The organism is Pseudomonas sp. NPDC087626 (genome assembly GCF_044743405.1).
GTDB lineage: Bacteria > Pseudomonadota > Gammaproteobacteria > Pseudomonadales > Pseudomonadaceae > Aquipseudomonas.
Genome location: NZ_JBIUWJ010000005.1, coordinates 171,324 through 227,908 on the forward strand (window position 1 = coordinate 171,324; position 56,585 = coordinate 227,908).

52 protein-coding genes, 6 tRNA genes and 2 pseudogenes (1 of these 60 only partly in view) are annotated in these 56,585 nt (G+C 61.9%); 15 read left to right on the forward strand and 45 right to left on the reverse strand.

Translation table 11 applies throughout. The features are described from left to right. Positions 1-3,013 (forward strand): annotated as a pseudogene (locus tag ACIOVD_RS06550) (Rne/Rng family ribonuclease); the annotation flags it as partial. 126 nt (positions 3,014-3,139) lie between these two features. On the opposite strand, the gene ACIOVD_RS06555 reads toward ACIOVD_RS06550, so the two are convergent. The 11 genes from ACIOVD_RS06555 to ACIOVD_RS06605 form a co-directional block, all read right to left on the reverse strand. Continuing rightward, a complete protein-coding gene (locus ACIOVD_RS06555; protein WP_401126728.1) occupies positions 3,140-3,739 on the reverse strand; it encodes an NTP transferase domain-containing protein in 600 nt (199 codons plus the stop codon). After that, complete coding sequence (locus tag ACIOVD_RS06560; protein ID WP_401126730.1) at positions 3,739-6,054, reverse strand: molybdopterin cofactor-binding domain-containing protein; 2,316 nt, start codon at positions 6,052-6,054, stop codon at positions 3,739-3,741. The genes ACIOVD_RS06555 and ACIOVD_RS06560 overlap by 1 nt, the downstream gene beginning before the upstream one ends. Next, positions 6,051-6,521 (reverse strand): (2Fe-2S)-binding protein, encoded by a 471-nt coding sequence (locus ACIOVD_RS06565; protein WP_095167626.1) that lies wholly within the window; start codon positions 6,519-6,521, stop codon positions 6,051-6,053. Before ACIOVD_RS06565 ends, ACIOVD_RS06560 begins: the two co-directional genes overlap by 4 nt. Before the next feature lie 239 nt (positions 6,522-6,760). Further along, positions 6,761-7,780 (reverse strand): UDP-N-acetylmuramate dehydrogenase, encoded by a 1,020-nt coding sequence (murB, locus tag ACIOVD_RS06570; RefSeq protein WP_401126732.1) that lies wholly within the window; start codon positions 7,778-7,780, stop codon positions 6,761-6,763. Then, on the reverse strand, positions 7,777-8,241 hold the full coding sequence (locus ACIOVD_RS06575; protein WP_159994492.1) for a low molecular weight protein-tyrosine-phosphatase: 465 nt from the start codon (positions 8,239-8,241) through the stop codon (positions 7,777-7,779). Before ACIOVD_RS06575 ends, murB begins: the two co-directional genes overlap by 4 nt. Next, entirely contained in the window at positions 8,241-9,005 is a 765-nt protein-coding gene (kdsB, locus tag ACIOVD_RS06580) for a 3-deoxy-manno-octulosonate cytidylyltransferase (RefSeq protein ID WP_095167621.1), read from the reverse strand. The genes ACIOVD_RS06575 and kdsB overlap by 1 nt, the downstream gene beginning before the upstream one ends. Then, positions 9,002-9,187 carry a Trm112 family protein gene (locus ACIOVD_RS06585; protein WP_095167619.1) on the reverse strand — a complete coding sequence of 62 codons (186 nt, stop codon included), beginning with the start codon at positions 9,185-9,187 and terminating at the stop codon, positions 9,002-9,004. Before ACIOVD_RS06585 ends, kdsB begins: the two co-directional genes overlap by 4 nt. A 24-nt stretch (positions 9,188-9,211) precedes the next feature. Beyond that, complete coding sequence (lpxK, locus tag ACIOVD_RS06590) at positions 9,212-10,222, reverse strand: tetraacyldisaccharide 4'-kinase (RefSeq protein ID WP_401126735.1); 1,011 nt, start codon at positions 10,220-10,222, stop codon at positions 9,212-9,214. Beyond that, a complete protein-coding gene (locus ACIOVD_RS06595; protein ID WP_095167615.1) occupies positions 10,222-10,650 on the reverse strand; it encodes a biopolymer transporter ExbD in 429 nt (142 codons plus the stop codon). Before ACIOVD_RS06595 ends, lpxK begins: the two co-directional genes overlap by 1 nt. Next, positions 10,647-11,282, reverse strand: coding sequence for a MotA/TolQ/ExbB proton channel family protein (locus ACIOVD_RS06600; RefSeq protein WP_162530197.1), 636 nt, complete (start codon positions 11,280-11,282; stop codon positions 10,647-10,649). Before ACIOVD_RS06600 ends, ACIOVD_RS06595 begins: the two co-directional genes overlap by 4 nt. A 105-nt stretch (positions 11,283-11,387) precedes the next feature. Then, on the reverse strand, positions 11,388-13,628 hold the full coding sequence (locus ACIOVD_RS06605) for a DNA internalization-related competence protein ComEC/Rec2 (RefSeq protein ID WP_401126738.1): 2,241 nt from the start codon (positions 13,626-13,628) through the stop codon (positions 11,388-11,390). Between the two features lie 135 nt (positions 13,629-13,763). Between ACIOVD_RS06605 and ACIOVD_RS06610 the strand changes: the two genes are divergently transcribed. Beyond that, positions 13,764-14,285, forward strand: a complete 522-nt coding sequence (locus tag ACIOVD_RS06610) for a DUF2062 domain-containing protein (protein ID WP_095167612.1) — start codon at positions 13,764-13,766, stop codon at positions 14,283-14,285. 49 nt (positions 14,286-14,334) lie between these two features. On the opposite strand, the gene ACIOVD_RS06615 is transcribed toward ACIOVD_RS06610, so the two are convergent. The 4 genes from ACIOVD_RS06615 to ACIOVD_RS06630 form a co-directional block, all read right to left on the reverse strand. Further along, positions 14,335-15,114 carry an ABC transporter permease gene (locus ACIOVD_RS06615; protein WP_095167610.1) on the reverse strand — a complete coding sequence of 260 codons (780 nt, stop codon included), beginning with the start codon at positions 15,112-15,114 and terminating at the stop codon, positions 14,335-14,337. Beyond that, a complete protein-coding gene (locus ACIOVD_RS06620; protein ID WP_095167609.1) occupies positions 15,111-16,043 on the reverse strand; it encodes an ABC transporter ATP-binding protein in 933 nt (310 codons plus the stop codon). The genes ACIOVD_RS06615 and ACIOVD_RS06620 overlap by 4 nt, the downstream gene beginning before the upstream one ends. Positions 16,044-16,176: 133 nt before the next feature. Beyond that, positions 16,177-16,800 (reverse strand): glutathione S-transferase family protein, encoded by a 624-nt coding sequence (locus tag ACIOVD_RS06625; RefSeq protein WP_401126741.1) that lies wholly within the window; start codon positions 16,798-16,800, stop codon positions 16,177-16,179. A 43-nt stretch (positions 16,801-16,843) separates the two neighbouring features. Continuing rightward, positions 16,844-17,503, reverse strand: coding sequence for a transglutaminase family protein (locus tag ACIOVD_RS06630; protein ID WP_159994486.1), 660 nt, complete (start codon positions 17,501-17,503; stop codon positions 16,844-16,846). A 250-nt stretch (positions 17,504-17,753) separates the two neighbouring features. On the opposite strand from ACIOVD_RS06630, the gene ACIOVD_RS06635 reads away from it, so the two are divergent. Then, complete coding sequence (locus tag ACIOVD_RS06635) at positions 17,754-20,201, forward strand: acyl-CoA dehydrogenase (protein WP_401126743.1); 2,448 nt, start codon at positions 17,754-17,756, stop codon at positions 20,199-20,201. Positions 20,202-20,296: 95 nt separating this feature from the next. Further along, positions 20,297-20,695 carry a PA2817 family protein gene (locus ACIOVD_RS06640; protein ID WP_095167600.1) on the forward strand — a complete coding sequence of 133 codons (399 nt, stop codon included), beginning with the start codon at positions 20,297-20,299 and terminating at the stop codon, positions 20,693-20,695. A 193-nt stretch (positions 20,696-20,888) separates the two neighbouring features. Here the strand turns inward: ACIOVD_RS06640 and ACIOVD_RS06645 are convergent, their stop codons facing one another. Beyond that, entirely contained in the window at positions 20,889-21,887 is a 999-nt protein-coding gene (locus ACIOVD_RS06645) for a LysR family transcriptional regulator (RefSeq protein ID WP_095167599.1), read from the reverse strand. 91 nt (positions 21,888-21,978) lie between these two features. Here ACIOVD_RS06645 and ACIOVD_RS06650 point away from each other — a divergent pair, with 91 nt between their 5' ends. Both ACIOVD_RS06650 and ACIOVD_RS06655 read left to right on the forward strand, forming a co-directional pair. Next, entirely contained in the window at positions 21,979-22,605 is a 627-nt protein-coding gene (locus ACIOVD_RS06650) for a hypothetical protein (protein ID WP_095167597.1), read from the forward strand. An 82-nt stretch (positions 22,606-22,687) separates the two neighbouring features. Then, positions 22,688-23,326 carry a LysE family translocator gene (locus tag ACIOVD_RS06655; protein ID WP_401126746.1) on the forward strand — a complete coding sequence of 213 codons (639 nt, stop codon included), beginning with the start codon at positions 22,688-22,690 and terminating at the stop codon, positions 23,324-23,326. A gap of 42 nt (positions 23,327-23,368) precedes the next feature. Here ACIOVD_RS06655 and ACIOVD_RS06660 read toward each other — a convergent pair whose 3' ends face one another. The 10 genes from ACIOVD_RS06660 to ACIOVD_RS06705 form a co-directional block, all read right to left on the reverse strand. Then, positions 23,369-24,133, reverse strand: coding sequence for an ABC transporter ATP-binding protein (locus ACIOVD_RS06660; protein WP_095167593.1), 765 nt, complete (start codon positions 24,131-24,133; stop codon positions 23,369-23,371). Between the two features lie 68 nt (positions 24,134-24,201). Next, on the reverse strand, positions 24,202-24,912 hold the full coding sequence (locus tag ACIOVD_RS06665; protein WP_401126748.1) for an ABC transporter permease: 711 nt from the start codon (positions 24,910-24,912) through the stop codon (positions 24,202-24,204). After that, complete coding sequence (locus ACIOVD_RS06670; RefSeq protein ID WP_095167590.1) at positions 24,909-25,637, reverse strand: ABC transporter permease; 729 nt, start codon at positions 25,635-25,637, stop codon at positions 24,909-24,911. The genes ACIOVD_RS06665 and ACIOVD_RS06670 overlap by 4 nt, the downstream gene beginning before the upstream one ends. Positions 25,638-25,693: 56 nt before the next feature. After that, positions 25,694-26,476, reverse strand: coding sequence for a transporter substrate-binding domain-containing protein (locus ACIOVD_RS06675; RefSeq protein WP_095167588.1), 783 nt, complete (start codon positions 26,474-26,476; stop codon positions 25,694-25,696). Positions 26,477-26,955: 479 nt separating this feature from the next. Continuing rightward, positions 26,956-27,031: transfer RNA gene (locus ACIOVD_RS06680), tRNA-Gly, on the reverse strand. Positions 27,032-27,033: 2 nt separating this feature from the next. Next, positions 27,034-27,109, reverse strand: a tRNA-Glu gene (locus ACIOVD_RS06685). An 84-nt stretch (positions 27,110-27,193) separates the two neighbouring features. After that, positions 27,194-27,269, reverse strand: a tRNA-Gly gene (locus ACIOVD_RS06690). A gap of 3 nt (positions 27,270-27,272) precedes the next feature. Continuing rightward, positions 27,273-27,348, reverse strand: a tRNA-Glu gene (locus tag ACIOVD_RS06695). Positions 27,349-27,452: 104 nt separating this feature from the next. Beyond that, positions 27,453-27,528 (reverse strand) — tRNA-Gly (locus ACIOVD_RS06700). Between the two features lie 2 nt (positions 27,529-27,530). Next, a tRNA-Glu gene (locus ACIOVD_RS06705) sits at positions 27,531-27,606 on the reverse strand. A 370-nt stretch (positions 27,607-27,976) separates the two neighbouring features. On the opposite strand from ACIOVD_RS06705, the gene ACIOVD_RS06710 reads away from it, so the two are divergent. Next, the gene (locus ACIOVD_RS06710) at positions 27,977-28,735 is read left to right on the forward strand and encodes a hypothetical protein (RefSeq protein WP_174244569.1); all 759 of its coding nucleotides are present in this window, start codon (positions 27,977-27,979) and stop codon (positions 28,733-28,735) included. A gap of 58 nt (positions 28,736-28,793) precedes the next feature. On the opposite strand, the gene ACIOVD_RS06715 is transcribed toward ACIOVD_RS06710, so the two are convergent. The 4 genes and pseudogenes from ACIOVD_RS06715 to ACIOVD_RS06730 form a co-directional block, all read right to left on the reverse strand. Beyond that, on the reverse strand, positions 28,794-29,507 hold the full coding sequence (locus ACIOVD_RS06715; protein WP_401126783.1) for a methyl-accepting chemotaxis protein: 714 nt from the start codon (positions 29,505-29,507) through the stop codon (positions 28,794-28,796). Further along, positions 29,493-30,761: pseudogene (locus tag ACIOVD_RS06720) on the reverse strand (methyl-accepting chemotaxis protein); the annotation flags it as partial. The pseudogene ACIOVD_RS06720 and the gene ACIOVD_RS06715, both read right to left, overlap by 15 nt. Positions 30,762-30,893: 132 nt before the next feature. Next, a complete protein-coding gene (locus ACIOVD_RS06725; RefSeq protein ID WP_095167582.1) occupies positions 30,894-32,258 on the reverse strand; it encodes a PLP-dependent aminotransferase family protein in 1,365 nt (454 codons plus the stop codon). Positions 32,259-32,469: 211 nt separating this feature from the next. After that, positions 32,470-33,231 (reverse strand): SDR family oxidoreductase, encoded by a 762-nt coding sequence (locus tag ACIOVD_RS06730; RefSeq protein WP_401126752.1) that lies wholly within the window; start codon positions 33,229-33,231, stop codon positions 32,470-32,472. A gap of 232 nt (positions 33,232-33,463) precedes the next feature. On the opposite strand from ACIOVD_RS06730, the gene ACIOVD_RS06735 reads away from it, so the two are divergent. Then, the gene (locus ACIOVD_RS06735; RefSeq protein ID WP_095167578.1) at positions 33,464-34,468 is read left to right on the forward strand and encodes an NADP-dependent oxidoreductase; all 1,005 of its coding nucleotides are present in this window, start codon (positions 33,464-33,466) and stop codon (positions 34,466-34,468) included. A 259-nt stretch (positions 34,469-34,727) separates the two neighbouring features. Here ACIOVD_RS06735 and pyrF read toward each other — a convergent pair whose 3' ends face one another. From pyrF to ACIOVD_RS06790, 11 genes are all read right to left on the reverse strand, one after another. Continuing rightward, positions 34,728-35,429 carry an orotidine-5'-phosphate decarboxylase gene (gene pyrF, locus ACIOVD_RS06740; protein WP_162530196.1) on the reverse strand — a complete coding sequence of 234 codons (702 nt, stop codon included), beginning with the start codon at positions 35,427-35,429 and terminating at the stop codon, positions 34,728-34,730. A 163-nt stretch (positions 35,430-35,592) separates the two neighbouring features. Continuing rightward, positions 35,593-36,645: an AI-2E family transporter gene (locus tag ACIOVD_RS06745; protein WP_095167576.1), complete on the reverse strand. Its 1,053-nt coding sequence runs from the start codon at positions 36,643-36,645 to the stop codon at positions 35,593-35,595. A 72-nt stretch (positions 36,646-36,717) separates the two neighbouring features. Further along, a complete protein-coding gene (locus tag ACIOVD_RS06750) occupies positions 36,718-37,524 on the reverse strand; it encodes a DUF4892 domain-containing protein (RefSeq protein ID WP_095167574.1) in 807 nt (268 codons plus the stop codon). 23 nt (positions 37,525-37,547) lie between these two features. Further along, positions 37,548-38,207 carry a glutathione S-transferase family protein gene (locus ACIOVD_RS06755; protein WP_095167572.1) on the reverse strand — a complete coding sequence of 220 codons (660 nt, stop codon included), beginning with the start codon at positions 38,205-38,207 and terminating at the stop codon, positions 37,548-37,550. Positions 38,208-38,257: 50 nt separating this feature from the next. Continuing rightward, entirely contained in the window at positions 38,258-39,109 is an 852-nt protein-coding gene (locus ACIOVD_RS06760) for an alpha/beta fold hydrolase (RefSeq protein ID WP_401126755.1), read from the reverse strand. Further along, positions 39,106-39,912 carry an alpha/beta fold hydrolase gene (locus tag ACIOVD_RS06765; protein ID WP_095167569.1) on the reverse strand — a complete coding sequence of 269 codons (807 nt, stop codon included), beginning with the start codon at positions 39,910-39,912 and terminating at the stop codon, positions 39,106-39,108. The genes ACIOVD_RS06760 and ACIOVD_RS06765 overlap by 4 nt, the downstream gene beginning before the upstream one ends. 134 nt (positions 39,913-40,046) lie before the next feature. Further along, complete coding sequence (locus tag ACIOVD_RS06770) at positions 40,047-40,490, reverse strand: hotdog fold thioesterase (RefSeq protein WP_095167567.1); 444 nt, start codon at positions 40,488-40,490, stop codon at positions 40,047-40,049. 29 nt (positions 40,491-40,519) lie between these two features. Continuing rightward, positions 40,520-42,187, reverse strand: a complete 1,668-nt coding sequence (locus ACIOVD_RS06775; protein WP_401126758.1) for an AMP-binding protein — start codon at positions 42,185-42,187, stop codon at positions 40,520-40,522. Positions 42,188-42,294: 107 nt separating this feature from the next. Then, positions 42,295-42,747, reverse strand: coding sequence for a phosphohistidine phosphatase SixA (gene sixA, locus ACIOVD_RS06780; protein WP_095167564.1), 453 nt, complete (start codon positions 42,745-42,747; stop codon positions 42,295-42,297). Further along, positions 42,744-43,091 carry a DUF4389 domain-containing protein gene (locus ACIOVD_RS06785; protein WP_095167563.1) on the reverse strand — a complete coding sequence of 116 codons (348 nt, stop codon included), beginning with the start codon at positions 43,089-43,091 and terminating at the stop codon, positions 42,744-42,746. Before ACIOVD_RS06785 ends, sixA begins: the two co-directional genes overlap by 4 nt. A 31-nt stretch (positions 43,092-43,122) precedes the next feature. After that, positions 43,123-44,148, reverse strand: a complete 1,026-nt coding sequence (locus ACIOVD_RS06790; protein ID WP_159994460.1) for an NAD(P)H-dependent glycerol-3-phosphate dehydrogenase — start codon at positions 44,146-44,148, stop codon at positions 43,123-43,125. Between the two features lie 196 nt (positions 44,149-44,344). Here ACIOVD_RS06790 and ACIOVD_RS06795 point away from each other — a divergent pair, with 196 nt between their 5' ends. The 5 genes from ACIOVD_RS06795 (at position 44,345) to fabB (ending at position 51,289) form a co-directional block, all read left to right on the forward strand. Beyond that, positions 44,345-46,468 carry a TonB-dependent siderophore receptor gene (locus ACIOVD_RS06795; protein ID WP_159994458.1) on the forward strand — a complete coding sequence of 708 codons (2,124 nt, stop codon included), beginning with the start codon at positions 44,345-44,347 and terminating at the stop codon, positions 46,466-46,468. Position 46,469: 1 nt separating this feature from the next. Further along, the gene (locus ACIOVD_RS06800; protein WP_401126761.1) at positions 46,470-47,399 is read left to right on the forward strand and encodes an ABC transporter substrate-binding protein; all 930 of its coding nucleotides are present in this window, start codon (positions 46,470-46,472) and stop codon (positions 47,397-47,399) included. After that, on the forward strand, positions 47,396-49,294 hold the full coding sequence (locus tag ACIOVD_RS06805; RefSeq protein WP_401126763.1) for an ATP-binding protein: 1,899 nt from the start codon (positions 47,396-47,398) through the stop codon (positions 49,292-49,294). Before ACIOVD_RS06800 ends, ACIOVD_RS06805 begins: the two co-directional genes overlap by 4 nt. A 247-nt stretch (positions 49,295-49,541) precedes the next feature. Continuing rightward, entirely contained in the window at positions 49,542-50,057 is a 516-nt protein-coding gene (gene fabA / locus ACIOVD_RS06810; RefSeq protein WP_401126765.1) for a 3-hydroxyacyl-[acyl-carrier-protein] dehydratase FabA, read from the forward strand. An 11-nt stretch (positions 50,058-50,068) separates the two neighbouring features. Continuing rightward, a complete protein-coding gene (gene fabB / locus ACIOVD_RS06815) occupies positions 50,069-51,289 on the forward strand; it encodes a beta-ketoacyl-ACP synthase I (RefSeq protein WP_095167556.1) in 1,221 nt (406 codons plus the stop codon). Positions 51,290-51,359: 70 nt separating this feature from the next. Here fabB and ACIOVD_RS06820 read toward each other — a convergent pair whose 3' ends face one another. Both ACIOVD_RS06820 and ACIOVD_RS06825 read right to left on the reverse strand, forming a co-directional pair. Next, positions 51,360-51,824, reverse strand: coding sequence for a DUF3859 domain-containing protein (locus ACIOVD_RS06820; RefSeq protein ID WP_095167555.1), 465 nt, complete (start codon positions 51,822-51,824; stop codon positions 51,360-51,362). A gap of 70 nt (positions 51,825-51,894) precedes the next feature. Then, a complete protein-coding gene (locus tag ACIOVD_RS06825; RefSeq protein WP_237234966.1) occupies positions 51,895-52,914 on the reverse strand; it encodes an amidohydrolase family protein in 1,020 nt (339 codons plus the stop codon). 146 nt (positions 52,915-53,060) lie between these two features. Here ACIOVD_RS06825 and ACIOVD_RS06830 point away from each other — a divergent pair, with 146 nt between their 5' ends. Both ACIOVD_RS06830 and ACIOVD_RS06835 read left to right on the forward strand, forming a co-directional pair. Next, on the forward strand, positions 53,061-53,477 hold the full coding sequence (locus tag ACIOVD_RS06830; RefSeq protein ID WP_095167553.1) for an OsmC family protein: 417 nt from the start codon (positions 53,061-53,063) through the stop codon (positions 53,475-53,477). A 62-nt stretch (positions 53,478-53,539) separates the two neighbouring features. Further along, on the forward strand, positions 53,540-54,412 hold the full coding sequence (locus ACIOVD_RS06835; protein ID WP_401126768.1) for a pirin family protein: 873 nt from the start codon (positions 53,540-53,542) through the stop codon (positions 54,410-54,412). 238 nt (positions 54,413-54,650) lie between these two features. Here the strand turns inward: ACIOVD_RS06835 and ACIOVD_RS06840 are convergent, their stop codons facing one another. Both ACIOVD_RS06840 and htpG read right to left on the reverse strand, forming a co-directional pair. Then, positions 54,651-55,379 carry a dienelactone hydrolase family protein gene (locus ACIOVD_RS06840; RefSeq protein ID WP_401126770.1) on the reverse strand — a complete coding sequence of 243 codons (729 nt, stop codon included), beginning with the start codon at positions 55,377-55,379 and terminating at the stop codon, positions 54,651-54,653. A 66-nt stretch (positions 55,380-55,445) separates the two neighbouring features. Further along, positions 55,446-56,585, reverse strand: partial view of a molecular chaperone HtpG gene (gene htpG, locus ACIOVD_RS06845; RefSeq protein WP_401126771.1) — the 3' portion only. It continues 765 nt past the right edge of the window; the window shows 1,140 of its 1,905 coding nt (coding positions 766-1,905); its start codon lies off the right edge, out of view; the stop codon is at positions 55,446-55,448.

A 56,585-nucleotide genomic window follows, 5' to 3' on the forward strand; every position in this document is an offset into this window, starting at 1 on the left:
CCCTCAAAGAAATCTCCCGCGAATACTTCAAGAAAGCGCCTGAAGGCCGCGTCAATATCAAGGACGTCCTGAGCGAAGGCCAGGAAGTCATCGTTCAGGTCGAAAAAGAAGAACGTGGCAACAAGGGCGCAGCCCTGACCACCTTCATCAGCCTGGCCGGTCGTTACCTGGTGCTGATGCCGAACAACCCACGTGCCGGCGGTATCTCCCGTCGCATCGAAGGTGAAGAGCGCAACGAACTGCGTGAAGCCCTGAACGGCCTGGTTGCCCCGGCTGACATGGGTCTGATCGTGCGCACTGCCGGCCTTGGCCGCAGCAGCGAAGAAATGCAGTGGGACCTCGACTACCTGCTGCAACTCTGGACCGCCATCAAAGAAGCTTCGCTGGACCGTTCCGCGCCGTTCCTGATCTACCAGGAAAGCAACGTGATCATCCGCGCGATCCGCGACTACCTGCGCCAGGACATCGGCGAAGTGCTGATCGACAGCGTTGAAGCCCAGGACGAAGCCCTGACCTTCATCCGCCAGGTGATGCGCAGTACGCCAGCAAGATCAAGCTGTACGAAGACAGCGTGCCGCTGTTCAACCGTTTCCAGATCGAAAGCCAGATCGAAACCGCATTCCAGCGCGTTGTCGAACTGCCTTCCGGCGGCTCCATCGTCATCGATCCGACCGAAGCCCTGGTGTCCATCGACATCAACTCGGCGCGCGCCACCAAAGGCAGCGACATCGAAGAAACCGCTCTGCAGACCAACCTTGAAGCCGCTGAAGAAATCGCCCGTCAGTTGCGCCTGCGCGACATCGGCGGCCTGTGCGACATCGACTTCATAGACATGACCCCTGCCAAGAACCAGCGCGCCGTGGAAGAGAAAGTCCGCGAATGCCTGGAAGCCGACCGCGCTCGCGTACAAGTCGGTCGCATCTCGCGCTTCGGCCTGCTGGAAATGTCCCGTCAGCGCCTGCGTCCGTCTCTCGGCGAAAGCAGCGGCATCGTCTGCCCGCGTTGCAACGGTACCGGCATCATCCGTGACGTTGAATCGCTGTCGCTGGCGATCCTGCGCCTGATCGAAGAAGAAGCCCTGAAAGACCGTACCGCCGAAGTTCGCGCCCAGGTGCCGATCCCGGTGGCAGCGTTCCTGCTCAACGAAAAACGCAACTCGATCACCAAGATCGAACTGCGCACCCGTGCCCGCATCGTCATCCTGCCGAACGATCACCTCGAGACGCCGCACTTCGAAGTGCAGCGCCTGCGCGATGACAGCCCGGAAGCCCACACCAACCAGTCCAGCTACGAAATCGCAGCTGCTGCGGCTGAAGTGGAAGAAGTGCAACCGGCCGCCGCCACCCGCACCCTGGTTCGCCAGGAAGCTGCCGTGAAGACTGCACCCGCCCGCGCCAACGCACCGGTGCCGGTTGAAGTCGCAGCTGCTCCGGTAGTCGCTCCGGTTGCGGTACCAGAGCCAAGCCTGTTCAAGGGCCTGGTGAAGTCGCTGGTCAGCCTGTTCGCCACCAAGGAAGAGCCAGCCGCTCCGGTAGTGGTTGAAAAACCTGCCGCCGAGCGTCCAGCCCGCAACGAAGAACGTCGCAACGGTCGTCAGCAGAGCCGCAACCGTAACGGTCGCCGCGATGAAGAACGCAAGCCACGCGAAGAACGTGCACCGCGTGAAGAACGTGCACCGCGTGAAGAACGCGCTCCACGTGAGCCGCGCGAAGAGCGTCAGCCACGCGAAGCCCGCGAAGAGACCCCGACCGTCGCTCGCGAAGAACGCGCACCTCGCGCCCCACGTGAAGAGCGTGCTCCACGCCCACCACGTGAAGAGCGCAAGCCACGTGGCGATCGTGAAGACCGTCCAGTGCGCGAACTGCGTGAACCTCTGGATGCCGCACCTGCTGCCGCCGTTGCTGTTGCTGCTAGCGCCGTCGCTGAAGAGCGCCCGGCTCGCCAGCCACGCGAAGAGCGTGCACCGCGTCCGCCGCGTGAAGAGCGTCAACCACGTGCCGAACAAGCTGCAGCCCCGGTTGCCGAAGAAGAAGAACTGGTAACCAGCGAAGAGCAACTGCCGGAAGATGGCCAGGACAACGCCGAAGGCGATCGTCCACGCCGCCGCTCCCGTGGCCAGCGTCGCCGCAGCAACCGTCGTGAGCGTCAACGTGATGCCAATGGCAATGTGATCGAAGGCTCGGAAGAGTCCGAAGGCAGCGAAGAGCCTACGGGCGCAGAACTGGCTGCCGGCCTGGCCGTGACCGCCGCTGTTGCCAGCACCGTGATCAGTGCTCCAGCCGAAGCCGAGGCTCATCAGCAAGCTGAACGTGCAACCGCCGCCGTGACTGAAGAAGTTGTTCAGCCAACCGCCCAGGTTGAAGCGCCAGTCGTGGAAGCCACCACTCCAGTCGAAGCGCCAGCCGCTCCTGCTGTAGAAGTGGCTCCGGCGGTTGAAGCCCAGACTGTTGAAGCACAACCGCAAGTAGTGGCTGAAGCCGAAGCCGCGGTTGAAGCACCTGTCGCTGTAGAGGCCGTTGTCGAAGCCCCTGTGGTGGTTGAAGCACCTGCTTTCGAAGCACCAGTCGCCGAACAGGCGCCTGAAGCCCGCGAAGAGCAGACTGCCTTCAACTGGGTAGCTGAGCCAGCCGTGGTCGAAGCCGTGGCTGCCGAGGTTGTGGCACCAGTTGCCGAAGTGGTTGCCGAGCCAGCCCCCGTGACTGCCGAACCAGCGCCAGTTGAAGCCCCGGTAGTGGCTGAAGCTGCCGCCCCGGTGGTCGAAGCTGCGCCAGCTGCGGTCCTGACCGAAAACGGTCGTGCGCCGAACGACCCACGTGAAGTGCGTCGCCGCAAGCGCGAAGCCGAGCGCCTGCAGAAGGAAGCCGAACTGGCTGCCACTGCTGCACCGGTCGCTGAAGTTGCTGCCGAGCCTGCTGCCCCTGCCATCGACGAAAACCTGCGTTCCGTTGAAGAAGTGGTAGAGCAACACCCTGAGGCCCTGGAAAAAGAACACGAGCCTAAACCCCTCGCCTGATTCCATCCGCCACTAAAAAGCCCCGCCTGAGCAATCAGGCGGGGCTTTTTTTATCGTGGGAACCGGCGCCCGCTCCCAGGTTGGTACGTCCATCGCTGGCAAGCCACAAAGGCATCACCCGGCTGATTAACCAAAAACCAGCGCCTGTGGCACATCCACATCCCACAGAACACCCCCATCGTCCACCGCCACCTCGACCACCTTGGCCGTGGCAAACAACGGCTTGGCCCCACGATCACCGGACAGAGCCATCAACGCCGGGCCAAACGATGCGCCAAACCCCACGGGGTGGCCAAACTCGCCCGCCTGCACCGGCACACTGATGGTATCGGCCGCCACTTGGGCAACCACCTCATCAATACTCGTCGGCAAGATAAACGGCATATCTCCCAGCACCACCAGCCATCCCTCCAACCCTGGGCAGGCCGCCACCGCCGCGGCGATGCTGTCGCCCATGCCCGCCGATGCCAGCCACAGCACTTCGCAGCCGTAGACACGGGCCAGCCGGGCGACCTCGGGGCGGTCCGGCGTGGTCACCAGCCAGCGCGGCTGGACGCTGTCCGGCAAGTTGCGCAGGCTATGCTCGAGCACCGGCCGGACAACCCCATCGCGGCCTTTGCACAGCGCCAGCAGCTTGTCCTGGTCGGCGCCGGCCACTTGCCGAAAACGACTGCCCTGCCCTGCCGCGAGAATGATCGCGCCGACATTGCGCTGCACACGCGCCATCACGCCTTTTCCTGCTGCCAGCCTTGCAGCTGATAACGCACGGGCAAACTACGGATACGCTTGCCAGTCGCGGCAAAGATCGCATTGCACAGGGCCGGTGCAATCGGTGGCACGCCCGGCTCGCCGACCCCGCCCAACGGCACATTGCCCGGTGGCGTGACCAGATGCACCGCCAGCACCTTTGGCGCCAGGGACATGCGTGCCACCTCGTACATATGGAAGTTGTCTTGCTGGACCTTGCCGTCCTTGAAGCTGATCTCCCCCAGCACCGCGTTGCCCAGGCCCATCACGCAGGCCCCCTCGAACTGCGAGCGAATACGCTCGGGATTGATCTGCGGACCACAATCGACGGCGATATCCGCCTTGTGCACCACCAGCGTCCCGTCATCCCCGACCTCCACTTCGATGACTGCCGCCACATAGGTGACGAAGCTGTAGTGCACTGCCAGCCCCAGGCCACGGCCCTTGGGCAACTCGCGACCCCAGCCGGCAGCCTGGGCGGCGGTTTCCAGCACCGCACGCAGACGCGCAGTGTCGATCGGGTAACGTTCGGGGGATTCGCCGTAGTTCCACTCCTCGCTCAAGGTCCGCGGGTCGATCTGCCTATCAGGCCCCAATAGCTTGATCTGGTACTTCAGCGGATCCTGGCCGGCCTTGTGCGCCAGCTCGTCGACAAAGCTCTGGATGGCGAAACCATGGGGAATGTTCGACACCGAACGATACCAGCCGACCCGGGTATGGGCAGCGGCTGCGGGATTTTCCAGGCGCACGTTGGGAATCGCATAGGCCATGTTGGTGAAGCCCATGCCCAGCTCAAAAGCGGCTTCGTGATTCATCCCCGGCGCGAACAACGCGGTGATGCTCGGCGCCACGGTGCGGTGCAGCCAACCGGATGGCATGCCGTCCTGATTGAGACTGGCCTTGAGGTATTCGGCCGAAACCGTATGGAAGTAGGAGTTGTGGATATCGTCTTCACGGGTCCACTGCACCCGCACCGCCTTGCCGGGAAACGCCTGGGCCAGGATCGCCGCCTCGAGGATGAAGTCCGGCTTGGACTTGCGCCCGAAACCACCACCGAGCAAGGTGACGTTCACCCTGACCTTGTCGAACGGTATGCCCAGGCGTTCGGCGATGCGCTCACGGGTGACCTGGGGGGCCTGGCTCGGCGCCCAGGCTTCGCACTGGCCATCCTTGAAGCGCGCTACGGCAACCATCGGCTCCATTGGTGCCTGTGCCAGGTGAGGCAAGTAATAGGACGCTTCCAGGCTGCTGTCGGCACTGTTCAGCGCCTCGTCGATATTGCCGGTGCTGCGCACTACCTTGCCCGGCTTGAGCGCAGCAGCCTCCAGTTCCTTGCGGTAGGCAAGCGAGTCATATGCGGCATTGGCGCCGTCGGCCCAGACAATTTTCAGCGCCTCGCGCCCCTTGATCGCCGCCCAGGTATTGCTCGCAATCACTGCCACACCGCCCAGCGGCTGGAACTCGGAGGGAATCGGCCGACTGTCGATCTGCATCACCTTGACCACCCCCGGCACCTTCAGCGCCGCACTGGCATCAAAGGACTTGACCGTGCCGCCATACACCGCCGGCCGTGCCACGGTGGCAAAGAGCATACCTTCGAAGTGCACATCGGCGCCGTAGACCGCCCGCCCGGTGACAATGTCTTCGCCGTCAATAGCACGTACCGACTCCTTGCCGATGTAACGAAACTCCGACGGCTGCTTCAGCCGCAGGCTTTCTCGCGCCGGTACCGGCAAGGCAGCGGCCGCCTCGGCCAGCGCGCCGTAGCCTAATTGACGACCACTGGGCTGATGGCGGACGGTATGCAATTGCGCCCGGCATTCGTCGACCGGCACTTGCCATTGATTGGCCGCCGCCTGCTCCAGCATGCTCCGCGCCGCAGCCCCACACCGGCGCATCGGCTCGTACCAGTGGCGCATGCTGCGCGAACCGTCGGTGTCCTGGTTGCCGAAACGTACTTCATCGCCCGGCGCCTGGCGGACCTTGACCATGGCCCAGTCGGCGTCCAGTTCATCGGCCACCACCATGCTCAAGCTGGTGCGCACGCCCTGGCCCATTTCCGAGCGGTTGCACAGCACCGTCACCGTGCCATCGGCGGCTATGCTGACGTACACCTTGGGGTCATCGATCCAGCCGTTGGGCATGCCCTCGGCACCGAACTTTTTGTCCTCGGCGAACGCCTCCTGCCACCCCCAACTGGCTGCCAGCACCAGCGCACCGGTGGCACCTACCCCCTTGAGAAAGCCGCGTCGACTGAGGTTGCTCAGGACAAAATCACTGGGTAAGCGGCTCATGCCTTGGCCTCCTGCAGATGAGTCGCCACCTGGCGGATTGCAGTCTTGATCCGGTTATAGGTGCCACAGCGGCAGATATTGCCGACCATCGCGGTCTCGATCTGCTCATCGCTGGGGTTGGGATGGGTCTTGAGCAATGCTGTGGCCGACATGATCTGGCCACCCTGGCAGAATCCGCACTGCGCCACGGCCGTATCGAGCCAGGCTTGCTGGACCAGTTGGCCGAGCGGATCGCGGTGCAGGTTGTCGATAGTACCGATATCCTGGCCGACCACCGAGCCGATCGGGGTGATGCAACTGCGCGCCGGGGCACCGTCGATATGGATGGTGCACGCACCGCACAGGCCCATGCCACAGCCAAACTTGGTGCCGCTGTAACCGGCAACGTCGCGGATCGCCCAGAGCAGCGGCATGTCCTCGGTGACGTCCAGTTGATGGTCTTGACCATTGAGCTTCAGGGTAATCATGGGCACGCCCGCATATGCATGAGGTTATGGGGCCGAGTTATCTGCCGCGCTGTAGCGAGGGTTCGGAACACGCAGATCGACTCAGGCTAATGGGCTCTCTTGTGAAGATGGGTCTTCACCGGGCCTTCGGTGGAGCAAAATGAAAACATCGTCAGAAGCTCACGTTAACTGATCATTAACAAAAAAGCCCTGCAACCATTAGGGTGTGCAGGGCTCTGGGTTCAGCGTTCAAGCGTAGCTCAATAGCGGTTCGGTTCCATTTCCAACTCGACATTAAAACGCTCGAATATGTCTTTCTGGATCCGCTGCGCCAGCGCGAGCAGTTCAAGCCCGGTGGCGCCGCCATAGTTGACCAGCACCAGCGACTGCAAGCGGTGCACCCCGGCGTCGCCTTCGCGAAAACCTTTCCAGCCCGCTTGCTCGATCAACCAGCCAGCCGCCAGTTTGACCTGGCCATCGGCTTGTGGATAACCGACCAGGCCCGGGTGCGCGAGGCGGATTTGCGCGGCCAACTGGGCGCCGACCAGCGGATTCTTGAAAAAGCTGCCGGCGTTGCCGAGCACGGCCGGGTCAGGCAGCTTCTCACTGCGAATACTGCAAATCGCCCGGCTGACATCGCTGGCGCTCGGCCGCTCGATGCCCTGCTCGGTCAGGCGCTGGCGCACCGGACCGTATTCCAGGTGCAAATGCTCGACCCGGTCCAGGGCAAAACGTACCCGCAGGATCAACCAGCGGCCAACCTGTTGCTTGAACAGGCTGTCGCGGTAAGCGAAGTTGCATTCGGCCAGGGTGAAATCCCGCAGCTCGCCGGTCTGGCGATCAAGGGCCGTCAACCCGGCGAACACGTCCTTGATCTCGACGCCATAGGCCCCGATGTTCTGCATCGGCGCCGCCCCTACCGTGCCGGGAATCAGGCTGAGGTTTTCAAGGCCCGACAAACCCTGCGCCAGCGTCCACTGTACAAAGGGGTGCCAGGCTTCGCCCGCCTCGGCCTCGATCACCACCCGCGTGCCGTCGTCGCTCAACTGGCGAATCCCGCGAGTGGCCATGCGCAGCACCAGCGCCGGGATGTCCGCCGTCAGCAGCAGGTTGCTGCCCGCGCCAATCACCAGCAATGGCAGCCCGTGGTCGCCGGCATACGCCAGCGCCTGGCGAACGTCGGCATCGCTTTGGGCCTCGGCGAACAGCTGCGCGCGCACATCCACGCCAAAGCTGTTGAACGGCTTGAGCGAAACCTGCGACTGCAGGTGCAAAGTCATAAGCGTCCCTTCAATTCAATCACCAGCAAATCGCAGGCCTGTTCGATCAGGTCCAGCACCTGTTCGAAGCCATGTTCACCATCGTAGTAAGGATCCGGTACGTCATCGACACTCGACTCATATCGACGCAGGAACAGGTCCAGCTCAGCCTTGCCCTGGGTCGGCTGCAGGGTCTTGAGGTGGCGCAGGTTGCTCTGGTCCATGGCCAGGATCAGGTCGTAGCTGGAGAAGTCGGCACGCGTTACCTGTTGCGCCCGTTGCGCCGACAGGTCGTAGCCACGGCGCAGGGCCGCGGCCTGGCTGCGCTTGTCGGGCGGATTGCCGACATGCCAGTCGCCGGTACCTGCAGAAGCCACGTCGACCTGCCCGGTCAGCCCGGCTGCACGCAGCTTATGCCGCAGTACGCCTTCGGCCGTCGGCGACCGGCAGATATTGCCCAGGCAGACAAACAGAACCCGCATCAGGCCTCCAGCAGGCGACGGACGCGCTCGAGGTCTTCAAGGGTGTCGACCCCCGCTGGCGGGGCAATAAGGGCATCGGCGACATGGATCCGCACGCCGTGCCAGAGCGCGCGCAGCTGCTCCAGGCACTCGGTGTCTTCCAGCCAGCACGGGCCCCAGCTGACGAAGTCATGCAGGAAGCCGGCACGGTAGGCGTAGATCCCGATATGACGGCGGTACGGCACGCCTTCAGGCATTTGCGTCTGGCTCTTGGCGAACTGGTCGCGCGCCCACGGCAGGGTCGCCCGGCTGAAGGTCAACGCCAGGCCATTGAGGTCGCTGACGACCTTGACCACATTGGTGTTGAACAGGGTTTCAAGGTCTTCGATCGGTTCGGCCAGGGTCGCCATGCCCGCTTCGGCATGGGCTGCCAGGTTGGCGGCGACCTGGTCGATCACGCTCGGCGGAATCAACGGCTCGTCACCCTGGACGTTGACCACGATGGCATCTGGCGCCAGGCCCAACTGGGTGGCCACCTCGGCCAGGCGGTCAGTGCCGGAGTTGTGGTCGACCCGGGTCATCACCACTTCGCCACCAAAGGCCTGGCAGGCCTCGACAATGCGCGCGTCGTCGGTGGCGATTACCACTCGTTGGGCGGCACTTTTACGCGCCTGTTCCCAGACATGCTGGACCATCGGCTTGCCGGCAATCATCTGCAGGGGCTTGCCCGGCAGGCGCGTGGAGGCAAATCGCGCCGGAATCACCACGGTGAACGCGTTGCTCATTTGTCCAGGCGCTCTTCGGTGGTCAGGGTACGGGCTTCGGTTTCCAGCATGACCGGAATGCCATCACGAATCGGAAATGCCAGGCCAGCACCCTTGCTGATCAGTTCGGTCTTGTCGGCGCTGAGCTTGAGTGGACCTTTGCAGATCGGGCAGGCGAGGATGTCGAGCAATTTGGTGTCCATGAAAAACTCCCTGGAAAAAAGCGTTTAAGGCAAAAGACGTGCGGGCAACAGCCGCATCAGCTGCGTATCGAACCAGGCCACGAAAGCCGGTGAAGGCGCAGCATCGACCGCCAGGTACCACCAGTCGGGGGCAGCAAAGGCTCGGCATTTCACCGCATCCTTTTCCGTCATGACCAGCGGTAGCGATGGCGTGAAATTCAAGGCCGCCGCGCTGTATTGCGCGTGGTCGGCAAACGCATGTGGCACAGGCTGCCAGTGTAGCGTTTCAAGGGTAGTGAAGAAACGTTGCGGATTGCCGATCCCGGCCACTGCGTGCAACGCCTGCCCCGCGGGAAAATGCTCGAGGCCGCGGCGCTCGCCGGTCAACAGGTTGACCAGCGCCGTGGGCTGCAGGCGGAATGCAAAACCATCGTTGGCATCAGCCAGGGCGCCGTTGTACAGCACCGCATCAACGCTTTGCAGGCGCTCCACCGGCTCGCGCAACGGCCCAGCCGGCAGGCAACGACGATTGCCCAGGCCGCGCGCGGCATCGATCAGCACCAGTTCGAGGTCGCGCGCCAGGCGGTAATGCTGCATGCCGTCGTCGGAAAGGATCAGGTCCAGCGGCTCGGCGGCCAACAACGCACGGACGGCGCGACTGCGGTCCGGATCGATCATCAAGGGCACGCCAGTGCGCTGGACGATCAGCAGCGGCTCATCGCCGGCCATCGCGGCTGTCTGTTGCGCCTCGACCCGCCAGGGCAACTGCGGCGGCGTCGCCCCGTAGCCACGACTGACCACCCCGACCCGCAGGCCGGCGCGCTGGCAGTGTTCGATCATCCACAGAATCAACGGCGTCTTGCCGGTGCCCCCGACCGTGATGTTGCCGACCACGATCAACGGCACCGGGGGCTGGTAGATCTCGCCCTCGCCCGCCAGGAACCGCCGGCGCTTGGCCGTGACCACGCGCCGGTACAACCACTCCAGTGGCCACAAGACTTTAAGCGCCGGATGACCGGCGTACCACGCGGCGAGCAATCGATCGGACATGGCCATCAGGGTGCCGGAGCCGCCTCGACAGTGGTCATGCGCAAATGGGTGAATCCCAGCTTGCCGGCGGCGTCCATGGCGGTGATGACCGCCTGGTGCTGGGTCTTGCCATCGGCGCTGATGGACAGCGGCAGGTTGGTGTCGCCATTGGACTGTTTTTTCAACGCATCGATCACGCTGGCCAGGTCGTTCTTGGGCAGCACCTGGTTGTTCACCGAGAACGTCCCGTCGGCACTGATGGCGACGTCCAGTTGCTTGGCCTGCTGGTCTTCGGCCGGCGAGCCGCTGACCGCTTCCGGCAAATCGACACGCAGCTGGGTTTCCCGGGTGAAGGTAGTGGTCACGACGAAAAACAGCAGCAGGATAAACACCACGTCGATCAGCGACGCCAGGTTGATGTCCACATTCTCCCGTGGCTTGCGGCGGAATTTCACGCTTTGCCCTCGGTCAGGTCGACGTCACGGTCGCCCTGCACCACTTCAACCAGCTTGATCGCCTCCTGCTCCATGCCGACCACCAGTTCATCGATGCGGCGTTGCAGGAACCGGTGGAAGAACACCGACGGAATCCCCACCATCAGGCCCGCGGCCGTGGTGATCAAGGCCTTGGAAATCCCCCCGGCCAGCACAGCGGCGTTGGTGGTCATGCCCGACCCCATGAACGAACTGAAAATATCGATCATGCCCAGCACCGTACCCAGCAGCCCCAGTAATGGCGCCATGGCCGCAATGGTGCCGAGTGCATTGATATAGCGCTCCAGCTCATGAATGACCCGGGCGGCAGCCTCTTCGATGCACTCCTTCATGATCTCGCGACCATGCTTGGAGTTGGCCAGGCCCGCGGCGAGGATTTCCCCCAGCGGCGAGTTGGCGCGCAATTCCTTGAGTTTTTCTTTATTGAGTTGCTTGTCCTTGATCCACACCCAGACCTGCCCGAGCAAGTGCTCCGGGGTCACACGGCTGGCCCGCAGGGTCCACAGGCGCTCGGCAACAATGCCCAATGCAGCGATCGAACTCAAAATGATCGGCAACATCATCCAGCCGCCGGATTTGACCAATTCCCACACAGTGACAGTCCCCTCGAAAAAGTGCGCCACTTTAGCATACCGACAGGCCATAGAGGCCGGGCCCGCCGACGACCGTGCCCGGCAATGGCACCAGGCCACGCCGCCTCAGGGTGCAGGGCTGACGGACGGTGCACTGTGCCAGAAACGTGCTCCACGACGCATCGCCTGCGGCGCCGCGAACTCCCCCAGAAGCAGGCGCACCGCGCCGTGCTCGGCGCTGTCATAGATCTGCACTCCCAGGCGTTGATAACGCTCGACCACCTGCGGATGGGGATGACCGAAGCTGTTGCCATGCCCCCGGGAAATCAGTACCCCCTGGGGCGTCAGCGCGCGGACAAAAGCCTCGGATGAAGAACTGCGGCTACCGTGGTGTGGCGCTTGCAACCAATGGCTGTGGACCGCCAGCGACGAACCGAGCAACACCCGCTCGGCACGGGCGTCAATATCGCCGGTCAGCAGCAGGCGCTCACCATTGGCCTCGATCTGCAACACACAGGAATTCTGATTGCTGTCAGTCGCCCCAGGCCAATGCCACAGGGTAAACCGCACTCCGTCCCACTCCCACTGCTTGCCACTGGTACAGGGCAAAGCGCGCAATTCATCCGGCAGGTCCGGCGGTTCGCCGCTGATCACCTGCGTGACCGGTAGGCCACGCCAGATCGAGCGAGCGCCCCCGGCATGATCGGCATGGGCGTGACTGATCAGCATCAGGTCCAGGTGGCGGACACCGAACTTGCGCAACGCCGGCAGGACCACCTGCGCTCCGAGGTCAGAGTCGCGAAAACCCGGGCCGGTGTCATAGAGCAAGGTGTGCTGCCGGGTGCGCACCACAATCGCCAGGCCCTGGCCGACATCCAGTTGCCAGACTTCGGCCCGGCCTTCGGGCAGCTCCCGGAGCGGCGCGAACACCAGGAGCAGCAACATCGGCCAGCCGAGCAACCGCAGCGGCAAGCCCTTGGGCAGCAATAGCAATACCGCGCCCAGCACGGCGATCGCCCAGACCCACAGAGGTACTGCCGGCGCCAACCAGGCCGGCAGTTTACCCGCCACCCAGGCCAGCGCGCCGAACAGCCCCTCGAGCAAACCGCCAGCCAGCCACAGCAGGCCCTCCCCGACATAGGGCACCGGCAGCAATAACGTGCCCAACAAGGCTGGGGGCAGGACCAACAAGCTGATCCAGGGCACGGCCAACAGATTGACCAAGGGGCCGGTGAGGCTGATGGGCAGGTTGAGGATCAACAGCACCGGACATAAGCCCAGCGCAATCAGCCACTGGGCACGGGTCCAGGTTTGCCACCAGCGCCACGGCCCCAGTCGCCCGCCAAAGGTGAAAATCAACACCGCCACCGCAGCAAACGACAGCCAGAACCCCGGGCGCAAACTGGCCATGGGGTCCAACAGCAGCACTGCATTGAGCGCCAGCAGCCATGACCACCAGGCCCCAAGATGGCGAAAGCGCAGGCGCCATAACAACACCAGGCCAATCATCACGCAGGCCCTGCGCACGGGCACCTCGAATCCCGCCAGCAACCCATAGCCCAGTGCCGCGGCGAACGCCAGGCCACAGGCCCAGGGCAACCACGCCAGGCGCTGCGGCCACAGGCCATACCGGGCGAGACCCGCAATCAGCAGATAGACCATCCCCGCCAGCAAACCCACGTGCTGTCCGGAAATCACCAGCAAGTGCACGGTGCCGGTGTCCTGCAGGACTTGCCAGTCGGCACGGCTCAACCCAGAGCTGTCGCCCAGCACCAACGCCGCCAGTGCCCCTTCTCGGCCCTGGGCGTCGACGGCCAGCAAACGCTGGCGAACCGCGTCGCGCCAGGCCCATTGCGCAGGCTGCAGGCGCTGTCCGTCCTTGACGGTGGCCGTGGCACCGATGCGTTGCGCCAACAGCCAGGCCTCGTAATCAAAGGCATGGGGGTTGAGCAGGCCCACGGGACGCTTGAGCTTCACGGCCAGCCGCCAGCGTTCGCCGCTGTTGACCCGCGGCCCGTCATACCAGGCCAGCCGGAGCAACTTCGGCACCTCGGTGCGCCGCGCCTGGGCATCGGCCAACTCAAAGCGCACCACGCCGGGTGTGTACTGCGGCAAGCCCACGACCCGACCTTCGATCCAGCGGGTCTGGCCGTCGAGCTCCGGCGCCAGGCGATTATCGAGCGCCCACTGCGCACTGCTACAGGCCCACACCAGGCCCAATAGAAACAACGCCAGCGGGTAGGTGCGAAACGGCAGCAGCATCAGCGCCAGCAAGACCATCGCCAGCAACATCCCGACCGGTGGTAAGGCCGGCAAAAAAACCAGGGTCAACAGACCCAGTGCAAGCGCCAACATCCCTGTGCGCATAAGCCCGTCCTTGAGAGTGCCCTCTCTTGGATTAGCCGAGTCACGGCGCCGCGCATTTATTAATTGTCACAAAGTCTGAATGGGCGTTTCCTTGAATCCGGGCATACTTGCCGCCTGAACTGACCGAGAAGCCCTATGCCCCGGCGCTTATTCAAACGTTACATGCCAGACCCGAGCAGCATCAGGGAACACAAGTCCTTACGCTTTCTCGGCACCCTGCTGCATGACCCGAACCTCTGGCACCTCAACCGCCACTCGGTAGCCCGGGCCATGGCGGTGGGCCTGTTTGCCGCCTTTTTGCCGATCCCCATGCAGATGCTGGTAGCGGCGGCACTGGCGATTTCGGTGCGCGGCAATATTCCGATCGCGGTGAGCCTGGTCTGGCTGACCAACCCGATTACCATGCCAGTGGTGTTTTTCTGCACCTACCAGACCGGCGCCTGGCTGATGAATGTGCCTGCCCGCAGCCTGCCGGAGGAACTGACCTGGGAATGGATCAGCGGTGAACTGTCGACGCTGTGGCAACCGTTCCTGCTAGGGTCGGTGGTGGCCGGCCTGGTGCTCGGTGCCCTGGCTTACTGCATGACCATGACCTACTGGCGCTGGTGGGTCGGCCGGCAATGGACGCGACGCAAAAAAGCTCGGCGAACCAAATAAAAAACGGCACCTCGCAGGGTGCCGTTTTTATTGTCGCAGGGTGCCTGTATCAGGTGCGCATCCCGCGACCACTGACCAGCAACCGTGCACAGCCGACGTACAGCACCACGGTGGCCACCAGCATGAAGGTGATGGCAATGCTGATCTTGATGTCCGACACGCCAAGAATGCCGTAGCGGAAGGCATTGACCATGTGCAGCACCGGGTTGGCCAGCGACACCGTCTGCCAGAACGGCGGCAGCAGGCTGATGGAGTAGAACACCCCGCCCAGGTAAGTCAGGGGGGTCAGCACAAAGGTCGGGATAATCGAGATATCGTCGAAGTTACGCGCAAACACCGCATTGATGAACCCCAACAACGAGAAGATAGTGGCCGTCAGCACCACCACCAGGATAGTCACGCCCAGGTGATGCACCTGCAAGTCAGTGAAGAACATCGACAGCAAGGTCACGATCACCCCAACCATCAAGCCGCGCAGCACACCGCCCAGGGTGTAGCCGATCAGAATGGTGTGCGGTGAAACCGGCGACACCATCAGCTCTTCGATGGAGCGCTGGAATTTGCTGCCGAAGAAACTCGACACTACGTTGCCGTAGGAGTTGGTGATCACCGACATCATGATCAAGCCCGGCACGATGTACTCCATGTAGGTGAAGCCACCCATGTCACCGATCTGCCGGCCGATCAGATTACCGAAAATCACGAAGTACAGAACCATGGTGATCGCCGGCGGCAGCAAGGTCTGCGGCCAGATCCGGGTAAACCGGCGCACTTCACGGTAAACGATGGTGTTGAGGGCAACGAGGTTGGGTTGCAGTTCGGAACTCATATGGCCACCTTCGCCAGGTTTTTCTCCACCAGGGACACGAACAACTCCTCGAGGCGATTGGTTTTATTGCGCAGGCTCAACACTTCGATGTTCTGCGTCGCCAATTGAGCGAACAACGCCGTGATGCCCACCGCTTTATCCACCTGGACTTCCAGGGTATGGCTGTCGATCCGCCGGCTCGGGTAGCCGATCAACTGCGGCGCCACCTGCATGTCGTGCTTGAGGTCGAGCAGGAACGTCTCGACATGCAACTGACCGAGCAGGTTACGCATGCTGGTGTTTTCGACAATGGTGCCGTGGTCGATGATGCCGATGTTGCGGCACAGCTGCTCGGCCTCTTCCAGGTAGTGGGTGGTGAGGATGATGGTGATGCCCTTCTGGTTCAGCTCGGTGAGGAAGCTCCACATCGAGCGCCGCAGTTCGATATCGACGCCGGCAGTAGGCTCGTCGAGGATCAGCAGGCGCGGCTCGTGCACCAGCGCGCGGGCGATCATCAAGCGGCGCTTCATGCCGCCGGACAGTGAGCGCGACGGAACATCGCGCTTGTCCCACAGGCCAAGTTGGGTCAGGTACTGTTCGGCCCGCTCCTTGGCAACCTTGGGGGGAATGCCGTAGTAGCCCGCTTGGGTCACTACGATGTCGAAGGTCTTTTCGAACTGGTTGAAGTTGAACTCCTGGGGCACCACGCCGATGCTGCGCTTGAGCGCGGCCGGGTTGCGGTCCAGGTCGTGACCGAAGATATTCACGCTGCCACTGGTCTTGTTGACCAGGGTCGAGAGAATGCCGATGGTGGTGGATTTGCCAGCCCCGTTGGGGCCGAGCAAGGCGAAGAAATCACCTTCAGCGACATCCAGATCGATACCACTCAGGGCCTGGAAACCGTTGCCGTAGGTTTTGGTTAGCTGCCGGATGGACAGAGCAGAACTCATATCGGATTTACGCACCAAGAAGGGAAGTGAGAAATACGTTGCGGCTCGCGGCGAGTAAAACCACCGCGGCGCATGAGCGTTATGGTGCTTGGCGAAGTCGCACAAGTACAGTCACGCGTATTGATAGTCAGTATTAAGTCAACGCGGTCATGACCGCTTTCTGATAGGCCGGGCGCTGTTTCAGGCGCGCGTACCAGGCTTGCAGATGGGGTTGCGGAGTGCGCTCGATGGGCATCTCGAACCAGGCATAGATGAAACTGCCCAGGGGAATGTCGCCCATGCCGATCTCGGCACCGGACAGATAGGGTTGGCTGGCCAACGCCTGGTCCGCCATCGCCAGCAAGGCTTCGCACTCCTTGATCGCGGCGTTGATCGCCGACCAGTCCTGCTGCGCGGGCGGGGTGCGCAACACACCCCAGAACACAGTACGGAAGGGGCCGGCGAAACTTGAGGTGGTCCAGTCCATCCATTTTTCGGCACTCGCGCGGGCCTGGACATCGGCCGGGTACCAATGGGTCGCATTGGCGTGACGAGCCATCAGGTATCGCACGATGGTGTTGGATTCCCACAGCACAAAGCCATCATCTTCGATCACCGGCACCCGGCCGTTGGGGTTCATGGCACGGTACTCGGGCGTATCGACAACCCCAAACGCGCCGCCGGCGTCGATGGCCTCGTAGGCCAGGCCAAGTTCCTGCGCCGCCCACAGTGGTTTTCTGACGTTCGACGAGTTTTTCCGACCCCAGATCTTCAGCATGACCTTCCCTCAATGGATGAATGCCGGGGCAGTCTACGCCGGATCAAGCGTCAGACAAATCGCTCTGCATGTCCCCCAGCAGGGCCGGCATCCGCTCGCTGAACAAATGCGGATAGCACTGTTGCAGATGCTCGAAAAAGAACGTCTCGGGCACATCGGCAAACTGCCCGTGATCCACCAGGTACTCCATGGACTGCAGCCCCTGGCGGTTGAAGGCATGAAACACACTGTCGTTGACCCCGTCGAACTCCAACGCCGGCACATCGAAAATTTCACACAGCCGCGCATTGAACGCCGGCGTCGCCTTGACCCAGCGCCCCTGCAGATACAGCTCGGTGTACCCGTGCATGGCGAACACATCGCTCTTGAGCAAGGCGATCAGGCGCGGGGTCGACAGGTGATTACGCACATCCGCCAGGCCGATGCGTGCCGCTATGCCGCAATGCCGGGCACAGCCGGCCAGCAAAGTGGCCTTGGGCACGCAGTAGCTTTCACCGGTGGCCAGGGCAAAGCTGCCGCGCAGCGTCTCGGGATCACGACTGAAGGTATAGGGGTTGTAGCGCACGGCCTCGCGCACAGCGTAATAGAGATTGACCGCCTGCGTGACCGGGTCTGGACTGCTACCCCGATGTTTTTCGGCGAACTCCACCACCGACAGGTGGTCACTATCGATGAAGCGGCCGGGACTCAGATACTCGTGCATGAGAACAATCTCCTGGGGAAGCCCCGAGTCTAGCGACACCCTCAGCACAGAGATAACGACATATCGGCCAAACATGAGAGCTTGTCACACACCCCACGCAGCTTTTGTTCGGCTTGCCGCCCGGTTTCACAAGCGAAATACACCCACCTATTTCCTACACATTCAAACACATAGTGCCAACCGCCCCCTTTGGCAGATGCCGACTAAGCTCTTGGGGTGGTTTTGACCCTGGTTTCACGGAGGATTGAATATGTTGCTGTTGTGGATACTGGTTCTAGTGGTCGCAATTGCCTATCTGGCTCACCGCCGCACCGCGCCCCTGCCCGCCCTGGGTATCGTCGCCGCCTACCTGCTGGCGATGGGCATCCTGAGTCACGCACCCGGCTGGTTGCTGCTGATTTTCTGGATCGCGCTGGCGGCCGTGGCCGCGCCCCTGCTCCTGCCAGATCTGCGGCGCAAGTTCTTCAGCGCCCCGCTGTTCAACTGGTTCCAGAAAACCCTGCCGCCCATGTCGCAAACCGAACGCGACGCCATCGATGCGGGCACCGTCTGGTGGGATGGTGAACTGTTCAGCGGTCGCCCGGACTGGAACAAGCTGCTGGCCTATCCCAAGGCGCAGTTGAGCGAAGAGGAGCAGGCCTTCCTCGACGGCCCGACCGAAGAGCTCTGCGCCATGGTCAGCGACTGGCAGATCGGCCAGACCATGGACCTGCCAGCCGAAGCCTGGGCACATATCAAGGCCAACGGCTTTTTTGCCCTGATCATTCCCCGGGAATACGGCGGCAAGGGGTTCTCCTCCTACGCCAACTCACAAGTGGCGATGAAACTGGCGACCCGCAGTGGCGACCTCGCCTCCACCGTCATGGTCCCCAACTCACTGGGGCCGGCCGAACTGCTGCTGCACTACGGCACCGAAGAACAACGCAACCACTACCTGCCGCGCCTGGCCCGTGGCGATGACATCCCGTGCTTCGCCCTGACCGGCCCGCTGGCAGGTTCCGACGCCGGCGCGATGCCTGACACCGGGATTATCTGCAAAGGCCAATGGCAAGGCGAGGAAACCCTGGGCCTGCGCCTGAACTGGGAAAAGCGCTACATCACCCTGGGCCCCGTGGCCACGCTGCTCGGCCTGGCGTTCAAGGCCTATGATCCGGACCATCTGCTGGGCGACGAAGAAGACCTGGGCATCAGCCTGGCCTTGATTCCCACCGATACCGATGGCGTGGAAATCGGGCGCCGCCACCTGCCTCTCGGCGCGTCGTTCATGAACGGGCCCAACTCCGGCAAGGACGTTTTCGTGCCCCTGGAGTTCCTCATTGGCGGCCAGGAGATGCTCGGCAAGGGCTGGATGATGCTGATGAACTGCCTGTCGGTGGGACGCTCGATTTCGTTGCCAGCCGTAGGCACGGGCGCCGCCAAGTTCACCAGCCTGGTCACCGGCCAATATGCCCAGGTGCGTGAACAGTTCAACGTGCCGCTCTCGGCCTTCGAAGGTATTCAGGAAGCCATGGCGCGCATCGGCGGCAATGCCTGGATGATGGACGCGGCCCGCATGCTCACCGCCAGCGCCCTGGACCTTGGCGAAAAACCCTCGGTGCTCTCGGCAGTGCTCAAGTATCACCTCACCGAGCGGGGTCGCGAGTGCATCAGCCACGCAATGGATGTGCACGGCGGCAAGGCGATCATCATGGGCCCGAACAACTACCTGGGCCGTAGCTGGCAAGGTGCGCCGATCTTCATCACCGTGGAGGGCGCAAACATTCTCTCGCGCAACCTGATGATCTTCGGCCAGGGCGCGATCCGCTGCCACCCGTTCGTTCTCAAGGAAATGGCCCTCGCCGGCCGCGAAGACAAGGACCAGGCACTGAAAGAGTTCGACGGTTTGCTGCTCAAGCATATCGGCTTTGCCGTGAGCAATGCTGCCAGCACCCTGGTCCTCAACCTCGGCTTTGGTCATCTGGAACACAGTCCCGGCGACAAACTCAGCCAGGGTTACTTCCGCGCGCTCAACCGCCAGGCGGCTGCCTTCGCCATGCTCGCCGACCTGAGCATGATGTTGCTGGGCGGCGAGCTGAAACGCCGTGAGCGCCTGTCAGCCCGCCTGGGCGATGTACTGAGCAACATGTACCTGGCCTCTGCCGCGCTCAAGCGTTATCACGACCTCGACTCGCCCGAGCACATGCGGCCGCTGTTCACCTGGGCAATGGAGGAAAGCCTGGGGCAGTCCGAACGGGCGCTGGACGAGCTGTTGAGCAACTTCCCGAGCAAGGTGCTGGGCTGCCTGTTGCGGGTCATCGTGTTTCCGTTCGGGCGCCGACACAAAGGCCCGGACGACCGACTCGGTGCCGAAGTGGCAGGCGTGATCGGCCGGGCCAAGGGCGACCCGACCCTCGAGGAGCTGCTGGGCGGCTGCTACCGTCCGCAAGCTGTCGAAGATCCGGTGGGCGCCCTGCAACATGCCTGCAATCTGCTGAATGCGGTCCATCCGCTGCAGAAAAAACTCCACCTGGCCCTCAAGAGCGGGCAGTTCAAGCCCGCTGCCGGGGAAAACCTCATCGACGCGGCGCTTGAGGCCGGGGTGCTGCAAGCCGTGGAGGCGCAGAGCCTGCGCGAAGCTGAAGCGGCGCGTCGCAAAGTGATCGACGTCGATGACTTTTCCAAGGAGCAACTGCAACTGGCCGAGGGCAAAGTCCGCTAGGCCCCTGGCCCGTCCAGCGCGGCGGAGATGAAAAACGGGCGCCAGAGCTATATACTCCGGCGCCCGTTTTGCTTTAGTTCTAGAGGACTCCCGTTATGCTCGACCAAACTCTCGTCCAGCTCGACCTCCTGCGCAGTATCCTGGTCGCTGTCGGTGAAGCCGAGCAGGTCCCGGAAGAAAGCCATGCGCTGTTCCTGGAACGCTTCGATGAACTGCGTGCCGCCCTGCCGATCGATCCGATCGAAAGCCAGTACCTGGGCCAGGACCTGATGTGCCAGATCATCCAACGCTACCCGCAAATCGCCCATATGGTCCCACGCGACCTGCTGTGGTACTTCGCCGGTGACTGCCTGCACTACATGCCCGACGATGAGATCGACCTGTACCAAGCCCTGGAAGAACGTCGCTTCGAAGCCGAACAGAACGACGAACCTTTCGACTGGAACCAGGAAAAACAACTGCTGGCCCTGTCGAACCAGGACAGCAAGCACTGATCAACAGCAGGAAGCGAACCTCCTACAGCACAGCCAAGCAGGCCGACCGCTAGGTCGGCTCATTGAAGGGCGGCGAGGACTGTGTCCTCGAACGCAGCCTCGCGGGCTCGGTAGCTGCTACGGGGGATTGGCGGAAATCGCCATCGCGGGCAAGCCCGCTCCCACAGAAATGTCCCCCCCCTCCCGCACTACCTCAGAACAACCCCTCACTCTCCGGCAACTCATAGTGCGCAACAAACGTACCCACCCCAGCCGATTTCCCGGGCTTACTCAGCGTCGGCTCTTTCTCCAGGCACTCCACCAGATAATCGATGAACACCCTCAGCTTGGGCGGCAGGTAGCGGGTCGGCGAATGCAGCAACCAGGCGCCACCACTGTAGGAAGCGAGAAAGCTCCAGTCCGCTAGCACCTGCACGATCAACCCCTGCTCAAGGGCATGCCGGGCGGTGAAGTACGGCAGGCTGCCAATGCCGATATGCTGCAACACGGCCCCCAGGCGCACTCCAGTGTGATTGGCCGCATATCGCCCGCGCACCCCGACGGTCACCGCCTTGCTGCCCCGCTTGAACTTCCAGCGCGCATCGCTCGGCGTTTCACCCAGGTAGATGCAACTGTGATTCAGCAGGTCGTGAGGATGGCTCGGCGTGCCGTGCTCCGCCAGGTACTGCGGCGTCGCACACAGCAGGTGGTCGATGGTCAGCAACTGACGCCCCACCAGTCCCACCGGTGGGCGGTCGGTGATGCGGATCGCCAGGTCGACATGGTCGTCGATCAGGTCGACCTCGCGGTCCTCCAGGAGCAACTCGACATCGACCTTGGGATAGCGCCGCAGAAACTCTGGCATATGCGGATGGATCACAAACCGCCCCACAGCCTTGGGCACGCTGACCCGCACCAACCCTTCGGCCTCCTGGGTAAACTGGCCACTGATTTCCATGACCGAACGGGCGGCGCTGACCATCTCCTGGCAGCGTTTGAACACCTCTTCGCCGCCATCGCTCAGGCGCAACTTGCGCGTGGTGCGTTGCAGCAAGCGGGTGGCCAGGGCCTTTTCCAGGCGCGAGATGCTCCGGCTCACCGCCGAGGGAGAAGAACCCAGCTGGCGCGCCGCTTCCGAGAAGCTGCCGGTCTCGACCACCTTGACGAAAATCGCCATTTCACCCAACAGCGGTAACGGTAGATTTATGCTCACAGCGCAACAGTCCTTTGATGTTTGAACGGATTATCACGCTATTGCGCCATCCATATAATAAAAAACGGAAATTTTGATAAGAGCCTGGAATATGACGCTTCGCCTGTTCTTCCACAGCGATGAACACAGTGCCAACGTGGAAGTCCTGGAGTGCACGCCCTACGAGAACGAATTTGCCGTCGTACTGCGTGCCACGCTGTTCCATCCCCAAGGTGGCGGTCAACTCTGCGACACCGGCTGGATCGGTGAAAGCCAGGTCCTGCGGGTGGTTCAGGAGCCCGAGCGCATCGTGCACTACGTCGATCGGCCCATCAGCCCCGGCATGACCCGCATCCGCCTCGACGAGCAACGTCGCCAGCTCAATACCCGGCTGCATACGGCCGGGCACTTGATCGGACACTTTGCCGAAACCCTCGGCTGGATTCCGATCAAGGGTCATCACTGGCCAGGTGAAGGACGGGTGACGTTCAAGCCGGGCGAGACGCCCACAGAGTTCGATGCCAGTGCCCTGCAAGACGCCCTGGCCCAGTGGATTGAAGACGACCTGCCGCGCCTGACCTCGCTGCGCGAAGGCGCGCGGGAAATCAGTTTTGGTGAACTACCGGCCTACGGTTGCGGCGGCACCCATGTGCGGCGCCTGCAGGAACTCGGCACGGTGACCATCGCCAGCCTCTCGCAGAAGAAAGGCACGCTGTCGGTGCGCTACGACGTCAGCTGAGCCCCGACCTGCCCCTCCCCTGAAAGCACACGTTACCGGCATGCTCGCCAGAGCATGCTCCCCCCTACCTGCTGGAGTTGAGATGCTTTCGAATTATCTGGGTGAGTTCCTGGCGTTGGCGACCATCCACTTTCTCGCCGTGGTGGCCCCGGGGCCGGATTTTGCGGTGACGATCCGCCAGAGCGTGAGGTTTGGCCGCTGGGTGGGGATCTGCACTGCGCTGGGTATTGGCGCGGGCATTTCAGTGCACGTGCTGTACACCGTGCTCGGCGTCGGCGCACTGATGCACACCACGCCCTGGTTGCTGACGGTGACCAAGGTGCTGGGGGGTGGCTACATCGTTTATCTGGGCGTGAGCCTGCTGCGCAGCAAACCCAAGTCGACGCTTGACAGCGAACCGGCCGCCGCCACAGCCGAAGCCCCGCAGAGCCTGGGCAAAGCCTTTACCACCGGCTTCCTGACCAACGCCACCAATCCCAAGGCAACGCTGTTCTTTCTGGCGATCTTCACCACACTCATTAGCGCCACCACGCCGTTGGGGGTGCAGGCGCTGTACGGACTGTGGATGTGTTTGGTCAACGCCCTGTGGTTTGTCCTGGTGGCACTGTTCTTTTCCAGCAACCGGGTGCGCCAGCAGTTCATGCGCATGGGCCACTGGTTCGAACGGACCATGGGCGTGATCCTGATTCTGTTTGCCGGACGCCTGCTGCTCTCGCTGTAACAAACTGCACGCGCCCAGCCCCGCGGCCGGACGCGCACGCAGTTACTTCAGATTACCGCTGAGAAACTGTTGCAGGCGCTCGCTCTTCGGATTACCCAGCACCTCCTCCGGCGCCCCCTGCTCTTCGACTCGCCCTTGATGCAGGAACAGCACCTGGTTGGAGACCTTGCGCGCAAAGCTCATTTCATGGGTGACCATGATCATCGTCCGCCCCTCTTCGGCCAACCCCTGGATCACCTTGAGCACCTCCCCCACCAACTCCGGGTCCAAGGCCGAAGTGGGCTCGTCGAACAGCATGACTTCCGGCTCCATTGCCAGCGCACGGGCGATCGCCACCCGCTGCTGCTGGCCACCGGAGAGGAACGCCGGATACTGCTCTGCCACACGAGCCGGCAGGCCGACCTTTTCCAGATAACGGCGGGCCCGCTCTTCAGCCTCTTTCTTGCTGACACCCAGCACCCGGCGCGGCGCCATGCTGATGTTTTCCAGCACCGTCATGTGGCCCCACAGGTTGAAGTGCTGAAACACCATCGCCAGGCGCGTGCGCAGGCGTTGCAACTCGGCGTCGTCGGCCACGCGCATGCCATGGTGATCCTTGACCATGCGAATCGACTTGCCGTCCAGGCTCATGGCACCGTCGTTGGGGGTTTCGAGAAAGTTGATGCAACGCAAAAAGGTGCTCTTGCCCGAACCACTGGCGCCGATCAGGCTGATCACATCCCCGGTCTTGGCTTTGAGGGAAACCCCCTTGAGCACTTCGTGGCTACCGTAACTCTTGTGCAACTCTTCAATGGTCAGTTTGTACATGGGCGCAAACATCCAGAAAGAAAAAAGGTACGTCGCGGCGCATCGGTCGCAGACGGTGACTGCCGCCCTTAATGGGCTGGACCGAGAAATGCCAGCCAGCGGCGTTCGGCAACCCGGAACAGACCGACCAGGGCAAAGGTTACGGCCAGGTAGATCAACGCGGCGATGCCGAACGACTGGAACGTCAGGAAGGTTGCCGAGTTGGCGTCCCGCGCGACTTTCAGGATGTCCGGGATGGTCGCGGTGAAGGCCACGGTGGTGGAGTGCAGCATCAGGATCACTTCGTTGCTGTAGTAGGGCAACGAACGGCGCAGGGCCGAAGGCATGATCACGTAGGCATACAGCTTCCAGCCCGTCAGGCCATAGGCCTTGGCAGCCTCGACTTCGCCGTGGTTCATGCTGCGAATCGCCCCGGCGAAAATCTCCGTGGTGTAGGCACAGGTGTTCAGGGCGAAGGCCAGGATCGTGCAGTTCATCGCGTCGCGAAAGAACGCATCGAGCACCGGTTGCGCGCGGATCGCGGCGAGGCTGTAGATCCCCGTGTAGCAGATCAGCAACTGGATATACAGCGGCGTGCCACGGAACAGGTAGGTGTAGAACTGCACCGGCCAGCGGATGTAGAAATGCGGTGAAACCCGGGCAATCGACAGCGGGATCGACACCAGGAAGCCGATGCAGATCGAGGCGCTGAGCAGCCACATCGTCATCGCCAGGCCGGTGATGTGGTAGCCGTCACTGTAGAAGAACGGCTTCCAGTACTCCTGCAAGAGCTCAATCATCGCACTGCCTCCCGGGAACCTGCCGCGTAGTGCTGCTCAAGCCAGCGCAGGACGACATTCGACGCGCTGGTGATCAGCAGGTAGATCAGCGCCGCCAACACCAGGAAAAAGAACAACTGATAAGTACTCTTGCCGGCGTCCTGGGCGGCCTTGACCAGGTCGGCCAGGCCGATGATCGACACCAGCGCGGTGGCCTTGAGAATCACCATCCAGTTGTTGCCAATACCCGGCAAAGCGAAACGCATCATCTGCGGGAAGACCACGAAGCGAAAGCGCTGCGCACGACTCAGGCCGTAGGCGGTGGCAGCTTCCATCTGGCCACGGGGCACGGCGAGGATCGCGCCACGGAAGGTCTCGGTGAAATAGGCGCCATAGATAAAGCCCAGGGTGATGACCCCGGCGCCAAATGGATTGATCTCGATGTATTCCCACTCCATGGCCACCGTGAAACTGGTCAACCAGGTTTGCAGGCTGTAGAAAATCAACAGCATCAGCACCAGGTCCGGCACCCCACGAATCAAGGTGGTGTAGAGCTGGGCGGGAATTCGCAACAGTTTGAGGCTGGACAGCTTGGCGCTGGCGCCGAGCAGTCCGAGCAGCACACTCAGCAGTAGGGACAAAATCGATAACTTGACGGTCATCCAGCTGCCTTCCAGCAACAGAGGGCCAAAACCCTGCAAGCTGAATGCGGAAAGCCCGAGCGTCTGTAAGAGAGCTTCGAACATAATTCACAGGACCTATAGCGATAAAGAAGCGCCCTCCCCGAGAAGGGCGCGGGACGTTATTTGCCGCTGTAGAGATTCAGATCACCGAAGTGTTTTTTCTGGATCGCCGCGTAGGTGCCGTCATCGTGCAGCGCCTGGATGCCTTTATTGATCAGGGCCTTCAGTTCGGTGTTGCCCTTGGCAATACCCACCGCGGTCTTGGCCGGTAACAGTGGACTGTCGACGGGCGGGCTGACTTCGTAGTCGACACCTTGTGGCGACTTCAAGAAGCCCAGCTCGGCTTGCAGCATGTCCTGGATCGAGGCGTCGAGACGGCCGGAAATCAGGTCGGCGTAGACCTGGTCCTGGTTGGCGTAGGCCTGGGTTTCCACGCCAGCCTTGTCCAGTACTTGCTTGGCATAGGCCTCTTGAATGGTGCCCTGCTCGTAGCCGACTTTTTTGCCCTTGAGCGAAGCCAGGTCGATACCTACAGTGGAACCCTTCTTGTAGACCAGGGCAGTTGGACCGGAGAACAGCTCACTGGAAAAATCGATGACTTTTTCCCGAGCCGGGGTAACGGTCATCGAGGAAATCACACCGTCGAACTTGTTGGCCTTGAGCCCGGGAATCGTGCCGTCAAAATCACTTTCTACCCACCGGCACTTGACCTTCAACTCGGCGCAGATCGCGTTGCCCAGATCGATATCGAAGCCCACCAGACTGCCATCGGCGGCCTTGGATTCGAAGGGTGCATAAGAAGGATCGACGCCAAAACGCAGCTCCTTGTAGTCCTTGGCCAGGGCAGCACCGGCAGCCAGGCAGAGGGTCAGCGCAGAAAGGGTCAGCAATGTTCTTTTCATTATTATCAATTCCTAAAACCATGACGGGCGCTTGTGACGCATGGGTAGGGTCAGGGACTGCGTGCAAGGCGCTAAATCTGATCCCGAACCTCAAGCGCTAGCTTCAAAAGCAATCCAGTGCGTCGACTTTCGACCTCAACACTTACGCACATAGATTTACTTGTACGTACAAGCATATGCAATCACTCAGCCAACTCCCCCGCGCAAGGCAAAACCGCCCCAGGCGAAAGGCACGCAAGCCCACAGGCACGGGGGTTTCGCCGTACATAAACAGTGTATTGAGGATCAGGCCGTTCAAGGTTCAGACTGTTACCCGGTGCGCACTTCGCCCGGTATTGGTGCGTCCGGTAACAATTTGAGAGGTTTAATGGCGAGGGGAAACACCCGGTGGGCAGCAGGTATTGCCACTTGAATGGCGAGGCAACAAAAAAACCACGCACACAAAAACGCCGCTCGATGAGCGGCGTTTTTGATGAATATGGAGCGGGAAACGAGACTCGAACTCGCGACCCCGACCTTGGCAAGGTCGTGCTCTACCAACTGAGCTATTCCCGCAATGGCGTCCCCTAGGGGACTCGAACCCCTGTTACCGCCGTGAAAGGGCGGTGTCCTAGGCCACTAGACGAAGGGGACACAGCAACTACTACCCGCAACACATGGCGTGTGCTGCGGTGACCAACAAAAACGCCACTCACTGAGTGGCGCTCTCGTTAAATTTGGAGCGGGAAACGAGACTCGAACTCGCGACCCCGACCTTGGCAAGGTCGTGCTCTACCAACTGAGCTATTCCCGCAAATGGCGTCCCCTAGGGGACTCGAACCCCTGTTACCGCCGTGAAAGGGCGGTGTCCTAGGCCACTAGACGAAGGGGACACGCTACCCGGAACACATGGTGTGTGTTTCGGTGTCCAGAGCCGCATCCGAAGACTTGGTTCTGGTTTCACTCAGCACCGCCCGAAAGCACTGCTGTTTAAAATTGGAGCGGGAAACGAGACTCGAACTCGCGACCCCGACCTTGGCAAGGTCGTGCTCTACCAACTGAGCTATTCCCGCATTGGCGTCCCCTAGGGGACTCGAACCCCTGTTACCGCCGTGAAAGGGCGGTGTCCTAGGCCACTAGACGAAGGGGACACAGCTACAACTTCACTCCCTACCGCGTTTTGCTGTTCGCTTTACGCTGTAAGTGGCGCGCATTCTATGGATGGATTGAGGGGTCGTCAACCCCCCGATATAAATTTATTTAAATCAATGACTTCGCTGTCCTTTGTGGGACGTTTCGGGGTTTTCGGCCGACCGGTGTTTGACGCCTATATTCTGGCACTCGCCAAGGCGCTATAGTCCTTGGCACACCGATAGTGGCATTGTGCATCCATCGACCACCTACCCCTATCGACCGCTGCAGGGCCCGTTTCAACTCGTCGCACCGCCCTATCCGCCCCCAGGCTTAGCCACTACACTCGCACCCAAACCCAATAAAGAGGTCTTCACGGTGACACCACTCATGATCACCCTGCTAGTAATAGTCGGGATCGCACTACTGATCGCTATTGGCTACATGAACAATGTGGTGGAAAACAACAAGCTGCAAAAGGCCCGCACCAAGGTTGAACTCAATGACCGCTTGCGCCGCTGCGGCGAAATCACCGAGACCTTCCCCGGCCAGTTGATGACACCGGCCCTCAAGTTGCTGCTGGCTCGCCTGGAACTGAACGTCTGCCAGCGCATGCTCAATCTGGAGAAATCCAGCACCCCCTTGAAAAGCCGCATCGAAGAGTTGAAGGCCTTGATTGCCCAGGGCGAATCGATTCCGGTGAACAACCCGCCGGCGCCGATCCTGACCGAGGCCAAGGCCAAGGACGTACGTTTCCTGCTCGAAGCCTTGCATGGACAGGTCACCCGCGCCGCCCACGATGGTTTCCTGCCCACCAACGAGGCAAAAAGCTGGATTCGTGAAATCCGCCACATCCTGGTGCTGCTGCACATCGAGTTTTTCAGCAATCTGGGCCAGCACGCCCTGCAACAGGAGCAACCTGGCCAGGCGCGCCTGGCATTCGAGCGTGGCGTGCAGTACTTGCGCAAACAACCCGATCCGCAGGCCTACAGTGAACAGCTGAAGTTCCTGGAAAAACTCCTGGCCCGCGCCAACTCCATGGTGCTGACCAACATTGCCCCGGTTGAAGGTGACGTGAATGAGTTGACCGAGGGCCTCAAGGAAGTCGAGGCCGATGCCGACTGGAAGAAAAAGGTCATCTACGACTGATGCCGCCTTCAAGGATCGCGGGCCAGTACTGGCCTGCGATCCTCGAAGGCGCCCCGCCTTACAGCCTGAAATGCCCGACCATCCCCTTCAGTTCCACACCCAGCTGCGCCAGCTCAATGCTCGACGCGGCATTGCCCTGCATGGCCAGCGAGGATTGATCGGCACTGGCACGGATGCTGGTGACGCTGCGATTGATCTCTTCGGCCACCGAACTCTGCTGCTCGGCTGCGGCCGCGATCTGCTGGTTCATCTGCTGAATCAGCGAAACGGCCGCAGCGATACTGCCCAGTGCGCTCTCGGTCTGCAACGCATCACTGACCGCCAGCTTGACCAACTCGCCACTGTTCTGGATCTGCTGCACTGAAGACTGCGCGGCGCCGCGCAGGGAAGACACCAGGCGCTCGATTTCCTCGGTCGACTGCTGGGTGCGCTTGGCCAGCGCGCGGACCTCATCGGCCACCACGGCAAAGCCCCTGCCCTGCTCGCCTGCCCGCGCCGCCTCAATGGCGGCGTTGAGGGCCAGTAGATTGGTTTGCTCGGCCACGCTCTTGATCACGCTGAGGACACTGCCAATGTTCTGGATCTCGGCGCTCAAGCTCTCGATGCTGGAGCTGGCCGACGTCGCCGAGTCTGCCAGTTGCTCGATCCGCTGCATGCTCTGACGCACCACCTGCTGGCCGGACTCCACCTTGCTGTCAGCGGTTTGGGCAGCCTGCGCCGCTTCCTCGGCATTGCGCGCCACGTCGTGCACCGTGGCCGTCATCTGATTCATGGCGGTGGCAACTTGTTCGGTTTCCTCTTTCTGGCTGCTGACTTCAAGATTGGTCTGCTCGGTCCCTGCCGACAGCGACTGCGCGGAGCTGGCCAGTTGCTCGATGCCCGCCTGCAGGCCACTGACGATCCGGCTCAATCCCGCGCCCATCTGCTGCATGGCCTGCATCAGCTGGCCGATTTCATCACGCCGGGTCACCACTACACTGGCACTCAAGTCGCCAGCGGCAATTTGCTCGGCCAGTCGGATTACGCTGCGCAAAGGGCTAACGATCAGTCGGGTGATCAGCCAGGCGGCGATCAGTCCGACCACCAAGGCCAAGGCCGACGACACAATGATCAGCAGCGAGTTTTGCTGCAACTCTGCCTGCATCGCCTGGTCTTGTGCGGCGTAAGCCTGATCGACCCGCTGCACCACTTCGCCAGCACGTGCATGTAACTGTTGATACACCTGTTGTTCGCGAGCCAGGAGTTCGGTGTACTCCGCCAGTTTTTCGGTGAAACTGGCGATGTGCCCGGCCACCTCGCCGAGTACAGTCTGGTAACCACCATCCTTGACCACCTGCATCAGCGCTTGCGCCTGGCTCAACGCCTGGTCAGCCTGCTCGATCTTGCCCTGCTCGCGATCCTGCGTGGTGGCCTTGCGGCTCTGGTCCAGGCGGACCCGCGCCTCGTTCATTGCCTGCAGCATCAACTTCGAGACCTGACTGACCTGGCTGGCTTGCTCGATAAATTCACCACCCTCCTTGCCGGCCGACTCCTTGAGTGTGTAGGCGCCATCGTCAGCCAGCCCCGCCTGCAATACATCCAGGTTGTTGGCCACGCTTGCGACCGACCAACTGGCCATTTCCAGCGCCAGGTCCTTGGCCGAAGTCAGCTCGACAAATTCATCGAAGGCCTTGCGATAGGCGCCCAGGGAATGCTCGACCTCATTCATCACCGGGGCATTGACCGCCGACCGCGCCTTGAGCTCGGCGGTCAGGTTGAGCAAACCGTCAAGGCCCTGGCGCAAGGCCTCGGCGGTTTTGTCATCGGCGTGCAAGGCATACTCCTGCTCCAGCAGACGCACCTTGAGCAGGCCACTGTTGAGCGCCGACATTTGCTTGAGCCCGTCGAAACGCTGGCTGATGGTGTGCAGCGACCAGACCCCGATAGCCGCTACCAGGGCAGTCAACAGCAACACCAGGATAAAACCCAGTCCCAGTTTTTTCGCCATGCCGAGGTTGGCGAAATATCCTTGCGCGCCTGAAATCATTGCTCGTCACCTTCTTCCAGTGGCCAATGGCAATGGGGGCCATTTTCTCTCCCGGCAGGGTCGCAACCGGGGCCCCTCAAGCACAAGTCTCGGCTGCCGCAATCATGGCAAAAAGCTATGTATGCGTCGCTTTCAGAACGCTTGAGGTCGATCCTCCAATGCGCAGGCCTGAAAGAACGCCAATGCTTGTGAGTCGCCGGCATAGGCCACATTGATGCGCAACCAATCGCCGGCCTCGCCGCTGGGGCTGAATTCAGCGCTGCCAGCCAGGGCAATACCGTGTCGCTGCGCGAGGGCGCGTACGTGTTTCGCTGCACAAGCCCTGGGCCTGGCCCAGATATACAGCCCCCCCGAAGGTCTGCCAAAGACTTCCCAGTCCGCGTCCTCCAGCACCTGCAGTGACGCGTTCAGCTCGCGCTTCAAACGCAGCCGCTGGCGCTGCACCAGCTTGCGATATGCCCCGTTGGCCAGCAGGGTATGGAGCACCGCTTCACTGAAGCAGGAGACGCCCAGACTGGTGATCCGCTTGACCTGCGCCAGGCGCGCCACCAGCGCCTGATTGGCCACGACATAGCCGACCCGCAGCGAGCTGCTGAGGGTCTTGGAAAAACTGCCGAGGTAGATCACACAGCCAGCGTTATCCAGCGCGGCCAGACGAGTCGCACTGCGCCCGTGAAAATCGCCATAGACGTCATCTTCGACAATGCACAGCCCATATTGAGCGGCCAGCTCCAGCAGGCGTTGCGCCACAGCGAGGACCAGGCAACTGCCGGTAGGATTGTGAAACTGGCTGTTGATGAACAGTGCGCGCGGCTGATGGACTGCCAAGAGCGACTCAAGCACCTGGATGTCCGGCCCACGCGGGGTACGCGGCACCTCGAGCATCCGCACACCTGACAACCGCAATTGCTCGAACAGGTTCGAATGACCGGGCGTTTCCACCACCACACAATCACCGGGTTTGAGCAGGGTGCGGATGATCAGGTCCAGCCCATGGGTGGCGCCGGCAGTGGTGAGCACCTGGGACTGCTCGGCGACGATCGAAATCTGTTTCAGGCGCTTGAGAATCTGCAGGCGCAGGGCCGGCAAGCCATACACCGAGCTGTAGCTGAACAACCCCTGCATATCGGTGCGTGACATCTGCCGGATCGCATACCCGAGGTCATCGCTTTCGCGCCAGCTTTGCGGCATGCCGGCACATCCCAGGGGCAACGGGCTTGCCCCGGCAGCGAGCACTTCTTCAGAGCTGCACGGGAGCAGCGGCGTGACAACGAAATAGCTTGAACCATGACGCGATGCAAGCACGCCCTGCGCCACCATGCGCTCGTAGGCTTCTATCACGCAGGATTGGCTGAGCAGGTTGTCCCGGGCCAGTTGGCGAACAGAGGGTAAACGCGTGCCAGGCTCGATGGCACCCTGGCGAATTCTGCCGGCAAGCGCATCAACCACCTGCTGCACGACGGGGACCAGCGCCTGACGATCGATTCTCAATTCCATGAGAAATCAGCTCCAAATGTTTTAGATTATTTCCTCGATCAGTTAAGCACAGCCTGCCTGTCCGCTTGACGCGGCACCCGGTCAAAACCCCCTCGCCCTAACCCCTTGAAACACATTCACCAAAGACACAAAAAAGCCCACAGGAATGCGGGCTTGCTCTTACATAAGTTCCAGTGGTTGCACTGCAGAAAACTCGGCTTTCCTCAGTCCATCAAAAAGCCGTCACCCCACCATCCACGGCCAACGAATGGCCTGTGGTAAACGCCGCGCCATCGCTGCACAGGTACAGCACCGCACTGGCAATTTCTTCCACCTTGCCTATACGTCCCACCGGGTGCATGGCGGCAGCGAAGTCGGCCTTTTTCGGATCGGCCTCGTAGGCCCGACGGAACATGTCGGTATCAATCACCGCAGGACACACCGCATTGACCCGGATCTTTTTCTTCGCATATTCGATGGCGGCCGACTTGGTCAGGCCGATCACCGCGTGCTTGGACGCAGCGTAGATGCTCATCTTAGGTGCCGCCCCCAGGCCGGCCACCGAGGCGGTATTGACGATGGCGCCACCGCCCTGGGCCAGCATCAAAGGCAGTTGATGTTTCATGCACAGCCAGACACCTTTGACATTGACCCCCATGATCGCGTCGAACTCATCGAGCGTGCCCTCGGCCAGCTTGCCCTTTTCGATCTCGATCCCGGCGTTGTTGAAGGCGTAATCAATTCGGCCATAAGTACTCACGGCTTGCGCCATCAGGTTTTGCACGTCGCTTTCCTGGGTCACGTTGCAACGCACAAACACTGCCTCGCCACCGGCCGCACGAATCAGTTCGACCGCGCCCTCTCCCCCCGCCACATCGAGATCCGCCACCACCACTTGCAAGCCTTCGGCGGCAAATGCCTGGGCAGTCGCACGGCCGATACCGGCGGCCGCACCGGTCACCAACGCTACCCGGCCAGAAAACGTCATGCTCATTGTTGTGTCCTCGAAAAATGGGAGTGAACGCGTTTTGCCAGTCTAGCCACCCGGCCCTGTCGCACGTCAGCACTATCAGAAGGCCGGTTGATCGCTCATGAGTAGCAGTGATGAATAGGCCCACCGAACTATCACTGCGTTGGATCGAGCCGTATTCGCTGGATCAGCAAACCTTGCGACATCGGCCATGAGGGTCTATCAATCAGACTTCCTTCACCCTTGAGTACCCGCCATGACTGCCCAGACCAACCGCCAATTCCTGCTCGCCAAACGCCCGGTGGGGGCGGCAAACCGCGAAACCTTTACCTATCAGCAAGTACCGGTGGGCGAACCGGCGGCGGGCCAGATCCTGGTCAAGAACGAGTACCTGTCGCTGGACCCGGCCATGCGCGGCTGGATGAACGAAGGCAAGTCCTACATCGCGCCAGTGGGCATTGGCGAAGTCATGCGTGCCTTGGGCGTGGGCCAGGTCATTGCCTCCAACAACCCCGGGTTTACCGTGGGCGATTACGTCAACGGCGCACTAGGGGTGCAGGACTACTTCCTCGGTGAGCCGCGCGGTTTCTACAAGGTCGATCCGAAACTGGCGCCACTGCCACGTTACCTGTCAGCGCTGGGCATGACCGGCATGACCGCTTATTTCGCGCTGCTGGACGTCGGCGCACCCAAGGCCGGTGAAACCGTGGTGCTGTCTGGCGCCGCCGGAGCGGTCGGCAGCATCGCCGGGCAGATTGCCAAACTCAAAGGTTGCCGCGTGGTGGGCATTGCCGGGGGGGCCGACAAGTGCCGGTTCCTGATTGACGAACTGGGTTTCGACGGGGCCATCGACTACAAGAGTGAGGACGTGGTGGCCGGTCTCAAGCGCGAATGCCCGAAAGGCGTGGACGTGTACTTCGACAACGTCGGCGGCGACATCCTCGACGCTGTACTGAGCCGCCTGAACGTCAAGGCCCGCGTGATCATCTGCGGCGCCATCAGCCAGTACAACAACAAGGAAGCAATCAAGGGGCCGGCCAACTACCTCTCGCTGCTGGTCAACCGGGCACGCATGGAAGGATTCGTGGTGATGGACTACGCCGCACAATTCGCGGCCGCCGGGCAGGAAATGGCCGGCTGGATGGCCAAGGGTCAGCTCAAGAGCAAGGAGGATATCGTTGACGGACTGGAGACGTTCCCGGAAACCCTGATGAAATTGTTCAGCGGCGAAAACTTCGGGAAACTGGTGTTGAAGGTTTAACCCAAGCCAGCACTGCTGGCTTGTCGCACCCTCACCGGCAAGCCAGCCCCTACAGAAGCCACCACCACTCAACAGGCCGAGCGTTGGCTCGCCTGCAGCTCTTGATCTTGAGATAGCCGGGGCGTGGACTGCGTCCTCGAACGCAGCCTCGCGGGCTCGGCAGCTGCTACAGGGGATTGGGGTATTGCCGAGATCTAGGGTGTGGCGCAGGCCGCTATCGCGAGCAAGCTCGCTCCCACAGAAGAGAAATGCGCCGCCCCTACAAAGCCAACTCAGCCACAACCGCAGCCAACGCCTTGGCTGGATCAGCCGCCTGACTGATCGGACGCCCGATCACCAGATAGTCAGAACCCGCATCCAGAGCCTGGCGCGGAGTAAGGATCCGGCGCTGATCGTCCTGCGCACTGCCCGCCGGACGAATCCCCGGGGTCACCAGTTGCAGCGACGGATGTGCCGCCTTCAAGGCCTGGGCTTCCAGCGCCGAACACACCAGGCCATCCATCCCGGCTTTCTGCGCCAGTGCCGCCAGACGCAAGACCTGCTCCTGCGGCTCGATGTCCAGGCCGATCCCGGCCAGGTCCTCACGCTCCATGCTGGTCAGCACCGTCACGCCAATCAGCAGCGGCTTGGGACCACTGCGCTGGTCGAGCACTTCACGGCAGGCCGCCATCATGCGCAAGCCACCGGAGCAATGCACGTTGACCATCCACACACCCATCTCCGCTGCCGCCTTGACGGCCATCGCAGTGGTGTTGGGAATGTCGTGGAACTTGAGGTCGAGAAATACTTCAAAACCCTTGTCGCGCAGGGTTCCGACGATTTCCGCAGCACAACTGGTGAACAGCTCTTTACCGACCTTGACCCGGCACAGCTTGGGGTCCAACTGGTCAGCCAGCTTCAGTGCGGCGTCACGGGTAGGGAAATCCAGGGCGACGATGATAGGAGTCTGGCAGGCGGACATGAGTGGGCTCTCAGGCAAGTCGAAATCGGCGCGCATTGTAGCGGAACGCGAGCCCGTCCGGGACCCGATGATCGGTAAATCATCATCAACGGTGCCCATGACTGAAAAAAAGCCTCAAAGAGCTGACGCGCTCGTTGCCACCCGCGTCAGCCCGCCCTCCCTTTCAGCGCTTGTCTTCAACCCGTGCCTGGCTGTTGCTCCAGTCGATCAGCAGACTATAGGCCACCGCCAGCAAGGTCGGGCCGATGAACAGGCCGATAAAGCCGAAGGCAATCAAACCGCCAAAGACCCCGAGCAAGACGATCACCAACGGCAGGTTACCGCCACGGCTGATCAGGTAGGGTTTGAGCACGTTGTCGACGCCACTGATGATGAACATCCCCCAGACACCGAGGAACACTGCAAACCCGTAGTCGCCCTTCCACACCAGCCAGGCCGTGGCCGGAATCCACACCAGGGGTGGGCCCATGGGAATCAGGCTGAGCAGGAAGGTGACGATGCCCAGCACCAGCGCCCCCGGCACACCGGCGATTAGGAAACCGATCAGGGCCAGCACGGCCTGCGCCGCCGCCGTGCCAATGACCCCGTTGACCACCCGCTGCACGGTGCCGGCCACCAACTCGATGTAGTAACCGGCCCGCTCGCCGATCAGGCGTTCCAGCAGACGGTGGACAAAACCCGCCAGCCGCGGGCCATCGCGGTAGAAAAAGAACACGAAGACGATGCTCAGTGTCAGCTCCAGGATACCGCCACCGATCTGCGCACTGCGTGCCAGCAACCAGTTGCCGACCTGCCCCAGATAGGGTTTGACCGTCACCATCAGTGCCGCGCCCTGCTGGTCGACGCTGTTCCAGATACCCACCAACCGTCCCCCGACCAGGGGAATGGAGCCGAGCCAGACGGGCGCTTCGGGCAGGCCATCGACCTGGACATCCTTGATGAAGACCGTGGCATCGCGCACATGGTCCGCCAGGTTGAAACCCAGCCATACCAGTGGCGCCGCCACCAGCACCATCCAGCCCAGGGTCAGCACGGCGGCGGCCAGGGATTCGCGACCGTTGAGCCAACGGGTCAGCAGGCGCATCAACGGCCAACTGGCGAACGCCAGCACCGCCCCCCAGAACAGCGCCGACCAGAACGGCGCCATCACCCAGAAACTGGCACCGAATAACACCAGGAGCAGGATCTGCACCAACAGGCGATCGTTATTGAGCATGAAAAATCTCGAACAGGGTTAATCGACAAAAGTGCAAGCGAACGGCCCAAGGCACGTTCGCTTGCACAGAGCTTAACGCAAGAGTTCGAAATGCAGGCCAGGGTCTTTCACCTCACCCAGGTCCAACCGCGCACTGCGCACGCCCTGTGCCACCAGCGCCTGACGCCAGGCATCGGCTTGGGCCCCGGAAACACTGACCCGCAACGTGGTATCGAGGTTCAGGCCACGGGACAGCAACGTCACCCACGAGGCCTGGGGTTCCCCGGTCAAGCGTGGCAGGTCCAGCGTGCCTGTGTCCTTGAGTTGCCGTAACAACGTGGCAGAGGTAGGCAACAGCTCACCCAAGGGGGCACCGGCGTCGAATTGCTCGACATGCAGGTACGCCCGGCGATTGCCTCGCGTGATGCTGTACAGCGCCACCAATGAGTTGTCCTGGGGTGCAGCCAGGCGTAGCAGCAAGTAGGCCTGGCCGTTATCGGCACCATAGAGCTTGGCGTTGCCGAAGACTTCGTTGGCCCACAGGCTGCTTTCGCCGCAATCACGCGCCTGGCACCAGAACAACAGCTCGGCGCCCTGCTTCTGCAAGGCCTCGCGGGCTGCGGTGAAGGCAGCGGTGGCGGAATGTTCCGGTGGCAACTCATAGGTCACCGAGGTCATCTGGCCCCGCGCAGTGACTTGCCCGTCAAACCGCAACTGGCCGCTGATCTTGCGGATCGCACCCATGGGGTAGATCCGCTCCAGCTCGGCGGGCGGACGATAATCGACGATTTGCGCATCGGCCATGCGTGGCACCAGCGGCAAATCCTGGCTGCCCGGCACGTCGGCAGCCGACGCCAACGAACTGCAACAGGCAAGTACGAACAAACTGAAAAAACGCATGCGCTTCAACCTTGAAGAGACTCTCATCGGATCAGCATGGCCTGGGCGCCCTTGATGACACTGGCGTCGTCGATGCGTTGTGGCACCAACAACCCGCGCTGCACTGCCGGGCGCTCGGCCATGGCAGCCATCCAGCGCTGCAAGGCCGGCAAGCCATCAACCGAGACCCCGGACCACTCATGGCCACGCACCCACGGATAGGTCGCAATGTCGGCAATGCTGTAGGTGTCGGCGAGGTATTCAACGGTTTCCAGACGGCTGTCGAGCACCTCGTACAGGCGGCGGGTTTCGTGCTGGTAACGGTCGATGGCGCCCTGCAGCTTTTCCGCAAAGTAGCGGAAAAACACATTCGCCTGGCCCTGCATCGGGCCGATGCCGCCCATCTGGAACATCAACCACTGGATTACCCGCGAACGCCCTTGTGGGTCGGTGGGCAGCAATTGCCCGCTCAGCTCAGCGAGGTAGAGCAGGATCGCGCCGGATTCGAACACGGCAAAATCGCCGTTGGCGCGGTCGACAATCGCCGGAATCCGGCCATTGGGATTGATCTTGAGAAACGCGGGTGCCTTTTGTTCCTTCTTGTCGAAACTCAGGGCATGCACCGTGTAGGGCATGCCGAGTTCCTCGAGCACGATAGAGACCTTGTGGCCATTAGGGGTCGCAGCGGTGTAGAGATCTATCATGGTTGTCTCCCATTTCAACCCGCCCAGCCTCGACAGTTGCCCGCTGCAAGTCAAGGAATGGCGAAAAAGCGATTGAAACAGTCTGCAACAAGGGTTGCCCCCTCCTCGTCGTTCAAGTGCAAGTGATGCCCGCCTGGCAGCTGTTCGTGGCTAAAGGGTAGACGCTCCAACAGCTCGGGATGCTTGCCGAGCATGCCGTCGGCCGCGACCACCAGGTGCGCCGGACAACTGACGCGCCGGGCAAAGGACAGCGCCTGCTCACTGGACAGGCGCAGGGGTGAAGGCAGTGTCAGGCGACTGTCAGTGCGCCAGGTGTAGCCGCCCGGCACCGGCATCAGCCCGCGCTCGGCGAGCAACTCAGCCGCTTCACGACTGACCGCCACCAGGCCTTTCATCCTCACTTGCACAGCCTGGTCAATGCTGCTGTAGACCGGTTTGCGCTTGCCTTGCAGGTCCAGTTGCGCCTGCAACGCCATGCCCATGCGCTCGGCAGCATTGTCATGTTCCGCCGTGGGGGGAATCACCCCGTCGATCAACGCCAGGTGCGTCACGCGCTCGGGCATGGCACCCGCCAGCACCACCGAGACAATCGCCCCCATGGAATGGCCAAGCAGGGCAAATCGGTGCCAGCCCATCTGTTCGGCAACGTGCAGCACGTCGTGGGCGTAATCCCACAGGGCATAACCGGCCCCCAGGGGGCGATGCCCGGAATGGCCATGCCCGGCCATGTCCAGGGCCAACACGCGCAAGCCCTTGAGCCGGGGGGCCAGCCTGGCGAAGCTGTTGGCGTTGTCGAGCCAGCCATGCAGAGCGATCACTGGCAGGCCGTCTTCAGGCCCGAACAGGTGGGCCGCCAATTCGATGTGCGGCAGGTTCAGGCGCACCTCGGTGACGCTGCTCACGCGCATTCCCGGTCGCTGCGACCGGCCCAGCGCTGGAACAGCTCCTTGAGCAATCCGGCGGTGTCTTGTGGCCGCTCGAGGGGGAACATGTGGCCGCCGGGCACAGTCAGGGACTCGCCCTGGGGCATGCGGGCCACCGCGCTGGCGTGATGACGCATGACCACCCGGCTCTGCCGCCCACGCACCACCGCCAGCGGCACCTGCAACTGACGCGTACGACCAGGACTGGTGTGCGGCACCCCCCGGTAGATACTGATCTCGGTGGCCGGGTCAAAACGCAACCGCAAACGATCGCCGACCTTGTGCAAACCATGTTGCAGGTAGGCGTCGAAACACTCCGGGTCGAAACCGCGGAACAGGCTCTTGCCGGCAAAGTAATGCCGGGCGGCCTCGAGGTCGGCAAACTCTTCCCGGCGCCCCAAGGTGCGGCCGGCGGGGGTCAGGCGGTCGATTAAACCAAAACGCTTGGCCGCGCGGATCACCCACTGATCGGTACGGGTCAGCACGGGCGAATCAAGCATCACCACCCCGCGGTACAACTGCGGGCAACGCAATGCGGCGTGCAGGTGCAGGACGCCGCCGAAGGAATGCCCCACCCCCCACACCGGGCCTGGTTGCTGCTCCAGGTGATGGATCAACTCGTCCACCAGGTTGAACCAGTTGTCGTCCGCCGGAAACCGTGGGTCATGGGCGTGCTGCTGCAGATGCGCGACTTGATACTCCGGCGCAAGTGCGGCAAACAACTTGCCGTAGGTGCCTGAAGGAAAGCCATTGGCATGGGCGAAAAAAATCTGCTGCGGCATAACGACATATCCATAAACAAAATCAAGGGTTGATTGTCCGCAAGACCCAGGTCCGGGGCAATGACCGTAACTGCCAGGAAGGGTGACAGTCAGGCCATGGTTATGTAGATCGCCCACGCCCCAGCAGCAGCGGATCAGCGTGCTGGAGGTGCCTCACCCAGCGGCACCACCGCCATGGTCAGGCGCGACACGCAACTGGCCTTGCCTTCATCGCTGCTCAGGCGAATGTCCCAGACGTGGGTGGTACGCCCGATGTGGATCGGCCTGGCCACCGCCGTGACCCGCCCGCTGCGCAGCCCTCGCAGGTGGTTGGCATTGATTTCCAGGCCAACGCAATAGAACTTGCTCGCATCGATGCACAGGTAACTGGCCATCGAGCCAACCGACTCGGCCAGCACCACGGAGGCGCCGCCATGCAACAAGCCGTAGGGCTGATGGGTGCGGTGATCGATCACCATGCTGGCGGTCAGCGATTGCTCGTCAAACGACTCAAAACGAATATCCAGCACTTCGCCAATGGTGTTTTTCTGAATCGCATTCAGTTGTTCAATGTTTGGAGCAGTACGCCACAGACTCATCTCTTGGTCCCTTATTGCTGTTGTTTGCCTCAATCCTGCCACAGCACCGCTTCGCTGCGCGCGCTCCATTCCTCGAAGCGCGCACCGTAGGTGGCCTCGATCACGTTGCGCTTGATCTTCAGGGTCGGGGTCAGAAAGCCGTTCTCCACCGCCCAGCTGTCCTTGACCACCACCAACTGGCGCAGGCGCTCATGTTTGTCGAGGGCGCCATTGACCTCTTCGAGCAGGCTTTCCAGGCTCGCATGCAGGGCATTTCGCGCCGCGCTGGCGGCATCCTGCAGTCCCACCGCCGACAGCACGCACAGGCCCAACGGCGCACTCAGGCCGTCGCCAACCACACACACTTGCTCGATGCGCGAGTGCACCGCCAGGCGGTTCTCGATCGGTGCCGGGGCCACGTACTTGCCCTTGCTGGTCTTGAAGATTTCCTTGAGCCGTCCGGTCAGGCGCAAATAACCCTCGGCGTCCTGCTCGCCCTTATCGCCAGTGCGCAGAAATCCATCTTCGGTAATGGTCTCGGCGGTTTTCTGCGGCTCCTTGAAATAGCCCTGCATGGTGGCGCCGCTGCGCACCTGCACCTCGCCCGTTGTGTCGATGCGCACTTGCACCTCAGGGCACGGTTTGCCGATCCAGCCGGGGCGTTGCTGGCCCGGCAGGGAGATATGCGAATAACCGCAACTTTCGGTCATCCCGTAGACCTCCAGCACATCCAGTCCCAGGCGCTTGTACCAATGCAGCAGGGCCAAGGGCACCGGTGCAGCGCCGGACAGGGCAATGCGCAAGGCATCCAGGCCCAGGCCGGCCAGCACCTTGTGCCCGACCCGCTTGCCGATGATCGGCAGACCCAGCAAAAAATCCAGGCGTCGGGCCGGGATCTTGCTGTAGACCCCCATCTGGAACTTGGTCCAGATCCGCGGCACGCCAAACAACGCCGTGGGCCGGGCGCGCTGCAAATCGACCAGGAAGGTGTCGAGGCTCTCGGCAAAAAACACTGTTTGCCCGGTATAAATCGATGCCATTTCGACAAACATGCGTTCGGCGACATGGCACAGCGGCAGGTACGACAACAGTCGATCCGACTCAGTGAGGTTGAACAACTGGGTGCCATGGGTGGCGGCAAAGCCGAGGTTGGCAAAGCTGTGCATCACCCCTTTGGGCAGGCCAGTGGTGCCGGAGGTATAGATGATGGTCGCCAACTCGTCGGCATCCGGCGTCGGGTTGTCCTGGATCGGTGAACTGCGCTGCAGGTCGGCCCAACTGTAGTCAAACGTCGCCGCGGGGCACAGTGGCAGGCTGATGGTGGGCAGGTCGGCGCTGACGCCCTTGGACATGCCTGGCCAGTCATCCAGCTTGCCGATGAATGCCAGGGCCGCCTGCGAGTGCTCCAGCACCTGGGCCACCGACTCGGCCGTCAGGTTGGGGTACAGCGGCACCGACACATGCCCGGCCATCCAGATCGCCAGGTCAGCGATGATCCAGTGCGCACAGTTTTTCGAGATCAGAGCAATGTGGCTGCCCTGGGGCAATTCCCGGGCGCGCAGCCAGTGCGCGGCGCAACGAGCCTGGTGACCGACATCGGCCCAGGTCAGCGTCTCGACCTGGCCACCCCCGGTCGGCTGGACCATGAACCGCTGGCGCGGGTGACGGGCTTCACGCTCGTAGAACACTTGCAGCGGCAAACGAAAAGCGGCGGGCATGGAATGCGCTCCTGTTTTTGTTCGGTGTCGCCGCAAGCGTAGACCAACCAAGCGATTGCTTGGTTGTCTATTTCAAACAAAAAACCCCGCCCCTGAGCGCCGGGGTATTACGGGTGTTTGAGGCTGTTGAGCTTCATCAGCCCGGCCAGCGGCCACTCGCCTTCGAGTTCCGCCAGGCCTGCCGTGCGCACGGCCACAGGCTCCTGCACATGACCGTGCTGCAAAAACCCCAGCAGATTGCCCACCAACGGGTTGTGGCTGACCAGCAGCACGTTGTCCACCGAGGCCAGTTGCTCGGCCACGGCTTGCGGGCGGCTGTCGGGGGTCAGCCATTCGACGGTGCGAATGTCTGGCACGAAACCCAGGGCCTCGCGCACCAGTTGTGCCGTTTGCTGGGCGCGCAGATAGGGGCTGGCGTAGATCGCGGTCAGCGGTTCGCCGATCAACCGGGCGGCACTGCGCAAGGCTTCCTCGCAGCCGTGGGGCGTCAATGCCCGCTCCGAGTCCGGACGCGAACCATAGGGCTGGGCTTCACCATGGCGCAACACCCAGACTTTCATAGTTTTGGCTCCTCATCACGGACCGGATGTGGTGCTGGCGCCACTGTGTGCGGGGCCTCGCCTTCCGGGGTGCGCGGGGTTGGCCAGTCGGCAAACGGCCAGGGTTTCTGGTCGCTGTGGAAGCTGCCGAAACGGCCGATCTGCGCGAGGAACTGGCTGAGGCTGTCACCGAAGTTCATCAGCCCGGCACTCGGGGCACCATAAATCAGGCGGTAGACCAGTTGCACCAGCACCACGGCGCCGAGAATGAATTGCGCCACCTGCCACACCAGCACAAACACCAGCATCCACAGCACCCGCAGGAGGATCGACTCGTACCTGGCTTCTACTTTGGGTTCGTTCATGTCTTGCTCCCTGCCCCCGTCAATCGAGGGCTCAGTTGAAACCGCTGGTGGAGATAAAATCGACATCGGTTTTCGGCTCGCCACGCATCAGCAGTTCAATCACCTGCTCCAGCGTGCGCCCTTCAAACAGAATGGCGTGCAGGCCGGCGACCAACGGCATATAGACTCCGACTTCCTGGGACTTGGCCTTGAGCACCTTGAGGGTGTTGACGCCCTCGGCGACCTCGCCCAGGCGGTTCACCGCATCCTCCAGGCTCAAGCCCTGGCCCAGGGCAAAACCCACCTGATAGTTGCGGCTCTTGGGTGAAGAGCAGGTGACAATCAAGTCGCCGACCCCGGCCAGACCGAGGAACGTCATCGGGTTGGCACCACGATTCACCGCAAAACGGGTCATTTCCGCCAGCGCCCGGGTGATCAACATGCTCTTGGTGTTTTCCCCCATGCCCAGCGCCACGGCCATGCCGGCGATGATCGCGTAGACGTTTTTCAGCGCGCCACCCAACTCGACCCCAAAACGGTCTGCACTGGCGTAGACGCGGAAGGTCCGGCCGTGCAGCGCGGCTTGTACGCGCTGGCACAGCTCTTCGTCCTCACTGGCCACCACCGTGGCTGTCAGGGCGTGTTCGGCGACTTCACGGGCCAGGTTCGGCCCGGAGAGCACCCCGATACGCGCTTGCGGAGCGATTTCCTCGAGGATCTCACTCATCAGCATGAAGCTTTGCGCCTCAATGCCTTTGGTCAGGCTCACCAGGAACTTGCCACTCAGGCGCTCGGCATGGGGTGCCAGCACCGAGCGCAGGGCGCTGGACGGCAGTGCGACAAAACTCAGATCACAATCGTCGAGGGTGGCCTGCAGATCGGTGACCGGCTCCACGGCCGGATGCACCTTGATACCTTTGAGGTAGCGTGGGTTCTCGCGGTTGACTCGAATGGCCTCGGCCTGCTCGGGATCGCGCATCCATTGGCGAACCGCATGACCGTTCTCAGCCAGCAGATTTGCCACAGCGGTACCAAAACTCCCGCCCCCCAGGACCGCAATCGGGCGCTGTTCATTCATATGTAGTCCATTAATCCATTGCAATGGCGATGACAGCATTATACGGGGCGGCCGTGCATCGACCAGCCCCCCGAACAATTACCGACATCAGTAGGACGCTAGACAACAAAACGAAGGAAAACGCTGACATCGTGACTGGAAAACTCGACCAGCTCGGTTAACATGCGCCCCATCCAAACGGTATCAAGGCTGTTCCGTGGTTGCTGGTCCCTCCCCCCTCCATTCTTCGCTGGCCCTGGCGTTGCTGTTCAGCGACACCTTGCTGGCCGATGACCTGTTCCTGGAAAACCTGCCGCTGCCACAAGTGCTGACCGCCACCCGACTCAAACAGTCGCCCGCCGCCGTGCCGGGCAGCATGAGCGTGCTCGACAGCGAACTGATCAAGGCCAGCGGCGCGCGGGACATCAGCGAGCTGTTGCGGCTGGTACCGGGGATGATGGTGGGCAACATCAACGGCAACCAGGCGGTGGTCAACTACCACGGCAGCAATGCCAGTCAGGCGCGGCGCATGCAAGTACTGATCGATGGGCGCTCGGTGTACCGCGCCGGCCTGGCAACGGTGGACTGGAGCGATATCGCGGTAGCGCTGGAAGACGTTGAGCGCATCGAGGTGTTTCGCGGGCCCAACACCGTCAGCTACGGCGCCAATGCCCTGATGGCCGTGGTCAACATCATTACCCGCGCCCCGGCCAACAGCCATGGCACACGGGTCAAAGTCACCCGCGGCCAGCGCGGGATCAATGACTGGTACGCCAGCCACGGCACCGGCTGGGGCAGTGGCGACCTGCGCCTGTCGTTGTCGGGCCAGGAAGACGACGGCTTCGACTCCGACCAGCGGGGTGCGGACTACCACGACAGCCGGCGCCTGGACCGGGTCAACCTGGCCATCAGCCAGACACTCGACGAACAGCACAGCCTCGACTGGCAGCTCAACGCCAAGGACGGCAGCAATCAGCGGCCCTATACCTACCGTCCGGTATTCCCCGGGATTACCGCCGCCGGAAACAATTCCGACGTGAGCGCCAAGAATTATTCCACCTCCCTGCGCTGGAACCTCGACCTGAACCCCGAGCACAGCCTCTATGTCCAGGGCACGGCACAGCACTGGGATCGCCAGCAAACCTGGCGCGCCTGTGATGCCGAAATATCGTTCAGCCCGCAACTGGCGGAGCTCTGGCAACTGGACCCGAACTACACCGAGCGCCTGGCGCGCAACATGGACAGCTTCACCGCCAGCGGTGCCCCAAGCTCGACGCCAGAGCAGGAGGCACTGGCCAACCAGGCCCTGGCGCAGTGGCGAGGCGGCGCCAATCGGACCGTCTGCGGCAACATCGACCAAAGCACCCGGGAATCGCGCTACGACCTGGAACTGCAGGACACCCTGAGCCTGTCCGATAGTCTGCGCCTGGTCAGCGGCTTGAACTATCGTTACGACCGGGCCGACTCCGAGACCTACTTCAATGGCACCCTCGATGACACCACCTCGCGCCTGTTCGGCCAGTTGGAGTGGCGTGCCACCGAGCACTGGCTACTGCAGGGCGGTGCAATGTACGAAAAAACCCGTTTGATCGGTGACTCGCTGACCCCGCGCTTCGCGATCAACTACCTGATCAACCCGCGCCATGGCCTGCGCGCGGTGTACTCCGAAGCCGTGCGCTCGCCCGACATGTTCGAGAACAACGTCAATTGGAGCTATCGGGTGACCGGGCTCAACCCCACGGCCTACGGCAGGCCCAACGCCCGTTATTTCGTCAAGACCCGCGGTCCCGGCGATCTCGAGCAGGAACACATGCGCTCGCGCGAACTCGGCTACAACGGCTATTTCGCCCAGTTGGGCCTGAACCTCGACGTCAAGCTGTTCCACGACGAGATCACCGGGATGATCAGCGAGTCGCTGCGCAACAATCAGTTCATTGCCAGCAATTCCAACACCGCTCGCTTTCAAGGTACGGAAACCCAGCTCGACTGGCGCCTGAGTGCTGTCGACCGGTTACGCCTGACCTACGCCTATGTCGACGCCGAGGCCAGCAGCCCCCAGGACCAGCAACTGACCGCGCGCAACAGTGGCTCCGCCGGCTGGCTGCGCGATTGGGGCAACGGCTGGAACAGCGCGCTGTTCTACTACGGCGACGACGCCCTCAATGGCTACCGTTTCGAACGGCTCGACTCGCGCCTGGCCAAACGCATCGCCCTGGGCAAGGCCAGCCTGGAGCTGGCCGGCACCCTGCAACAACGCCTGGACAATCAGCCCAACACCTTCGCCGACAATTACTACGACTCACGCCACGTGCTGTACTTCAGCGCCGAGCTGGTGTTCTGAGATGGTTCTTGCGCGTATGTCGACCAGCCTGCTGAACCACCTGCTTCGTTGCCTGGGGCTGCTGCTGCTCGGCTGCCTGGCCGCCCTCCCCGTGCGGGCAGCCGATATCCTCCTGACGGGGGCCGAAGACAGTCCCGGCGTGCAGGCCTTTACCCAGGCCCTGGCCCAGCAGCGGCCCAAAGACACTGTGCGCTTCATGCCATTGCGCGAGTTGCCGCCGCCCGCCCGCATCCCCTGTACCACCCGCCTGATTCTGCTCGACCTGGCCAGCCTCGACTGGCGCCTGCAAGACCATCAAGGCCCTCCCACCCTGGTGCTGCGGATCAGCCGCCTGCAAGCCAATCAACGCGTGGGCGACACCCGTCCTCTGCACCTGAGCCTGCTGTGGAGTGATCCACCGCTCAGCCGCCAGTTGCGCCTGACCCGTAGCCTGCTACCGCAAGCCAGGCGCATTGGCGTGTTGTTCGGCAAGGACAGCGAGTTCCTGCTCAAGGAGCTGCACGGCGCCGCCCATCGCCTGGGCATGGAAGTCGTCGCCGAGCGCTGGGACAACACCAGTGACAGCCGGCCCCTGCAAACGCTACTGAAAAACAGCGACGTGCTGCTGGGTCTCGACGACCCCGAACTGTACAACCCGAAAACCGCAAAAAACCTGTTGCTCAGCAGCTATGGCCAGCAACGGGCGCTGATCGGACCGAATGCCGGGTTCGTCAAGGCCGGCAGCCTGGCCAGCAGCTACAGCGACCAGAGTGACTGGCTGGCGATCCTCGACGAGTTGCTCGACCGTCCGCCGGCCAGTTGGCCACGCAGCCTCTACCCCACGCGCTTCAAGGTCGCCACCAACCCGCAAGTCGCGCGCTCCCTGGGCCTTGAACAGATCGACCCCGTGGCGGTGGCTATCCAGTTGGCCGAAGGAGACACCTGGCCATGACCTTCCGCCGCCACTGGGGCATCAATACCCGCACCCAGGTCATCAGCCTCGGCCCGGCACTGCTGCTGACCCTGCTGCTGATCAGCTTCTTTACCTTCGTGCGCATCCAGGACTTGCGCCAGGAACTCAATCACACTGGCCAACTGGTGGCCAATCAACTGGCCCCGGCCACCGAATATGGGGTGATTTCCGGCAACAAGGAGGTGCTCGAGAGCCTGATGAAGGCCACGCTGGCCACCCCTCACGTGCGTTTCCTGCAGGTCCAGGACAGTGCCAACAACGTCCTGGTGTACGTCGAGCAACCGTCGCTTTCCCGCGGACAGCCACAGCAGATCGAGGTATTCCAGGCACCGGTGCGCCTGCAACGCATCCAGCTCAATGACGACTTCCTGCAGGCCGCGCCCCCGCCCAGCGGCATCACTGAAGACTATCTGGGGCGGGTGATCGTTGGCATGTCCAACGATGCCTTCAGTCAGCGCCAACAGGAGATTGTGCTCAAGGCGGGCATCCTGGCGCTGTTCGCCCTGCTCTTTACCTTCCTCCTGGCCCGGCGCCTGGCCGCCAGCCTGTCGGAACCCATCAGTGCCATGGGCAACGCGGTGAAGGCCATCCAACAAGGCGACTACAGCACCCCGCTGCCGATCGTCGACGATGCGGAGTTGGGCAGCCTGTCGCGGCATATCAACAACCTGGCCGATGGCCTGGAGCACGCCAGCCGTGAACAGCAGCAGGCCATGGCGCAACTGATCCAGACCCGTGAAGAGGCGGAAAAGGCCAACAGCGCCAAATCCGACTTCCTGGCGATGATGAGCCACGAACTGCGCACCCCCATGAATGGCGTGCTGGGCATGTTGCAGCTTCTGGAAACCACCCAGATGACCGACGAGCAAGTCGAGTACGCCGCATTGGCGTCGGAGTCCACCGAGCATTTGCTCAAGGTGATCAACGACATTCTGGATTTCTCGCGCATCGAACGAGCCCCCCTGGAACTGGAGCACATCCCGTTCAACCTCGCCGACCTGATCAACAGTTGCGCCCAGGCGTTCGCCCACAGTGCGCAGCAACGCGGCCTGAACCTGCAGCTGCAATTGGCCGACGGCATGCCGGCCCTGAACGTGCAGGGCGACCCGACACGTATCCGGCAGATCCTGGTCAACCTGATCGGCAATGCCCTGAAATTCACCGAGCACGGCCAGGTGTCAATCCAGGCGCAGTGGCAGTCGCTGGACCACGAACTGCTGTGGTTTACCTGCACGGTGCGCGACAGCGGCATCGGCATCTCCCCGGACAACCTGGAGCAGATGTTCAACGCCTTCCAGCAGGCCGACAGTTCGATTTCAAGGCGTTATGGCGGTACCGGCCTGGGACTGCCGATCGCCCGCACCCTGGCCGAACGCATGGGCGGCACCCTGCGCGCGCAAAGCGTGGAGGGCCAGGGCTCGGTCTTTACCCTGGAAATGCCCCTGGCCTTGTCGCGCCAGACCTTGCCCACACCGGCGCCTGCCGCGCGGGTGCCGAGCGGCAATGGCGAAGGGCGCAATGTGTTGCTGGTGGAGGACAACCCGGTCAACCAGACCGTGATCGAGGCCATGCTACGCAGCCTGGGCTTCACCGTCAGCGTCGCCACCGACGGCGCACAGGCGGTACGCAGCGCCGAAAGCCTGATTTTCGAGGCGATCCTGATGGACTGCCGGTTGCCGATCATCGATGGCTACGAAGCCACGCGACAGATCCGGCAACTGCCCGGCTGCGGCGAAGTGCCGATCATCGCCCTGACGGCCAACGCCTTGCAGGGTGACCGCGAGGCCTGCCTGGCGGCGGGAATGAACGATTACCTGGCCAAGCCTTTCAAACGTACTGATCTGCAGCAAATTCTCCAGCGTTGGCTGCAGTAGTACCGCCTAATCGAGCATCTGCGACTGGCGCGAAAACCGAAAGTGCGGCAGTCTTAGTCACCTCGACAGGCTCGATTTTGGGCTTGAATAATAATTTCAGTGCACAAGTGTACATTCATGTCCCTTGTCCTGTGACTTTCACCACAACGCAATAGTCTATGAGTAGGCTGCCGGTTCAAGGCATGAATGCTTTGATCGGCCGGGAAGATTTGCCCCACCTGCCGCATGGGACTATTGAGGAGCTCGCATGACCAAACAAAACGCCTTTACTCGGGAAGACCTGCTGCGCTGCAGTCGCGGTGAGCTGTTCGGCCGAGGTATCGCGCAACTGCCCGCCCCGAACATGTTGATGGTGGATCGCATCACCCATATCAGCGAAGAGGGTGGCAAGTACGGCAAAGGTGAATTGGTCGCAGAGCTGGATATCACTCCGGACCTGTGGTTCTTCGCCTGCCACTTCGAAGGTGATCCGGTGATGCCGGGCTGCCTGGGCCTCGACGCCATGTGGCAACTGGTCGGCTTCTTCCTCGGCTGGCAAGGCCTGCCAGGCCGCGGCCGTGCCCTGGGTTCGGGCGAAGTGAAGTTCTTTGGCCAGGTCCTGCCGACCGCCAAGAAAGTCACCTACAACATTCAGATCAAGCGTGTACTCAAAGGCAAACTGAACCTGGCCATCGCCGATGGTTCGGTCAGCGTTGACGGCCGCGAGATCTACACCGCCGAAGGCCTTCGGGTCGGCGTTTTCACCTCCACTGACAACTTCTAAGGGTTATCCGCATGCGCCGCGTCGTTATCACTGGTCTGGGCATCGTTTCGTGCCTGGGCAATGACAAAGAGACCGTCTCCGCTAACCTGCGTGCAAGCCGCCCTGGCATCCGGTTCAACCCGGAATATGCCGAAATGGGTCTGCGTAGCCAGGTTTCCGGCTCCATTGACCTGCCCCTCGAAGAACTGATCGATCGCAAGATCTATCGCTTCGTCGGCCATGCGGCGGCTTACGCCTACCTGGCCATGAAAGACGCCATCACTGACTCCGGCCTGACCGAAGAGCAAGTGTCCAACCCGCGTACCGGCCTGATCGCCGGCTCCGGTGGCGCATCGACCCTGAACCAGATGGAAGCGCTGGATATCCTGCGCGAGAAAGGCGTCAAGCGCGTCGGCCCATACCGCGTAACGCGGACCATGAGCAGCACCGTTTCCGCGTGCCTGGCCACTCCGTTCAAGATCAAGGGCCTGAACTACTCCATCGCTTCTGCCTGCGCCACCAGTGCTCACTGCATCGGTACCGCCATGGAACAGATCCAGATGGGCAAGCAGGACATCGTGTTCGCCGGCGGCGGTGAAGAAGAGCATTGGAGCCAATCGTTCCTGTTCGACGCCATGGGCGCACTGTCCAGCCAGTACAACGAAACCCCGGAAAAAGCCTCCCGTGCCTACGACGCCAAGCGTGACGGTTTTGTCATCGCCGGCGGTGGCGGCATGGTCGTGGTTGAGGAGCTGGAGCACGCTCTGGCCCGTGGCGCGAAGATCTACGCGGAAATCGTCGGCTACGGCGCGACCTCCGACGGCTACGACATGGTCGCACCAAGCGGCGAAGGCGCCATCCGCTGCATGCAGATGGCGATGTCCACCGTTGATGCACCGATCGACTACCTGAACACCCACGGCACCTCGACTCCGGTCGGCGACGTCATGGAAATGAAAGGTGTGCGTGAAGTGTTCGGCGCCAAGGCACCGGCCATCAGCTCCACCAAGAGCCTGTCGGGTCACTCCCTGGGCGCCGCCGGCGTTCACGAAGCGATCTACTGCATGCTGATGATGGAAGGCAACTTCATGGCCGGTTCGGCCAACATCGACGAGCTGGATCCGGAAGTGGCCGACATGCCAATCCTGACCAAGACCCGTGAAGACGTAGCCTTCAACACCGTGATGAGCAACAGCTTCGGCTTCGGCGGCACCAACGCCACCCTGGTCCTGCAGCGCTGGCAGGGTAAGTAATACCCCGCTGCACCGCCGCATAAAAAACGCCCCGACTGGTTCGGGGCGTTTTTTTGTCTGCGATTGCGGCTTAGCGCACGGTGAAACTTTGCTGCGTCAGCAAACGATCGCCTTGGAACACCATGAAGCGCCATTCGCCCGGCACCACTTCGTGGCTCTCGGTGAATTCATAGGCCATCACATCCTGCGGGGCACCCGGCAGCAGCTTCTGGACCACCTCCAGCTTGTCGTGACGCACGCCGTCGGGGGTGCGAATGCCCGGGGTAAAGTACAGCAACGTCAGCGGCTGCCCCTCGACCGCCTTGCCGGCCAACTGATAGCGGATACCGAACTTGGTGCCCAACTTGGCTGGCACCGTTTCGGTCTGGCGGATCGACTCGTTGCTGCGCCGCAACACCCGCTCCCCTGACTGCAGATCGGCCTTGGCCCCTTCGAACACACCATATTCCACTGGACCTTGCACGCTGACCTCGGCGCTGGCCAGGCCGCTGAGCAGCATCAGCGCCGCCAATGCAGATAAACGAGTGAGGGACATATCGCGCTCCTTGATTGAGATGGGCGCGAGGGTATGACACCTGGGTGACAGGCTGATGACAAACCGCCACTCAGCGCGCCCCTTGCGTCACCGTACGCGGCAGGACCGCCAGGAAGTTGTCTCGCGCCACCCGGCGCGCGACCTCGGGCGGCAAGGCATCAAGAAAGGGGGTAAAGCCGTGCATTTGTTTGCCCAGGGTCTTGAAGCGCCCGACCACGTCGGAACCCAGCATGAAACGCTCAGGGAAGCGCGTCACCAGGCTTACCCATTCCGGGCGAGGTTGCCCCGCCTCATCCAGCAGATAAGGCGTGAGCACGCTCCAGGACAGGTCGATGAACAGATTGGGGTACGCTTCGAGCAGCCGCGTCAGGGTCGGCAGCAGGAAATCCAGCTGGGTTTGATGCCGATGGATTTCCAGGCTGGTGCCAGCGTGCGCCCAGATAAACCGGGTATGGGGATGATTGCGCAGCGGCTCTTCGATCTCGGCCAGGTACAGCGGGTTTTTCTCGCGCTTGGAAGTGATGTTGGAATGCACCAGCACCGGCAAGTCGTTCTCCGCCGCCAAGTGGTAAATCCGCGTCATGGCCTCGTTGTTCGCTCGCGGCGTGTCGCCGGAGGTCAGGGCGGTCAAGTCGTCATGCCGGGTAAACACCTCGCCTATGCCCTGCCACAAGCCGGGATTGAGGTCGAGCATGCGTTGGATATGCGCCTCAGAGTTCTTGTCATTGGGATTGAAGCCTGAGAGGAACGGATGAAACTGTTGGCGCTGTTCGGGGGTCAGCTTGTTCACCGCGGCGGCGACAATCACATCAGTGGCGCTGTACCAGTAGGCATCGGCATCATCCCCGGCGTAATAGCGCGGGCGCTTGGGCTCGTCTTCATGCCACTTCTTCGCCACCGGGACCCCGGAAATCATCACATGCTCAATGCGATTGTCCGCCATCGCCTTGAGCAGTTTCGGCATGCCGGCGGTTTCCTGGAAAAAATCCACATAGTGCAGGTGTGCATCGCTATAGGCGTACTCACGGGCGTCCGCCAGCCCGCTGAGCAGCACCAGCAACCAGGCAGTATTCCAGGGTTTCAAAGACACGCGCGCGCTCCCCAACAGATGAACAGGATAGACCCCGCGCCAAGCCCAAGGGTTCAGCGATAAAGAAAGTGGAACGCCTGATTGCGCGAATGCTCTATAACTGCAGGGTGTTTTTCCGTCGTCTCCCACTGCCAGAGAGGTAACCCATGACCATTACCGTCAATACTGAATCCAGTGAAGGTTTTCGCCACAGCGTGCAGATCGATGAGCATGAACTGTTTGCCGATGTCCCGGTATCCGCAGGCGGCGAAGGCTCCGCGCCTGAGCCCCACGATTACTTCGACGCTGCACTCGGGGCGTGCAAGGCGCTGACCCTGAAGCTGTACGCACAGAAAAAAGGCATCCCGCTGACCGGCGTCACGGTCGAGGTCAAGCACGACAACAGCGAAGAGCAGAAAGGCAAGTACGCTCTGCACGTCAAGCTGACCCTCAAGGGCGTGCTCACCGATGCCCAGCGTGACGAACTGCACCGGGTGGCCGATCGCTGCCCAATCCACAAGCTGATGACCACCAGCGAAGTGAGCATCGAAACCCACCTTTCCGAAGGCGCCTTCAGCCAATAGCGGCAAGTGCCGGCTGTGCGGGTTATGCTCAACGGCATCTTTCGTACAGCCTGGAATGCCCCATGACCGCTCCGCTCGTGATCCGCCCGCGCCCCGAAGAGGTCGAAGGCCAACCGATCCTGCGCCCGCTGCCCTCGGCCAAATGCCGCAGCGTCGGGCCTTTCGTGTTTTTCGACCACATGCTCCACACCCGCTACCCGGCCGGCCACGGCATGAACATCCGCCAACACCCGCACATCGGCCTGTCGACCCTGACCTACCTGTTCGAAGGCCAACTCCTGCACAAGGACAGCCTGGGCTCCGAGCAACTCGTCCAGGCCGGTGACGTCAGCTGGATGACCGCCGGCAGCGCCATCGCCCACGTCGAACGCACGCCCGCCGAGCTGTGGGACCAGGACTTCACCATGCACGGCCTGCAAATCTGGCTGGCCTCGCCCAAGGAACACGAACAAGGCCCAGGCCACTACAGCCACCACCCGGCCGCCAGCCTGCCGGTCAGCGATAACCTGGGAGTAAAAATCCGCATGATCGCCGGCACCGGCTTCTGCCTTGAGTCCCCGGTCCCCATACTCTCCCCGACCCTGTACGCGGAACTGCAACTGCAAACCGCGACCACCCTGCTGATCCCCACCGAACACACAGAACGCGCGCTCTACATCCTCAGCGGCGACGCCCAGCTCAACGACCAGCCCATCGAACCCCACTCGCTGGTGATCCTGCCAAGCGGCGAAACAATGACCCTGTTCGCCGAGAGCGACTGTCACGCCATCCTCTTCGGCGGCGCCCCCATGGACGGCCCACGCCGGATCAACTGGAACTTCGTTGCCAGCGACCCGAGCGCCATCGAAGAAGCGCGCCGGCGCTGGGCAGCAGGTGACTGGCCAAGTGTTCCGGGGGAAAGCGAGAGAATTGAGTTACCCAAAGGCAGAGGCTGAGGCGGGCAGGTTTTTTGTGGGATGCGCTGCGAGGACTGCGTCCTCGAACGCAGCCTCGCGGGCTCGGCAGCTGCGAGAGGATTGGGGGGGTTACACCGAGAGCTTTGGTGTGGAGCAAGCCGCCATCGCGGGCCCGCTCCCACAGAGATATTCCAGCGCAGGAAAGCAGGCCGACGGGTAGGTCGCCGTGCCCTGGCTTTTGATCTTGATCCACCCGGAGGGCGATGCCCCCAATCCCCTACCCCGCAAACACCTCATCCAACAAATCATGCATCGACCTAAACGCCCGCCCCGCCACCTTGGCGTCATACATCATCATCCCCGGCACATTGGCATGCCGATCGGTAAACGAGTGAAAGGCCCCGCCATAACTCAACAACTGCCAATCCACACCCGCCGCATTCATCTCGGCCTCGAAGGCCGGCAACTGCTCCTTGGGCACCAACGGGTCAGACGCCCCGTGCAGCACCAACACCGAGCCCTTGATGTTATTCGCATCGCTGGCATCCGGCGTATCCAGCGTACCGTGGAACGACACAGCCGCCTTCACCGGCGCCCCCGTGCGGGCAAACTCCAACGCACAGCAGCCGCCAAAGCAGAAACCGAACGTCGCCAGCCGAGAGACATCGACCGCCGCCTCACCCTGGCCCTGCAACTGCTCGAACGCCACCTGCATACGCTTGCGCAGCAACGGCCGGTCATTCTTCAGCGGCATCATCGCCGCCCCCGCCTGATCGTTGTCCTGCGGTCGAACCGCCTGACCATAGAGGTCGGCAATCAGCACCACATAGCCCTTGGCCGCGACCGCCTTGGCAATCTCCTCGGCACCCGCACCAACGCCCATCCAGTTCGGCGCCATCAACAGGCCCGGACGCGGACCTGAGTGAGCGGCATCGAACGCCAGGCGACTTTCGTATGGCTGGCCATCAATCTGATAGGCCACGGAACGCACAGTGATTTGACTCATGACTCACTCCCGTCAATAAACGCCACAATGAAAAAACCCGCCGAAGCGGGTTTTTCTACAACCTGTTTACACCGACAGCTCAACCAGCAGCTTGTTCAGCCGGCGCACATAAGCGGCCGGATCCTTGAGACTGTCGCCGGCCGCCAGGGCCGCCTGATCGAACAGGATGTGCGACAGATCACCGAACCGCTCGTCACTCTGCTCCGCGTCGAGCTTCTCGATCAGCGGGTGAGCCGGGTTGAATTCGAAGATCGGCTTGGAGTCCGGAACCTTCTGCCCGCTGGCTTCAAGGATCTGACGCATCTGCAGGCCCAGGTCCTGCTCACCGATGGCCAGGATCGCCGGCGAATCGGTCAGGCGATGGGAAACCCGCACCTCGGCAACAGCGTCACCCAGCGCGGTTTTCAGACGCTCAACCAGGCCTTCCTTGGACTTGGCGACTTCTTCCGCCGCTTGCTTGTCCTCGGCCGAATCCAGGTTACCCAGGTCCAGGTCGCCACGCGCCACGTCGACAAAGCTCTTGCCGTCGAAATCACTGAGGTAGCTCATCAACCACTCGTCGATGCGATCGGTCAGCAGCAGCACTTCGATGCCTTTCTTGCGGAAGACTTCCAGGTGCGGGCTGTTCTTGACCTGTGCGTAGGTTTCGCCGGTCAGGTAGTAGATCTTGTCCTGGCCTTCCTTGGCGCGTGCCAGGTACTCGGCCAGGGAAACCACTTGCTCGCCCTCTTCACCCTGGGTAGAGGCAAAGCGCAGCAGGCCAGCGATCTTCTCTTTGTTGGCGAAATCTTCGGCCGGGCCTTCTTTCATCACCTGGCCGAAGTTTTTCCAGAAGCCTTTGTATTGCTCAGGATCGTTCTTCGCCAGTTTTTCCAGCATATCCAGCACGCGCTTGGTCAGCGCCGACTTCATCGAATCGATGATCGGGTCTTTCTGCAGGATTTCCCGCGACACGTTCAGCGACAGGTCGTTGGAATCGACCACACCCTTGACGAAACGCAGGTACAGCGGCAGGAACGACTCAGCCTGGTCCATGACGAACACCCGCTGCACGTACAGCTTCAGGCCTTTAGGCGCTTCACGCTGGTACAGGTCGAACGGAGCACGGGCCGGCACGTAGAGCAACGAGCTGTATTCCAGCTTGCCTTCGACCTTGTTGTGGCTCCAGCTCAGCGGATTCTCGAAATCGTGGGCGATGTGTTTGTA

Coding starts and splice junctions, on each gene's coding strand:
- ACIOVD_RS06555 (WP_401126728.1), bottom strand. CDS start 3,739: ATGGCGCGTGTGCAGCGCAATGTCGGCGCGATCATTCTCGCGGCAGGG.
- ACIOVD_RS06560 (WP_401126730.1), bottom strand. CDS start 6,054: ATGAGCCGCTTACCCAGTGATTTTGTCCTGAGCAACCTCAGTCGACGC.
- ACIOVD_RS06565 (WP_095167626.1), bottom strand. CDS start 6,521: ATGATTACCCTGAAGCTCAATGGTCAAGACCATCAACTGGACGTCACC.
- murB (WP_401126732.1), bottom strand. CDS start 7,780: ATGACTTTGCACCTGCAGTCGCAGGTTTCGCTCAAGCCGTTCAACAGC.
- ACIOVD_RS06575 (WP_159994492.1), bottom strand. CDS start 8,241: ATGCGGGTTCTGTTTGTCTGCCTGGGCAATATCTGCCGGTCGCCGACG.
- kdsB (WP_095167621.1), bottom strand. CDS start 9,005: ATGAGCAACGCGTTCACCGTGGTGATTCCGGCGCGATTTGCCTCCACG.
- ACIOVD_RS06585 (WP_095167619.1), bottom strand. CDS start 9,187: ATGGACACCAAATTGCTCGACATCCTCGCCTGCCCGATCTGCAAAGGT.
- lpxK (WP_401126735.1), bottom strand. CDS start 10,222: ATGGCCATGTCCGATCGATTGCTCGCCGCGTGGTACGCCGGTCATCCG.
- ACIOVD_RS06605 (WP_401126738.1), bottom strand. CDS start 13,628: ATGCGCACAGGGATGTTGGCGCTTGCACTGGGTCTGTTGACCCTGGTT.
- ACIOVD_RS06610 (WP_095167612.1), top strand. CDS start 13,764: ATGCCCCGGCGCTTATTCAAACGTTACATGCCAGACCCGAGCAGCATC.
- ACIOVD_RS06615 (WP_095167610.1), bottom strand. CDS start 15,114: ATGAGTTCCGAACTGCAACCCAACCTCGTTGCCCTCAACACCATCGTT.
- ACIOVD_RS06620 (WP_095167609.1), bottom strand. CDS start 16,043: ATGAGTTCTGCTCTGTCCATCCGGCAGCTAACCAAAACCTACGGCAAC.
- ACIOVD_RS06625 (WP_401126741.1), bottom strand. CDS start 16,800: ATGCTGAAGATCTGGGGTCGGAAAAACTCGTCGAACGTCAGAAAACCA.
- ACIOVD_RS06630 (WP_159994486.1), bottom strand. CDS start 17,503: ATGCACGAGTATCTGAGTCCCGGCCGCTTCATCGATAGTGACCACCTG.
- ACIOVD_RS06635 (WP_401126743.1), top strand. CDS start 17,754: ATGTTGCTGTTGTGGATACTGGTTCTAGTGGTCGCAATTGCCTATCTG.
- ACIOVD_RS06640 (WP_095167600.1), top strand. CDS start 20,297: ATGCTCGACCAAACTCTCGTCCAGCTCGACCTCCTGCGCAGTATCCTG.
- ACIOVD_RS06650 (WP_095167597.1), top strand. CDS start 21,979: ATGACGCTTCGCCTGTTCTTCCACAGCGATGAACACAGTGCCAACGTG.
- ACIOVD_RS06655 (WP_401126746.1), top strand. CDS start 22,688: ATGCTTTCGAATTATCTGGGTGAGTTCCTGGCGTTGGCGACCATCCAC.
- ACIOVD_RS06660 (WP_095167593.1), bottom strand. CDS start 24,133: ATGTACAAACTGACCATTGAAGAGTTGCACAAGAGTTACGGTAGCCAC.
- ACIOVD_RS06665 (WP_401126748.1), bottom strand. CDS start 24,912: ATGATTGAGCTCTTGCAGGAGTACTGGAAGCCGTTCTTCTACAGTGAC.
- ACIOVD_RS06670 (WP_095167590.1), bottom strand. CDS start 25,637: ATGTTCGAAGCTCTCTTACAGACGCTCGGGCTTTCCGCATTCAGCTTG.
- ACIOVD_RS06675 (WP_095167588.1), bottom strand. CDS start 26,476: ATGAAAAGAACATTGCTGACCCTTTCTGCGCTGACCCTCTGCCTGGCT.
- ACIOVD_RS06710 (WP_174244569.1), top strand. CDS start 27,977: ATGATCACCCTGCTAGTAATAGTCGGGATCGCACTACTGATCGCTATT.
- ACIOVD_RS06715 (WP_401126783.1), bottom strand. CDS start 29,507: ATGAATCAGATGACGGCCACGGTGCACGACGTGGCGCGCAATGCCGAG.
- ACIOVD_RS06725 (WP_095167582.1), bottom strand. CDS start 32,258: ATGGAATTGAGAATCGATCGTCAGGCGCTGGTCCCCGTCGTGCAGCAG.
- ACIOVD_RS06730 (WP_401126752.1), bottom strand. CDS start 33,231: ATGAGCATGACGTTTTCTGGCCGGGTAGCGTTGGTGACCGGTGCGGCC.
- ACIOVD_RS06735 (WP_095167578.1), top strand. CDS start 33,464: ATGACTGCCCAGACCAACCGCCAATTCCTGCTCGCCAAACGCCCGGTG.
- pyrF (WP_162530196.1), bottom strand. CDS start 35,429: ATGTCCGCCTGCCAGACTCCTATCATCGTCGCCCTGGATTTCCCTACC.
- ACIOVD_RS06745 (WP_095167576.1), bottom strand. CDS start 36,645: ATGCTCAATAACGATCGCCTGTTGGTGCAGATCCTGCTCCTGGTGTTA.
- ACIOVD_RS06750 (WP_095167574.1), bottom strand. CDS start 37,524: ATGCGTTTTTTCAGTTTGTTCGTACTTGCCTGTTGCAGTTCGTTGGCG.
- ACIOVD_RS06755 (WP_095167572.1), bottom strand. CDS start 38,207: ATGATAGATCTCTACACCGCTGCGACCCCTAATGGCCACAAGGTCTCT.
- ACIOVD_RS06765 (WP_095167569.1), bottom strand. CDS start 39,912: ATGCCGCAGCAGATTTTTTTCGCCCATGCCAATGGCTTTCCTTCAGGC.
- ACIOVD_RS06770 (WP_095167567.1), bottom strand. CDS start 40,490: ATGAGTCTGTGGCGTACTGCTCCAAACATTGAACAACTGAATGCGATT.
- ACIOVD_RS06775 (WP_401126758.1), bottom strand. CDS start 42,187: ATGCCCGCCGCTTTTCGTTTGCCGCTGCAAGTGTTCTACGAGCGTGAA.
- sixA (WP_095167564.1), bottom strand. CDS start 42,747: ATGAAAGTCTGGGTGTTGCGCCATGGTGAAGCCCAGCCCTATGGTTCG.
- ACIOVD_RS06785 (WP_095167563.1), bottom strand. CDS start 43,091: ATGAACGAACCCAAAGTAGAAGCCAGGTACGAGTCGATCCTCCTGCGG.
- ACIOVD_RS06790 (WP_159994460.1), bottom strand. CDS start 44,148: ATGAATGAACAGCGCCCGATTGCGGTCCTGGGGGGCGGGAGTTTTGGT.
- ACIOVD_RS06800 (WP_401126761.1), top strand. CDS start 46,470: ATGGTTCTTGCGCGTATGTCGACCAGCCTGCTGAACCACCTGCTTCGT.
- ACIOVD_RS06805 (WP_401126763.1), top strand. CDS start 47,396: ATGACCTTCCGCCGCCACTGGGGCATCAATACCCGCACCCAGGTCATC.
- fabA (WP_401126765.1), top strand. CDS start 49,542: ATGACCAAACAAAACGCCTTTACTCGGGAAGACCTGCTGCGCTGCAGT.
- fabB (WP_095167556.1), top strand. CDS start 50,069: ATGCGCCGCGTCGTTATCACTGGTCTGGGCATCGTTTCGTGCCTGGGC.
- ACIOVD_RS06820 (WP_095167555.1), bottom strand. CDS start 51,824: ATGTCCCTCACTCGTTTATCTGCATTGGCGGCGCTGATGCTGCTCAGC.
- ACIOVD_RS06830 (WP_095167553.1), top strand. CDS start 53,061: ATGACCATTACCGTCAATACTGAATCCAGTGAAGGTTTTCGCCACAGC.
- ACIOVD_RS06835 (WP_401126768.1), top strand. CDS start 53,540: ATGACCGCTCCGCTCGTGATCCGCCCGCGCCCCGAAGAGGTCGAAGGC.
- ACIOVD_RS06840 (WP_401126770.1), bottom strand. CDS start 55,379: ATGAGTCAAATCACTGTGCGTTCCGTGGCCTATCAGATTGATGGCCAG.